This window comes from Bacillus sp. NPDC077027, assembly GCF_050269555.1.
Lineage (GTDB): Bacteria > Bacillota > Bacilli > Bacillales > Bacillaceae > Bacillus.
Genome location: NZ_JBNNIO010000003.1, coordinates 1 through 57554, shown reverse-complemented (window position 1 = coordinate 57554; position 57554 = coordinate 1). Strand labels below are relative to the sequence as shown.

Sequence of the window (57554 nt, the reverse complement as noted above, 5' to 3'; positions counted from 1 at the left end):
ATGAATTGGGTCCAATCTTCTTTTAACAGTAATGGATTCTGTCCGTTTTTTCAATAGACATCCGCTGGTGGCTCTTACTAAATAAACACAATTTAAAAAAGCAGAGATCCCTCTCTGCTCTCGCCTTTACAATTGCGCAATACTTTCTTTTAACGTTCTAATGATAAATGCAACATCTTCGTCTGTGATGCTAAGCGGTGGTGCGAGCTGAGCCACATTGTTATAGCCAGCAACCGTATCACCATTCTTTCCGATCAGCAGTCCACGTTTTTTACATTCCGATATTAATGTTCCTAACACATCAGCATCCGCAGGGATTTTCGATGTCTTATCTTTGACAAACTCTATGCCAATTAGTAATCCCTTTCCTCTCACATCACCGACCAAAGGATGTTGTTTCAATTCCTCAAGCGCTTCAAGCAGAACCTTTCCTATACGCTCTGAGCGTTCGACTAGCTTTTCTTTTTCCATGAGTTCTAAGTTTGCAAGTGCGAGTGCGCATGAGGCTGGATGTCCACCAAATGTATTCACATGTCGGAATCGATCATATGTTTTATCACCTGCATATGCCTCGTAAATTTCACGTTTTACACAAGTTGCTGAAAGTGGCAAATATCCACTTGTTATGCCTTTTGCCATTGTGATGATATCCGGTTTGACATCGAAATTCATAAAGCCAAACCGCTCCCCTGTTCTGCCAAAACCACAAATGACTTCATCTACTATCAGTAATGCACCATGTGCTTCACAGATCTCTTTCACTCGTTTCATATATCCTTGTGGCGGCATTAAAATTCCGCCTCCTGTAATAATTGGTTCCATGATGACACCAGCAATGGTTTCACTCAATTCCCACGTCATCACATGATCAATGGTCTCTGCACTTGCTAAAGTGTCTTCATCTTTCGGAAATCGATAAAGATCAGGCGGTGCCACATGAATAAAGCCTTGACCGAGTGGTTCATATTTGAATTTGCGCTGCGCCTGTCCAGTAGCAGCCAGTGCCGCCGCAGTATTACCATGATAGGAACGATAGCGAGAGATAAACTTCGTACGCGCACTTTCTCCTTTTTGTGCATGATACTGTCTCGCTATTTTAAATGCTGCTTCGTTCGCTTCTGATCCACTATTTGAGAAAAAAATGACATAGTCTTCCCCAAGCCATTCGTTCAATTTTTCTGCTAGTTGAATGGCTGGTACATGGCTTTGTGTCAATGGATAGTAAGGCATCGTTTTCAGTTGTTTGTACGCCGCTTCAGCTAATTCTTTTCGTCCATAGCCGACATTGACGCACCAAAGTCCTGACATCCCGTCTAAAAAACGGTTGCCATGAATATCTGTCACCCATGCCCCATCTGCTTCATGAATGACCATACTTTCATGCGGTTTATTTGTCCCCTTCATTTGATGCCAAATATACTGATCGTCTTTTTGTTGAAGATCCCTTGCCTGTTCATGTATTTTCATTCTCCCACGCCCCCATGTTTCATTTTCATACCAAAAGAAGCATGAACGGTCTCTATTGCCTCTACCACTCCATTATATGGATGAATGGCAAGGCATATGAAAAACAAGCGATATGACCGTCATGATACAAGTTTCCACTATTTCTTTTATTATAAAAAGGGGACAATTGGAATTCATTAGACAGTTCGTCAATTGAATCTTAAGCAAAACAAGACATTTCACCATATGAGGCGTTATTTTCTGACATGATGTCTATTTCCGCGAGTTGCTTGCAAAAATTCATATGCCAGCATTGAGAACTCAAGTGCTTGCCGTTTAGGCGCTTCCATCATATCCTCTCCAAGCAGGGCATGTAATTTTTCTAATCGATGATACAAGGTTTGACGGACAATATACAACTGCTTTGCCGTTTCTTTTTTTGAACCATTTGTCTGCAAGTACGTATTGAGCGTTTGATACAGCTTTGCGCCATTTTGCTGATCGAAATTGATGACTGGCTCTAAATATTCCTTCACCATCGTTTCAAGTAGACCACTCTTTTTTACCGCAGTCATCAGCCTAAGCATATGCAAATCTTGATAAAATGGACTTACTACCCGATGCGGCATTGTCCTCTTTAAGAACAGCACTTCCTTAGCTGCTTCAAAGCTTGTCTTCATTTCTTGCAAATGCTCACAAAAAAGACCTATTCCGAACATGAACGCTTGGCGATCCTTTTGCTGCGGTTCGTATTTTTGTTGAATCTTATAAGCCGCATCCTCCGCGCGTTTCTTCCAATCCTCAATTTTTCTTGTATTAATTAAAATAAAGACTGTATATGCCTGATGTTCATGCGAAATGAGATGAAAGCCTGCACGTTGAAAAACAGAACGACAAAACACGAGAAAGTAGAGATTTCCAGCTCCTTCTTCAAGGTTACTATTTTTTTGAAAGAGCATAATAACACAACCCTTTGGTTTTTGTACCCCTTCTGCATAATCAAGATGTTCCATAATTTCATTTTCTGAATGCTCACCGTCAACCCATTTTTGAAGCCACTCACTCTCTTTTGTTTTCTTCAGCTCCTCAGTGTATAGCTCTCTTAGAATCAGTTGAGCAAGGGCATTTGCTCCTTTGTCCATCACTAACGCTTCAAATTCTGTTAGAACGCTTGACTGATGGATGAGAACAAGATCAGCAAATGTTTGTTGAAGTGCAAGCACAGGCCTTTTGTGTACATGGAACCCCGCTGGAAGTGATTCTTTTTTCAAATAAGACAACACGAGCTCTTCTGTCTTTTCAGACGAGTCACATAAAATGGAGGTCTCTCCTTGTACCGGAATAAATAAAAGCGTGCCACTAAGGTGCTGATACACTTGATCTAAAATGTCTATTTGTGGATGAGCCGTCAATAATAGCTCATTTAGCTTCGAAGACAAACTCTCCAAATCAGCCATCATTTGATATTGCCGTTCAATCATCATTGTGTGGATATGCTGTGTAATGTCCACAAATTTCATTTCTTTTGTGAAAAGAATAAGCGGGAAATTCTTTTGTTCTGCATATTGAATAATCTCCACTGGTACATCAAAACGAAGAGGAATAAATTCAATGCACAAACCAGCAGCACCCGAATCTACAAGCTGTCTCAGAAACTCGATAAACATGCCTTGTTGATCCTGAAAAGCAGCAGCGGTTGTTAAAATTAATTCTCCTCCGTTTAATAAATGCTCCACTGTTGGAATCTCTAATACATGAACCCACTTCACCTGACGAAAAAGACCCTTTTCGCCTGCCAAAATCTTTGCATGAACAAAATATTTCGTTTTTAACACATCGCTGACTTGAAACTGAACATCAACATTCATCCACATGGTCCCCCTTGTTTGTCTATTCCTATCCCACAGGGTGCATAGACAAAATCCATAATAAGACAGGCAATGTCACAATACTTAAAATCGTACTGACAAAAGTTGTACTCGAAACAAATTCAGGTTTTGTTCGAAATTGCACAGCCATGAGTGTTGTGTTCGCAGCAGTCGGCATTGCTGCAACAAGAATCATGATTTGCTTCACTAAATCATCGACCGGCAAAATAAGTGTGAAACCAAACGCGATAACAGGTGATAGAAAGAGCTTGATGATGAGAGCATACGAAATATTGCGATAATCAAATTGTTTAAAAGAAATCACAGCCAATTGCATGCCTAAAATAAGCATGATCGTCGGAATAGCTGCATCCCCCACAAGCTGAATGCCCGTCATCAGTTCTTTAGGAATTGAAATATCAATGAGCTGAAATATTAGGCCGATAAGTGCCCCATAAGCTACTGGCATGCGTAACACTTTTTTTAGAACGACTTTTATATCCCCTGCGTCCTCGCCACCCTTAGCTGCATAATACATCCCAATCGTACTCATCACAAGCTGCTGAAGAACCATTAGAACAATCGCAATATCTAAACCTGCTGCACCAAACACAAGTAGAACAACAGGTGTGCCATAGTTGCCATTGTTCATGAAAGCGGACGACAGAACCATCGCACAATACGTTTCATTAGAATATCCATAAATACGAGAAAGGATATATACGCAGAGGACGAGTGATAGACACAGCCCTACTACGAAGATAGACAGATAGACATAATCCATCGATACTTTATTTTGATAAAATGTTTCAAATGCAAGGAATGGAGACATTAAATATAAAGACATAGATGAGAGCGTATGTATGTTAAAGCCAATCGTTTTCTGCCCGATATAGCCAATAAGGAAAATACCAAAGACAGGCATTAATACAAGTAAAAACTCCATGATGCACCTACTTTTCTTAGATGAATTTCATTTATCCTATAGATATCATACCATTTCAAATCCATTTATTATCGATAAAAAAAACACCCCCTCACAGAAGGCGTGCTTTAACCAATGTCATGATCCTCATCCATATAAAACACTTCCCATAAATGTCCATCAATATCCTGAAAACTCCAACCATACATAAAACCATGATCTTGCCTTTCATTGAAAGTTGAACCACCTGCTGCAAGTGCATGTTCCACCATCTCGTCAACTTCTTCCTTGCTATTCGCCTGCAATGCCACTATAACTTCTGTTGTCTGACTGGCATCTGCCATGTTCTTTTGTGTAATCGATTGAAAATGCTTATAGGACAGGAGCATCGCATACGTTGCATCATTGATGATCAAACAAGCTGCCTGATCATTTGTAAATGACGGGTGAAACTCAAAGCCAATTTGTGAAAAGAAAGCAATAGATGCCTCAACATCCTTCACAGGCAAATTAATATAAACATGCTTCGTTTGAAGTCCCATCATACTCTCCTTTTGATTTAAAATATGTCTTCACTCATTCTATTCGTGTTCTGATCAAGACATCCCTTTCGGCACATGAAAAAAATGATCTTCAATCCCTATTTACCTTAAATTAACATAAAAGTAATATAGTAGATGTAGTATCCATTCTACTAATATACTTAGGAGGTTTTCAAAATGAAAACAATGGTAAAAGGACTTATTCTCACTACTTCTTTAACATTTTTCGCTACACCACTTGCATCAACAGCTGCTGCACAAACAGCACCAGCTCCGATTGAGCAAGTACAAACAACTGGTGATTTTTCAATTCCATCTGTAACAGATACTATTAAGAACAATCTCAATCGTGTACTTGAAAACAAAGATGAATTGTTCAACAAGATTGAAATATTTGCTGGCAAAGAAAAAAGAGACCAAATTGAAGAATTATATAACCAGCACCTACATGCAGATCTGCAAGGATTATTAGAGCAAGAAACCCTTTCTTGGAAAAAGGTAGATACAACAATTTACAATTCATTTAAACAAGCTGGCGTGCCATTCCTTATCGCTAAGAGCTTGTCACACTTTGCTACATTAGCTGTTAAAAAAATGTAATGTAGCCATTACAATAAAAAGCACCTTGACGCCTGGAGACTGACCCACTCCGTTCAAGGTGCTTTTTTCTGTTATTTTTTATACTCAATATGGTATACATCTCTGCGTCGATCCTTTAACTGTCGAACCGTTCCATCTTGGCGCTGTCTTCTTAAAATTTCTAAGTCGACGTCACCAATGACCACCGTTTCAATATTTGGATTACACTCACCAACGATCCCATCTCTTGCAAATTCGAAATCAGATGGTGCAAATATCGCTGATTGCGCATACTGAATATCCATATTTTCTGTTTGTGGTAAATTACCAACTGTTCCTGAGATAACCGTATATATTTGGTTCTCAACCGCTCTTGCCTGTGCACAATAACGCACCCTTAAATAGCCCTGGCGATCCTCTGTACAAAATGGTGTGAAAATAATTTTTGCTCCTTTATCTGCTGCAATGCGTGCGAGCTCAGGGAATTCGATATCATAGCAAATTTGAATGGCGATTTTCCCGCAGTCTGTATCAAACACACGTACTTGATCTCCACTTGAGATTCCCCACCATTTGCGCTCATTTGGTGTAATATGAAGCTTGTATTGCTTTTCAATCGTTCCATCACGTCTAAACAAGTAGGCGATGTTATAGATTTTCCCCTCTTCTTCCACAAAGTGTGAACCACCAATAATATTAATGTTGTATTTAACAGAAAGCTCCGTAAACAAATTAATATAGTCCTCTGTATATTCAGTAATTCTTTGCACAGCAAGACTTGGGGATCTCTCTTCTAAGTAACTCATGAGCTGTGTTGTAAAGATTTCAGGGAAAACCGCAAAATCTGCGGATGCATCTGAAGCAACATCAACATAATACTCTACTTGATTAGAAAATTCCTCAAATGAATGAATTTTCTTCATCGCATATTGAATGACGCAAATCCGTACTGGGAACGCTGATTTAAAAAATCGTTTCGTTTGGGGACGGTAATCAACATTGTTCCATTCCATTAAAGTTGCGTAGGTACTTGATGCCTTATCATCAGGTAAATAGTTCGGATTAATCCGCATAAGACTAAATTCATTCAATAGCTGAAACGATAGCACAGGATCATAAATTTGGTGTAACATCACCTGTTCGACATATTGACGAGGTGTCATCTCCCCTTGATATTTATGGTAATTTGGAATACGACCGCCAATAATAATACTTTTTAAATTGAGCCTTCTTGCCAAGTCTTTTCTTGCTTCATATAGACGATGCCCAATTTTCATACGTCGGTATTCAGGGCTGACCATCACCTCAATACCATACATGTTCATACCATCAGGATTATGGTTTGTAATATACCCATCGTCTGTAATGTCTTGCCATGTGTGACGATCATCGTATTCGTCGAAGTTGATTAATAAACTGGAACAAGACCCAATGATCTCACCCTCAAGCTCAGCACAAAATTGTCCTTCTGGAAAATGCTCTAGATGACTTTCAAGGTGTTCTCTTTTCCATGGATCCATACCTGGGAAACAGATTTCTTGAAGGGCAACAATCCGATCAATATCCTGCTCACGAATATTTCTAATGATCATTTTTTTCTCAAAACGTGTTAAATCAAGCTTTTCTGCCATCTCTTTGCTGCCTCCTTACTGACCCTTTTCTTCAAGTTGGTGAAATAGTTGAAGCAGTTCGATTTCTGCCATTGATTCTAATCGGTAATCATATTCCTCAAATTGAAGTGTACTTGTGACTTTGTTTGGGACGATCACACATTTCATACCCGCTCGCTTCGCAGCCATCAATCCATTGACGGAATCCTCAAAAGCAACACATTCAGAAGGAACTACCCCTAAACAGCGTGCCGTTTGTAAATAAAGCTCTGGATTTGGCTTGACCTCTTCCACATCATCAGATGTACGAATGCACTCAAAATAATCAAACAGACCAATTTGTTTCAAGTGATCTGATACCCATTTATAGTCAGAGCTTGACGCAAGTCCAATTTTAATACCAAGCTCTTTTGCCGCCTCTAAATATGCCTCTACGCCAGGCCTTGCTACTTCATTTTGTATTCTTTCCTGAAAGCGTGATCGTCTGTCTGCTGTTAATGTCTCATGATCCAGCGTCTTTCCAAGCTGTTTTTCCAAATATTCGAATGGCTTAAAGCCAGCCTGTGTACCGATGACTTTCCCCCAGACAGAAAGCGGAAGTTCTGACTCATGCTCTACAAACATTTCTTGCAAGACTTCGTATTCATGTGTTTCTGTATCTAAAATTAAACCGTCAAAATCAAAAATAATTGCCTTTACCAATGAAGGACACTCCTTTTTTTGCAAAAATCAAAAAATCACTTATTTTCATGATACCGCTAATAAAATTCACTTTCAAAGATGAATGTCTGCTAAAATGAGTTATGTAAAAAGGAGCCTGCAAACGATATTGTCAGGCTCCGAACATGTTCGATTCATTCTGCAAAATTCCCAAGCGCTCCGATTCATGGAGAATATAGGCTAGGTGAAAAGCAGCGGGTTTGGTTTTGCAGTCTGTATAAAGGTTTCTCCGTTCCTTAAGAATAGTATGTACGACCTTTCGTCATGTTAACAAGGAAGTTCACACCATCTTTTACGCATTTTGAAGCTGCTGTTTTTCAAAATCGTCAAGACGAAACGGAAAAGAATACCCACATTCGTTGATTTGTTGCCTATTCTGTTCAAACAGCTCTCGATCTCTTTTTGTTATTTGTCGTCTTGGCTTCGAAATAATGGTATGTAAAAGCTGAAGTCCTGATAAAATACGGAAGGCATCATCCATTGTACCATTATATGTGCCATCGACAAATGTAAGTATACGCTTCTGTTTCAATTCGGCAAGCTCATACTCATAAAGATAATGCGATAAAATTTGATAAAAATCAGCGGATATTTCTTCTATCGCTTGTTCCTGAAGCTCCGTCGCAGCTTTCATTAATCTCAAAGTGACATCTACCTCTCTGTCGTTATTCTCCCTCAAGAATAGCATAGAAAAAAAGACGTTTGCTAAGGTAAGTTTTCTATCCATATCCATGTTTTATAGAAAAGAGGAACGAATTTCATGATGACAAAAGAACAAATCCTTCGTTTTCAAGTAAGTGAAGGCCAAACGGAAACTTCATTAAATCAATGGTTAAAAACAGAGGTACATGCCTCAAAACCGATCATACAATATTGGATGGAACAACAAAAAATTAGGTTGAATCACAAGCACGCTCATCACGCAAGCAAGGTGTCTGCAGGTGATATGATCACAATTGATGTATTCGAATCAGAAACAAGTGATGTCACGCCTGAATATGGCGAACTGGACATCTTATTTGAAGATGAACATTTGCTCATCGTTCAAAAGCCATCAGGACGCCCAACACACCCCAATGAAAAGGGGCAAACAGGGACACTTGCCAATCTGGTCGCCTTTCATTATCAGGCAAACGGTGAGGAAAAACGCGTCCGTCATATCCACAGATTAGACCAAGATACAAGTGGCACTGTCGTATTCGCAAAACATCGCCTAGCACATGCAATCCTCGATCGGATGCTCGCAGAAAAAGACATCAAAAGAATTTATGTTGCGCTAGTGGATGGAGTGATCCGTCAAAAAAAAGGGACAATACAGGCAGCAATAGGTCGTGATAAACATCATGCTGTAAGGCATCGTGTTTCTCCTACAGGACAAAAAGCGATCACTCATTTTCGAGTGTTGGCAAAAAGTAAACGTTACGATACGACAATGGTAGAACTACAGCTTGAAACAGGAAGAACCCACCAAATCCGAGTGCACCTTAGCAGTATTGGCCACCCATTAATAGGCGATATCTTATATGGTGGTAGCAGCAAATGGTTAGATAGATGTGCGCTTCATTCAAAACAAGTCGCTTTCAAACATCCATTTACAGGCGAACAACTTGTCATCGAAGCCCCATTGCCTCAAGATTTATCTGAGCTGAACGAGCAATTATTTGAACAGGTATAAACAAACATCTTGGTAATGGTACAAAAATTTACACTTCCCAATACCAACTATACCAATCAAAACAAATAGAGCCTGCAAAGATCATTTCTTTTGCAGGCTCTTTATATTCATTACATCGACTCTATCCGCTTTGCATACATAATATAACGCTCTGGTGCATTTCCCACAAAGCTGAAGGGATAGCAAGTTGTTAAAATCAATTCCTCAGTTTCATGCTGCAAGGAAATGATGGACGTATCGTCTTTATCAACAATTTTTGTGTGCGTAATTTCATAGGCAAATTCTCCGTAGGGCACTTTAATTCGCAGTTCGTCACCAATGTTCAGCTCACCTGTTCGTCTGAATACTGTATCTCTATGACCAGAAAGCACAATCTGTCCATTTTGATCAGGATAATAGCTTCCCTTATAATGACCGACCCCTTTGGAAAGGTCGTCTGCATCAGTCCCTTCAACGATAGGTAAATCCGCCTTTAACTTTGGAATCCTCAAAATGCCTGATGCTTGACCTACATTCGGATGAAAGGTGTCCTTTGAGACTTCATGCCCCACAGCAACCGCTTCCCTTGCTTCGTCAAGTGTTTGCTCTGTTTGAAGGTGAGTTGATACAATTTGCCAAATCCCCCATCCACAAATGACGATGCCGGCTGTCATGACTATCAAAGCGATCCATTTTTTCATACTTATACCCCTTCTTTATCCCAACAAGACTTGTATGTTCACCATACCATACGATTAACTAGCTGTGGCTTGCTTCTTTTGAATTGTTGTCGTAATTCGTCCTTCTTTTTGATAGAGGATGGAAGCACCGTTAAAACTTTTGACAAATTGGACGGTTGCTTCTAAATCCTCTGGACCTGTTTCAGGATTTTGCCCAAGTTTTCCGATTGGCGCATATTTACTTCCCGTTGCTGTTGCCATAAAATTATTGACCGTTAACGAATACGTCTTGTCAGGAACAATCGGTGAACCGTCTGGAAGTGTGATCGCCACTACTTTCAATGTAGCAGGATCATATGAATACTTAAAGCCTGAAATACTATAATCAGGACCAAATTGAGCTGATATTTGGGCCTGAATGATTTCGGTTAAATCCCTGCCTTTAATATCAAGCTTCACCAGAACATTACCAAAAGGCTGAATATTAAAGAGGTCTCCCCAAGTGATAGGTCCTTGCTCTAGGTTTTGTCTAATCCCGCCGCCGTTCATTAAGGCAAAATCACTTTTCATTGAATAGCGCATTCCATCTGCGATGAAATTGCCAAGTGCCGTATCACCGTCATTTGAATAGCCGCCTTCCATTTTCACACCTGCTTTACCAACAACTTCGCTAATGATCGGCTCTACCTCTTTGCCATAATACGCTAAAATTTCGGCCGCTTTTTTGTCTTTTTCAATGGCTGACTGGTCAACATATTGGATGTAAGCATTCTTTTTGACAATATCTTTTGTTTTGCGGTTAATTGTAACGTCAACCACACCAATCGCTTTGCCATATTCATATGCTTGGACAATCAGCTTTCCATTTACTTCACCATTTACAACCTCATGATTATGTCCGGCAAAAATGACATCAATTTCGTCATCACCTTCGTTTGCAAGCCTTGCACTCTCACCAGTGATCGTATCCCCATTTTGTGAAGCAGTCATGTGGGCAAGAACTGCAATCGCCTTTACACCTTTTTGTTTTAATTCGCGTGTCGCACGATTGACCGCCTCTACTTCATCTGTGAATTGAATATTCTTAATTCCTTCTGGCATTACCATTCCTGCTGCTGATCTTGTCACAACCCCTATAAATGCAACAGGTACTCCCTCCACATCAATGATTTCATAAGGAGGAAGAAGTGGTTTTTCAGAATCTTTGTATTGACAATTGGCGCAAACAAGTGGAAAGTTCTGACCATCATATCCCTTTGTCCCCTTCGGATGCTCACCGCCATTTATCATTCTCAGCAGCTCATCTACACCTTCATCGAATTCATGATTACCAACAGTCCCAACATCAAAACCGATGTTTTCCAATAGTTCAATCGTTGGCTCATCCTGAAGAAGAGATGATACTGGCGAACTTCCACCAATCATATCTCCCGCATGGACAGTTAGCGTGTTTTTCTTTTCCGTCTGCTTTTGTTTCATATAAGCAGCAACGTAATCCATTCGGCCATAGATGCCTTTCGTGCCGTCTCCTTTTACATCAAGCTCATACTGCTGATCAATCTTTCCATGTAAATCATTCATACTTAAAATAGTTAATGGGATCTCATCTGATTGCTCAACTTCATGATACCCTGCCTGCTTAGCCTCCTCTTTTGAAGCAAAGAAAATTCGCTTATCAACATCTACAGTCATCCATTCTTCAGGCACTACATACGTTCTCGTCGCTGAATCTCCTACATATCGTGATAACCCTTTTTTCTGTTCTCGTGCTCGAAATTCAAATGGCTGTTCTAAAAGTGGATCTTCATTATTCCAAATACCGAGTCCTTTTTTCTTTGCATCTTTCACAGCCTGTTGAAAGGTTTGATAATCCGCTTGATTTCCAACTGGCCAAATAAAATATGTCGGTGCATAGCCTTTTTTCACAAGCTCTAGATTCGTATTTAGCCCTTTTTTTGTCTTGACCTGTGCAAGCAGGCGGCCATAGTGATCCTTGGCTTCTTCTCCTACTTTTAATGTGACGGTATCTCCACTAGATAAGAGCGTTTTTAAATAATCTGTCGCTTTTTTTCCGAACCGTAGCTGATTTTCGTCCTCTTCATTTTTAGGTTTGTGATAAGTTTCTGGTGTATCTATGTTGACAAAGCGAACTTTTGTCGTGCCAAGTACTGGCTCTTTTAATTGGATTGTATCTCCATCAATCACACGGTCAACGGTCGCTTTGTACTCTCCTTTGATCTTTGGAGGTTTTGGCTGACGCTTTAGTTGCTTGAGATCATCTTGACTTCTCGGAAGCACTTGTAGCGTATCATAACGACTTAAAATTCCCGTAAACTCATACCACTTACCCTTTTCAATATGTCCAATCGCCTTTGTGTCCTCCATGACACGCAGAACTGTACTACGATACTTCTCGTCAATGATGACAACATTGTATCCGCCCCCCGCTGGCGAGTCTGGCTTTGATTCTACATAACCTTTTACCTTAATGAGCCTTCCTTCATAACGATCCGCTTTACCAGAAGCGAACTTTTGTAAGGACACCTTTTTTGGAGATGGAAGCTTTTGATTCTCCGCCTCAATTGTGACTCCACCTTGGTCAGGGACGATTTCAATCAACCCTTTATAAGAAGTGACCATTCCCGTTACAGTCACCTTCATGCCTTCTTTTAGTTCTGGGAAGTTTTTTGACTGGCTTGAATATAAATTGACGCCTGCTGTTTTGTCTTGAATATATGTAGAAAGCTTCCCATTTCCAATTGCCGATTGATCAACTGTGATAATCCCGCTTACTGTCACAGTTTCTCCTATTAATTGACGTGCTTTTTTTATTTTCATTGTTTTTTTATTTTTCACCGCTACCTGTTTTTCAGCTGCATTTATTTGCTGGCCTATGTGAACCCCCGTCCATAAAGATTGAACACTGAATATGACTAAGATCAAACAGCAGACGACTTGAAACATTTTGGAGCGCCTCATTTGTGTTTCTCCCCTTTCTCAATATGTCTTATATAGATTACAGATGAAATGTTGAGAGTGAATGGATTTCATGTAAAACCTCTCTTGCTTTATTTCATTGGAAACGTAATTTGCACAGTGGTCCCTTCAAATGTCGTGCTTTCAAATTGGATTGTTCCACCATGGCTTTCAATGATTTTATTCGTTACCATTAAACCGAGCCCTGTCCCTTTCTCTTTTGTTGTATAAAAAGGCTCTCCTAACTTGCTAAGCGCTTCCTCTGGTATCCCTTTCCCTTGATCCTGAAACGTGAGAACTATTCGCCCATTTTGGTGCATCGATGTCACCTTCATCACTCCTGTAATCCCATCCATCGCTTCAATCCCGTTTTTCAATACATTTAAAAAGACTTGCTTGAGCTCATTCGGAACACCTTGGATATTTGGAAGTGAAGGGGAGAGATGCTTTTGAATAGAGATCCCTTTTAATACAGCCTGTGATTCGACGACCATAATCACCTCGTCTATTAAGTGATTCACATTAACCGGTTCAAATTTCACTGATTTACTGCGAGATAGGACAAGAAATTCATTGATAATGGCTTCTAGTCGGTTAAACTCAGACATCATGACATCCGCATAATCTTTTTGATACTTTTTGCTCTGAATCATTAATTGTAAAAATCCTTTTAACGAAGTAAGTGGATTTCGGATTTCATGTGCGATCCCTGCTGCAAGCTGACCGACAGCAGACAGCATTTCCGACTTCATGAGCATCTTCTCTGATTGCTTTTGGTTCGTAATATCCTCAGAAATACGCATAATGGTCGGCTGTATTTTTTCAGGGTCATCAATACGATGTAAGGACACACGTTCCCATCGTTCACGCCCAATCGTGTCTTGGAAATACATTTCACCCGTCCAACTTCCTTCTTTTAAACAGACTTCCCATTGTAAAGGGAGATCATCACACTGACATAATTTTCGGTAAACAGAAAAGACATCTTTGCCAATGAGATCATACTCCTGTTGATTAACAAAATGACAAAAGCGTTGATTCACACATTGAATGACACCATCAACGGTGGCAACAACGATGTGAATATGACTATTATCAAGTGCTGTGACAGCAAGATGAAGCGCTTGCTTGATTTTCGTAATTTCCGTCATTTGCATAAATGTCATAGCGACTCCATGATGTGCTTGATATAAAAGCGGTATGATCTGGACTGTAAATTGCTCACCCTCATTTGTTTCAATTTCTCTTTCGATCACACGACTCTCTGCCATGACCACATGAATATCCTCAGATAATGTTTCATCATTCAGTTCTGTCGCAATCGACTGAAACGGCTGTTCTTGTGATAGAGACCCTAGTTGAAATAACTTTTTAGCAGATGGCGTGAAATAACGAATCACCATATCTTCATCGACAAACAAAGTAGCAAGCTCTGCCTTCACAGACGGGCGATACAGCTCTTCTCTTGTCACCTTTAAATTGTTAATCACATTAATGAAATGCTCATCATTTCTCTTATATTTCTCAATTTGCGCATTCATTTCTGCTAACTGCTTTCTTGCTTCCTGCTCTTTGTGTTTGACTTCATTTAATTCATGTTCAAGGTCTAATATGCGCTGTTGATATACAGAACTCTGATCTAACATGACTAAGTCCCTGCCGTTCATTTGAATTTTTTCTGCCAAATTGATACGAATGAGAATGACATACACTCCTTTGAAACGGCTGCTGAAACTTTTCACTGTAAAGTCAGCATATTGCTTTTGATTATTTTCTGATATGAGTACACGCTGAAAAACAACTTCTGCTTCATTCGTCCATACTTTCTGAAATGTTCGATTCATAATCTCTTTAATATAGGCCGGTGTCACATAAGAACATGACTTGTCGTTTATTTGTGAGTAATCAAGAAAAGAATAACCACCTTTTGAAACAGCAAGAATTTCGTTTTGGTCATTGATGACCATACATGCATCATGCCCCTTACAGGCTTCTTCTACATATTGCTGTGCCTTTTCTTTTAGCGCTTGATCATATAAGTTTTTTTGCTCTTTTTCATTTAACATAGGAACGTCCGAATGGGTGTAAATGCTCCATTTTTCATTAAATAAATGAAATAAACGAGATAAGTCGTGTACCTTTTCATCTGGGCCTAATATAAGAATTCCTTGATCCTTTAGCGCATATTGGAAACGGAACAATACTCGTTTTTGCACTTCCGTCTGGAAATACATAAGAACATTTCGACAACTGATGAAATCGAGGTGAATAAATGTTGAATCAATCATTAAATTGTGAGGGGCAAATACGATATGCTTTCTTAGCGACTGCTTGACATTAAAAACGTCTGCTTCTTTTTCAAAATAAAGCGCCCGCCATTTTTCTGGCACCTTTGCCATTGCCTTTTTTGAATAAATGCCTTTACTCGCTATCTGAATGGCTTTTCGATTAATATCTGTTGCAAACACTTGCAATTCTAGTGACACGTTTCTTCGTTTGATCTCTTCTAGAAAAAGGATCGTAAAGGAATATGCTTCTTCTCCTGTTGAACACCCCGCAATCCAAAGACGACATCTGGTTTTCCCACTATCTATCAGCGATTGAATGATTGAAGGAATTGCGTATGTTTGACATGCTGTAAACGCTTCTTGATCTCTAAAAAAAGAAGTCGTTCCAGATAATAGCTGTTCATGTAAAAGGTGTAGCTCATCAGGCTCTATGGCAAGCATTTGATCGTATTCTGATAGGAAAAATACAGGCGGGCGTGCACACCGCATTCGTTTCTGAATGATAGAGAGTATGCGTTGTTTTTCGTATTTCGAAAAGGAAATTCCCTTATATGTCTCAAGGCGTTCAACAATTCTTAAGAATGCCTGATCTGTCAAATCGTTGTGAGGTATTTTGATTAAATTTGCCATGTATAACGCAAGGTCAGATGGCTCTTTAAACCTTTTATGGTACATGCTTTGAAAGCGAGATTCAGACTGACTGCAAGAGACCGCTGTTCCACCCTGGTCGACCAATTGAAGAAGACCGCGTCCCATGCAATGACCTTCTTGAAATAATATCGCAAGGGCCTCATCTTTTTGCACTGTTGCAAGTGACTGAAAGAAAGTATCAACAAGGCAACGCTGCTCCGAATTTAATCGAGGAGACAATAGAAGTTGTCTGCTTTTCGTTAACGAAACAAAGGAATCCTTTGGGCAAAAATAGATTGTGTTAGGTGTGATTTTTTCACCATGCCTGATCGTTTTTGTTTGATAGACTAATGGTAAAGTTAAAGTCTCTTGGTTCATCAAATATTCGTTCGAAAAATGACTTTGCACGACAATAAAAGAGGCATTTAGTTCATGGGGAAATGTTTGAAAAAAAGCCTCAAGACCACGCTGTTCAAAAGGCGAAACACCTATTCCGATGATCGGCGTTTGCTCATGTTCATCTTCTAAAAAACGATCAATCATTTTGTCCTGCATCTGGTACCCCCAATGTTCATTTGTCTGAATACTTTTTTTCGACAAAAAGAAAGAAAACCCTCTAATTGTAAATAATGTTTTTTGTATGAAAGAGACAAAACTTCCTCAAATTAAAGAAGACTGTAAAAATAGAAGGAGGAAATACCATGCAAAATGAACAGCAACCCCCATTTCAAGCAAACGCTTCTCAGCCTGAGTTGAATCACGGCGGACACGAATTATTTGATCTACATGAAGTCTTAGCTGGGACGATTAATATTTTAGACCAATATATGATCCTCAGGCAGTATGTCCAAGATCCTACACTAACCGATATCATTGATAGGCAATATCAATTTATCATGTCACAGTACAATGTAACTGTAGATTGCTTCACTACAGGTCAAAAGCCAAGTCAAGAAACAGCGACATATATGATGCAAGAGGACACACTGATCACATATGGCATCAAGCCATCTCAGCCGAAGAAACCGAATCAATCTTTACAAGATGTCAAAGATTCTGGTGTCACAGGTCATATGCTCGGATTGGTCAAATCACACGCTGGACTATTAGCTATGACATCCGCTGAGGTCACCAATCCGGTTGTGAGACGCGTCCTAGCTGCCCAGATTCCAAACTTCGTTGAGCTTGCATATGAAATTTTTCTTTACCAGAACAAACATGGCTATTACCAGGTGCCACAATTATCTTTGCAGGACATGAAGGCGATGACTTCTAGCTTTAGCGCAGCACAAGGTCAAGTTCAAATGCCGCCAAGTAAAGCAGATCAGAATAGACCACTCCATTAAAACGGAAAAAAACGGCAAATCGCTTTTGATTTAGCCGTTTTTTCTCTCATATTTTTGGCGAAATTGTTCTTCAAAATCTGCTAGTTTTTGACCACTTGCATGTTCAAAGCCTTTTTCAAAATCGCCTGTCTTTGCTGTTTCTTCGATCACTTTTGCAATGATATCTCGCCCGTAAGCATGATTCAACTCGCAAAGCATATAATAGCTTTGCAAATAGACATCGGTTTCATAGGCAAATCGAGACTCCTGCCAATCCTTATCTGTCTGAAGAAGTGTAAACGGGATGACATCAAATGTCTCTGACGTTGCATGTAAGACATCATTTGCCGCCCATTCTGCTGTCCCTTCATGAAACCAAAGAGGAAATGCCGCAGGCGAAACATGCAATGTACGCAGTTTCTCATAAAACACAAAGTGAGCAAACTCATGTGTCAGTAAGTTTTTGAAAAAATAGAAAGACAATGTTTCTTTTTTTAACAGCTCGCTCCGTTCATCAGGATAAAGGCCAATCATGCGATCCTTATCAGAATAAAAACCGGTAATATTTTTGATCCCCGCATAATGTTCAATCGTTTCTTTGTCATCAAAGAAAATAAGATCAAGTGTCTTCTTCGTCTCAAACTGAAAAACGGATGAATTTCTCTTCTTTGCTTGTTCTAGTCCTTCTATCGTCAAATCTACTAATGCTTTTTCTTCTTCTGCATAGTAAATCCGAAAATTTTCATAGACTTGCTTATTCAGCCCTTCCGTTAAAACAGTTTTTGGAGAAGATTGTTGTTCAAGGAAATGCCCTGTTACCTGAAAGACAGTATAGAATAAACATGCGATGAACGCATAAAAAAGAATGCCTGCTGCGATCAAGCCACATACAAGCTTTTTTTGAATTGTAAAATGTTTTGCTCCCATTTACTCCCCACCTGAAACTGAAGATAATCCTCTTTCTATCAAAAAAACGGAAATCAACAAGAGATGATATATTTTTTAATTTATGCATCATGGCGTGGGAGGTGTTGCTTAATTAAAAAAAGCCGCATATGTCATACGGCTTTTCACTCATTATTTTGATTCTGGGAACACACGTCTAACGGTTTCAGTAAACTCATCAAAGAAACCTGAGATTGGTTCACCACTTTGAATACGTTTCCCATATCCTTTCATACGGTCAACAAAATCCGGGTTCGCTGATACATACACATTATCAATGTTTTGATCAGTTGATTTCACTTTGTCTGAAATCTTCTTTTTCAGGTCATCCGTCACATCGCCACTTTTATTTCCTTCAAGTACAACTGCAACAAACGCGTTTTTACCTGTTACAAGTACATTTGCTGTTTTCACTTCAGACATATTGGCTACTTTATCTGCAGCCTTGTCAGCTACTCTTACCTTTTGAGGAGTTTGTACCCCTGTTTGATCCTGACGCGGATTGTTCTTGTATGTGACATTCTCATACTGACGATCCATTGTTCCTCTTCGTTCCCCACCTTGATTGTTCATTCCGCAACCAGAAGTGATGAGAACTGGAACAAGTAAGAAAGACATCATCCATTTCTTATTCATCATTTATTCCCTCCTTTTGCTTATAGGGTTTTCTTGATGAACAGGATTTATGCACAGATTCTCTATTTCAACAAAAGGTCAGCAGGATAAAAGTGCTACATTTGGTCAAGCTAAAAAGGATGAAGAAGCATATTAAGATCAATTGGAGGGATTTCGTTTGTTTAAAAGAAAAAGAAGCATGAGCCCTGCAGCCATCATCGCTGGATCAACGGCCATTATCGCCCTATTCTCACCTGTTTTGCGGAGAAGGCTCATAGACATGACAGGTAGCAATAACCAATCTTTACTGAAAACAAAAAAGCATGATGCATCACATCATAGCCAATCTCACAATCAGCCCGTCAAAACTGAAAAAGGTACCGCCCAAGTCTCTCAAATGATCAAACAAGCATTTGCTCATGAACAGTCGAACCAAGGAACCCATCAGGAAAATAAGCCAAGTAATCAGCAACACCATAAAAGTTCATATGCCCAACCAATTCATATTGATGAAAATGTCATGAATGTCTTGGATGATGACTCAATTCAACAAGTCATTGGAGAGATTGAAGGCAAGTAAAAAAACAGGGGCCTGCTTGTTTATGAGGGGCTCCTGTCTTATGTATATTTTACAAAGATACAAAATGAAGGTGAAAAGGTCATGTCGGCTTTTCATGATCCTGATCTAAAATAAGAAGTAGCTCTTTTTTTCTATGATTGATTTCTCCTTATTTCAATTTTTTTACCCGTTTTAAATGAATACACTCCATGATCTTAGGCCTTTTATTCATGGATAACTAAAGTCATGTTGATGATAAAGAACTCAGTGTTTTATTCTCAAATCGAAATGTGATATCAATAGTCTTTTTATCATCTAAATGTTCTAGTTCACTTTCTAAAAATGACAAAAATCCAATTATTTATGTGATAAACCCTTCACTTTTATAAAAAAATCATTCCAATTAATTTTATTTTTCTTTTTTATCTTTCTTTTTGCAACAAATTTTAGTAACTTAAAAAATGGTGATTTATTTTGTTAAAAGACCTTTTTATTAACTTAACGATTCTTGTTACTTTTCATTATTTGTTTATGCTTGTATTTAAAGAGAATTTTCTTAGAAAAGAAGATACTTTTTTGCCTCAATTATGTAAAGGTACAGTTTCAGGTTTACTAGGTGTTATTTTAATGTTTTTTTCCATCAAAACAGAGCAAGGAATGATTGATCTAAGACATATTCCAATCATTCTAACAGCATTTTATGGCGGCATTCTTCAAACAGCTGTTGCCGGGATGATTGTAGTGATCGGTCGCCTGATGATTGAATTCAATCTCGCATCATTCTTTAACATTTTCTCCATGATTCTTTTGTCATCTCTCTCTTATTTCATTTCAGAGCGAAATCTTCACAACTTGTTAAAGATCATTTTATCAATTACGATTTGTAACGTTATTGCAACAATCCTTTTCATTTCCATTCTTGATGAAGCATCGCCACATCTTCATATTTTATACTGGATTTTTTCCTATATTGCTGGATTGTTTAATTTCTATGTCATTGAGCATCAAGCGAAAGCATACCAGCTACTCAATTTGTACAAATTCCAAGCTCATTATGACTTTTTAACAGGAGTATTAAATAAACGGAAGTTCGATGAAGTGTTAAATGACTTTTTCACTTCGAAGGTGAAGCATCCTATCCACCAAATGTCACTTATTTACATTGACATCGATTTTTTCAAAGCAATTAATGATCAATACGGGCATCATGAAGGTGATGCTGTATTAAAAGAAATGGGACTTCGTTTGATCAAAAACACAAGAAGCTCTGATTATATTGGGCGAATTGGCGGAGAGGAATTCGCTGTATTCCTGCCTAACTGTTCTATCGAAAAAACATGGCAGATCGCAGAACGACTAAGAAGAAAAATAGCCGATCAACCGATTTACTTACAAAGCGGAAAACCAATAAAAATAACCGTATCGATTGGGTGTGCTCACTATCCAAATAACCTCCATGATATGAAACAGTTGATGATTATAGCCGATCAGGAGCTTTATAAAGCAAAAGAAACAGGTCGTAATAAGGTGAGTTTTTCAGCTCGTCAAATAGGTTAAATAAGCAGTCTTTTTTCCTCCATTAGTTAGCCATATTTATTTTTATAAAAAGTTTTCATATAACAGTTGTTTTTTGGCGTAAACACTGGTAAAGTAAAGGTAATTATTTTTGTTCGTATCATCTTTAAGAAGAAAGTTTTGTAAGAGTTTTCGTCTTTGAAGTTTGTGTAAGAGCAAGAATAGTGAATTTAAGCGTTTTGATCGCTTTAGGAGGAAATTTCATGTTAGAAGGTAAAGTAAAATGGTTCAACTCTGAAAAAGGTTTCGGATTCATCGAAGTTGAGGGTCAAGATGATGTATTCGTTCATTTCTCTGCTATCCAAGGCGATGGCTTCAAAACTTTAGAAGAAGGTCAAGCAGTTTCTTTCGAAATCGTTGAAGGTAACCGTGGACCACAAGCTGCTAACGTTAACAAAGCGTAATTTAAGGGCAACAGCTCTTTTAGCACTTTATAGAGTGAAGAAAAACCGTTCGGCACATGCCGGCGGTTTTTTTGTACAAAAAAAGCAGAAAGCCAATGTAGGCTCTCTGCTTTTTACTTATCCTTATGTTTTAGCTTTACCAAAGCGGAACGATACATATCATCGTTCATTTTCAGATCTGGTTCTTCCTCTTGAACAGGCGAGTCAGGCTGTTTAAACTTTTGAAGCGCCTGCCTGTAAAAATCATCACCAGATGCTTTCTCATTCAATATAGAAGCCTCTGACACGTTTTTTCCTCGTTCAGGTTCAATAGGTCTCTCAACCTCTGTCGACTCGTCACGAGGCACGTCAGGCTCTGAGACAGCATCGCCCTTGATCACTTTTTTCTCAACAGACGCATGTCTGACATTAAACGCCACCAATCCAATAATGACAATAACAGCAGCTATTAACGCTACAATAATGGTCGCCATGTGGAACCCTCTCCTTATCACTTAAATGAGGCTGTCACCGATGCTACACGTCTTCCTAATGCCTGACCAAGCGCTAGCCCTTCTTCAGAAATAAGATCATCAGAACCAATCGGGCAAGTAACCCCTGCTCCGTAATAAGATCCATACAGTGCATTCTCTGGTACATTTCCTGGAAGTCCAACAACAACCATTCCTTGATGGAACATTGGAGTAATCAAATTGTGCATAGTCATTTCTAAACCGCCATGAGTGGTCGCAGTTGTACAAAAGACTGCACCGACTTTGTCGATCAGCTTGCCCTCTGCCCATAAGTAGCCCAGACGATCAATCCACGCCTTTAATCCAGAACTAATGGTTCCAAAATGACCTGGGCAGCCCCAAATGATGGCATCCATCTGATCAAGCTTGTGCACATCTGCATCTTGGACATGATCAATGAACACCTCAGCAAGCTCTTGCTCACGCGCACCATCTGCAATTGCTTCGGCAAGTGCTTTTGTATGATCACCTTCACTATCGTACACGACATAAATTTTCATTTACTGTCCCTCCACCCTTAGCTTGCATCATGGTTTGCTTCCTTTGGTGCCGGAAGCAGTGTAAGCTCTTGTTTTTTATGCTGTTCATCTTTACGTTTTTTATCCTTGCGTACATCTCGTAAGAAAAGACTTAAAATCACGCCAGCGACGCAGAATAGTGTGACCCACATATATGCATCATTAATTCCCATCACATTCGATTCCACTTGTGCTTTCGTAAAGAGTTGTGTATACACATATTGCTGGGCAGCAGATGCTGTCATACCCATATGATGCATCACGTTTGAAATCGCAGATTGGAATGAATTCATAAAGAATGGATCACTTGTATTTGTTTGATCTGCCATATTGGCATAATGGAACGTTGTACGATTCGTATAAATCGTCGTAATCAAACTGGTCCCGATAGAACCACTAATCTGGCGAAGTGTATTGGTCATCGCTGTACCATGACTGTTTAAATGTTGCGGAAGCTGGTTCATCCCAGCCGTCATCACAGGCATCATCAGAAGTGACATACCAAACGCCCTTACTGCATACATCAACACAATATGGCTGTAAGATGTATCAATCGTCAGTTTTGTAAATTCATACGTTGTGATGACTGTAATAATCATCCCAATAATGGCAAGCGGACGAGGTCCGAATTTATCAAATAATATCCCTGAAATTGGCGACATAATGAGCATCGCTAACGCACCAGGAAGCATCAAAAGACCAGATTGTAATGCTGTAAATCCTACAAGATTTTGCAAATATATCGGCAATAAAAACATTCCCGTATAAAGCGCAATCGTAATAATGACATTAATGACACTTGATAAAGAAAAAATACTGTATTTAAATACCCTAAAATCAAGCATCGGACTTTCTGCTTTCAACTGTTGGAAGATAAAGAGGATGATCGCAATCGCCCCGATGATCACAGTGGAAAGAACGATTGGGTCCGTCCAGCCATCACTTCCCGCTTCGCTGACCCCATAAAGAAGTGAAGCAAAACCTAAAATGGATAAGATGGCACCAAGACTATCAAGTTTAATCTTTTTCGGTTCTACAATGTTTTTGAACATAAAGAAAGCCGCTATAATAACAATGATTCCAAACGGCACAAGTCCATAAAACATAATACGCCAAGAATAATGCTCAATAATATAACCGGATAATGTTGGCCCAACAGCAGGTGCGAACATCATCGCAAGTCCAAAAATCCCCATTCCTTTCCCTCTGCTTTCTGGAGGGAAAATAAAAAGGATTGTTGTCATGACAAGCGGCTGTAAGATACCACCGCCGATTGCCTGAATCAAACGACCAATTAGCATCGTTGAAAAGTTAGGTGCAATCCCACAAATCAATGTTCCAATTGTAAATGAAATCATGGCAACGAGAAATAAACTTCGCTGTCCAAAACGAGTGATCAAAAAGGCTGATAACGGGATCAGCACACCATTGACTAGCATATAGCCAGTTGTAAGCCACTGAATCGTTGTAGCACTTACATTAAATTCCGTCATCAAATGAGGCATTGCCACATTGAGCAATGTTTGGTTTAAAATTGCTACGAACAAACCGGCCATTAAGATGATAAGTAAAGACAAGGAGCCGCTGCCCTGTTTTGTCGCTGCAGGTTGATTTGCCATCTCAGACAACCTCCTTTCAATTTTTTAACATTCGTTTAAATTATGAAGAAATTTTGACAGATGCATTCATACCAGGAAGCACTTTGTCAGACGGGTTTTTAATTGAAATTTTCACTGCAACTTTTTGTGTCACTTTTGTATAGTTGCCACTTGAATTTGTTGCTGGCAGCATATTAAACGTTGAGTTTGTCGCATATCCAATTTGTTCAACTGTTCCTTCAAATGTAGCATCAGGATCACCATCGACGACGATGTCTACTTTATCGCCTTTTTCAACATTTTTAATATCTGTTTCTTTAATGTTTGCCGTAATATACAGTTTGTTCATATCGATGGTTTCCCCAAGCACTGTTCCTGCTTGAACTAGCTGATTATTCTGCACTTCTTTTTTCACCAGTGTTCCATCAGAGATTGCTTTAATGTTTGATTTTGTTTCTCCTTCTACTTTTGCGACCGTGTCATCTTTCTTCACTTCGTCGCCCTCATTCATATTCCATTCCTTGATTTGCCCAGCAGCTGGTGCTGTAATTTGATACATATCACCTGTTACCTTTGCTTCATCAGTCTTCACAAAATTAGTGCTCTCATAATAGTAATAAGCACCTCCGGCAATAATGGCAAGAATCACAATTAAACCAATAATGTTAGTGAGTAATAAACGCCCTCTGTTCATGTTTGTTTCTCCTTTCATGTCTGAAAATATAGTGGATGAGCACGTATTGAAAAGGTGTGCTCGGTTTAGCATACTTAGAATGCCCATCATCTGACAGATTATGAAACAGCTTCACAGGTCATCAGACTTTTCTTTATTTTCCGCTCGGTTATCAATGGTGTGCATCCCATTTATTCTATTGTTCACTTATGAGCAATAAGCAGAAAAAGAAGAAAAGACGATGGACATCTTTTTGAAAAATATATATTTAACAAGATTAAATATTAATAAAAGCAAATTGAAATGTCAAAGAGAAAGTTTTGTTTTTTTTCTGTATGTTATTACCTTTTCACAAAAAATAACCTTTCAGCCCTTATGCTGAAAGGTTTTCTATGAATGTGCCGTTATAAAGGAACTTCTTCCTGCTGAAAAAAATTTTTTAACGCTAGAAATACATCTGACTTTTGCTTTAAAATATAATGCTTAAATTTATCATCTTGAATATGTTTGTACGCAGACATTAGCGTTGAATGACGATTATATTGATTCACTTCACCATAGCAGAAAAGATTCGCCTTTTTCATAATTTCTTTTACAAGTTTTACGCAACGAGCGTTATCTGACGTTAAGTTGTCACCATCTGAGAAATGAAAAGGATAAATATTATAGCGTGACGGATGATACCGCTCTTCCATAAGTTCTAGTGCCTTCCGATAAACAGAGGAACAAATCGTCCCACCACTCTCTCCGCGAGAGAAGAAATCTTCTTCTTCCACAACCCTTGCTTCTGTATGATGTGCAATGAACTCAATATCCACTGTTTCATACTTTGTCCGTAAGAAACGTGTCATCCAAAAGAAGAAACTTCTTGCCATATACTTTTCCCATAGTCCCATACTGCCACTTGTATCCATCATTGCCAAGACAACAGCCTTCGATTCTGGTTTTGTCACTTCATTCCATGTTTTATATTTGATATCCTCTGGATAAATTGGATAAAAAGACGGTGTTCCTGTCATAGCATTTCGCTTAAATGCAGACAACATCGTTCTTTTTTTGTGAATATTCCCTGTTAAGCCCGTTTTGCGAATATCATTAAATTCGATATTTTCGACAACAATCTCTTCCATTTCCTTTTGCTTCAGATTGGGCAACTCCAGCTCCCGAAAAAGAGCTTCTTCTAGATCCATTAACGACACTTCCGCTTCATAATAATCCTCGCCTGCTTGATCTCCTGCCCCCTGTCCTTTTCCCTGACCCTGTTTCCCACCTGTTCCGTCACGTGCGACAATATCGCCTACTTGACTATCTCCATCTCCTTGCCCAACATGCTTATTCTTATCATAGTTGTAGCGAATTTTATACTCATCTAATGACCTGATCGGAATTTTGACTACATCTTTCCCATTGGACATAATAATACTTTCTTCTGTCACAAGATCCGGCAAATTATTTTTAATGGCATCCTGTACTTTCTTTTGATGACGCTGCTGGTCGTCGTAGCCTTTACGATGGAGGGACCAGTCTTCTTGAGAAATGATAAAACTGCTTCTATCTTGCCGTGACATCCATCCCCCTCCTCACTTGTTTCCGAATTTCTTAACATCCGGATGATTCATTTATCATATGCATTCCTAGTTAACAATTGACAAAATATTTTGATAAAAGACAGAGCCCTTTTTAACAACGAGCGCTTCCTTTAGAAAAAAGCACTATCAGAGCCCACTTTCTCCGATAATGCCTGCCTCTGGTCTTTTAACGATTAAGAAGACTGCCAACATATTTTAAAAGCTCATTTGCACTTGTGGAGTTATAACCATGTTCATCAATAAGACGAGCAACGACTTCATTTACCTTTTTCAACTGCTGTTCGTCCGGTGTTTTGGTCGAAGTTGTAATTTTGACAACATCTTTTAAATCAGCAAACAGCTTCTTCTGAATGGCTTCCCTAAGCCTTTCATGTGAATTATAGTCAAAGCGCTTGCCTTTTCTAGCATATGCAGAAATACGTATCAAAATTTCTTCACGAAATGCTTTCTTCGCATTCTCTGAAATACCGATTTGTTCCTCAATAGATCTCATAAGCTTCTCGTCTGGATTCATTTCCTCACCTGTTAATGGATCACGCAATTTATTTTTATTGCAGTAAGCCTCAACATTATCTAAGTAGTTATCCATCAGCGTTTTTGCAGATTCTTCGTATGAATAGACAAACGCTTTTTGCACTTCCTTCTTCGCAATGTCATCGTACTCTTTACGAGCAACCGAGATAAAATTCAAATAACGTTCACGATCTTCATTTGAAATAGACGGATGCTGGTCAAGTCCTTCCTTTAAGGACCTTAGAACGTCAAGTGCATTAATGGACTCCATGTTTTTACGAATGATTGTAGATGAGATTCGGTTAATAACATAACGAGGATCAATTCCACTCATCCCCTCATCATGAAACTCCTTTTTCATTTCATCAATATCAACGGAGTGAAAGCCTTCGACGCTCTCTCCGTCATACAGCCGCATCTTTTTCACAAGATCAATATCTGACCGCTTCGGCTCTTTCAGGCGCGTTAGAATGGAAAACATCGCTGCGACCTTGAGTGTATGCGGTGCAATGTGCACATCCGATACATCACTTTCCGAAATCATCTTTTTGTAAATACGCTCTTCCTCTGTTACTTTTAAATTATAAGGAATCGGCATTACAATAATACGTGAATGAAGGGCTTCATTCTTTTTATTTGCAATGAACGAGCGGTATTCCGTTTCATTTGTATGGGCGACAATCAACTCATCTGCACTGATCAATGCAAAACGACCCGCTTTAAAATTCCCTTCCTGTGTTAAAGAAAGCAGGTGCCATAAAAATTTTTCATCGCACTTTAGCATCTCTTGGAATTCCATCATCCCGCGGTTCGCTTTATTTAATTCACCATCAAAACGGTAAGCACGAGGATCAGATTCAGATCCAAACTCAGCAATCGTCGAAAAATCGATACTTCCTGTGAGATCGGCAATATCCTGTGATTTCGGATCAGACGGACTAAATGTACCTATCCCAGTTCGTTTATCCTCTGAAAAGAATATGCGTTCAATCTGTACATCTTCAATTCTGCCGCCATACTCCTCTTCAAGTCTCATCATATTAAGTGGAGACAAGTTACCTTGAATACGAATTCCATATTCCCTGTAAAAGTCCTCACGTAAATTTTGCGGAATCAGATGAAGGGGATCTTCATGCATTGGGCATCCCTTAATGGCGTAAACCGCACCATTTTCTGTATAAGAGTATTCTTCAAGACCCCTCTTCAATCGGGTCACAAGTGTTGATTTCCCTCCACTGACAGGTCCCATGAGCAGTAAAATCCGTTTGCGCACATCAAGACGTTTTGCCGCAGGATGGAAGTACTCTTCAACCAGGCGTTCAAGCGATTCCTCTAAGCCAAAAAGCTCTTGATCAAAAAATTTATATGTTCTGACTCCATTCTCTTCTTCAATCCCATTGTCTTTTATCATATTATAAACGCGAGAATGAGCAGATTGAGCGACGATGGGGTTTTCCTTAATAATGTCTAAATAGTCGCTGAATGTTCCTTCCCATTTGAGACGCTGCTGCTCTTCTCTGTGCTGTTCGATTTTCTTTAAAATATCCATGTGAACCTCCTCTTCCAAGATTGAAGCTAGTAATCAGATACTGTTTTACAATCTATGCGAAGGCGTCCAAATACATGCTTTCCTTCTCAAAAATGAAGAAATGGCAAACTCAATTGACAACCCTCATCAAAACCCTTCATAATAAAGGAAAAATAGGTGAAAGTTTGGTTTCTTTCTCCTGTTCACCAAGACGAACCTCACACGATCTAAAATGGACAGTGTTACTGACAAAGGGATAAGGGGGAGCTTATATGAGAACGGTCATTATGATGGGCGTCATCATTACATTTTTAGTATCCATTTTTACAGCTGGCTACGAAGGCAAACCTGGTAAAAAATAAAAAAGGACGTTCCTATATGGAACATCCTTTTTTAGCTTTCATTCTGAAATCACTTTCATGCAAAAAACACCCCATCAGACCTGATGGGGCATTAAGACATTTACAATCTATTATGTCAAATCACGATAATTCTGCTGACGAAGTGCCTCATAAACAAGAATGGCAGCTGTATTGGACAGGTTAAGCGAACGAACGTGCTCTGTCATCGGTAGACGCAGACAACGATCCATATTGCGTTCAATTAAATCCTTAGGCAAACCACTTGTCTCTCTTCCAAAGACAAAGAAGTAGTCCTGATATTGATCTGCGTAATCAAAAGCTGTATGAGGCTTCTGGCCAAACTTTGTCATATAGAAAAACTGTCCTTGTGGATGAGCATCAAATAGTTCATCTAATGAGTCATGATACACAACATTCGCATACTTCCAGTAATCTAGACCAGCACGTTTCAGCATTTTATCATCTGTTGAAAAGCCCAGCGGACGGATCAAGTGAAGTGTTGTATTTGTTGCTGCACATGTGCGAGCAATATTCCCAGTATTAGCAGGAATCTCTGGTTGATATAAAACGACATGAAGTCCCAAAAAATTTCACCTCTAATTTTCTTTTCCGTTCATCATTATACCATTAACCATCCTTTGCGGCATCGTCTAAAATGTGAAAAAACACATAACGAATGGAAGGCGTGTACGCAGTAGAATCCTCATAAGACCAATAGCGCATACGGCTATCATATGTCTGTGCGTTGACAAGCGGCATTCCACTTTTATCATGGGCAACAACAATTGTCGTATGATTAAAACGCCCATCTCCCTCAAAGTCATAACAAATCACATCACCCACGCTTAGCTCACTTGCCTCTTTCATTTGCTTTGCCCTTAGACCTGCTTTCGAGGAAGTTAAATACGTTTTCATTGAATGAGCAACTGTCCAGCTATAGCTCCATGTATGCGGACGCACCCACCAGCCAGAGCCACGGTTTGGGTATCCCCTTGTTGGCGCGTTCCCTGCTTTCAAACATTGTGAGATAAAATTGGTACAATTGTCTTCAAAATTTTTATAGGCAGGGTTTCGCTTATTCCAATAGGTTTCTGCATACTGAACCGCCGCAAGCCGATCATAATGAAACGCTCTCCCAAAATGTTCTGTGTCTTGAAAACGATCCAATACACTTTCCTCTTCCAGAGCGTCTTTCTGTACAATATGATCTCTCACAAGCATTTCGTCATATATAAATGCTTCACGTTCCTCCACTTGTTCTTCTAAATAAAAGGCATCATCCTGATCCTTACACACATACTCCAGATGCACTAGGTATTTTACATGCTGAGTTCCATCATCTTCGATCGCAGAATGCAGCAGTTTCGTCCTAGCTTTTGCCTTTACAATCGTTACATTCCTTTTAGCAAAAAGCTCTTTTTTCCGCTCAATTGCCTCCGCATCTGAGACAAGTTTATACTGCCTCATTGTCGTACTGCCATTTAATAAATAATTCAGCCTGTCTTCTAACGTTTGCTGTAATATCTGTTTCACATCGACACCACCAAACATTTTTTTAAAATTGTATGTTTGGTTCATTCTATGTCATTAAGGCAACTATTTAGTATTTAAAGGTGCCTTTAAGAAAGCAATCCCTTTTTCAACTTCCTGCATTGCCTCTTCATCTTGCTCTCTCTCTAAAGCTTTCTCTAATTCAGATAATTGTTCTATATCACCGATTTTCCCTATCGCCCAGGCAGCTGTTCCCCTAATGACGGGTCTCGGATCCTTGTGCATCAATTCAATTAAATCTGGTAATGCAGACCTGTCTTTAAAGTGGGCAAGGGCTAATATGGCATTACGCTGAATTGGCTTCTTCCCACGCCATGATCCAGACACATGACCGTATTTCTCTTTAAACTCACGGTTACTGATGGTCAGAAGCGGTTTGAGCAATGGTTTAGCAATTTCTGGGTCTGGCTCCATTTCTGGATGAAGGTGAAAGTCCTTGCCTTTGTTGATTGGACAAACAATTTGGCACGTATCACACCCATATAAGCGATTTCCTATTTTCGAACGAAACTCATCAGGTAAAAAGCCTTTCGTTTGCGTTAAAAACGAAATACAACGCTGAGAATTTAGTTGTCCTGGGTTCACCAGTGCACCAGTCGGACAGGAATCTACACACTTATTACATGTACCACATTGATCCTCTATTTTCTCATCTGGTTCAAATGGAATATTCGTAATCATTTCTGCTAAATACACATAAGAGCCAAATTCAGGTGTAATGATCATACAATTTTTCGCACTAAATCCAATACCTGCTCGTTCTGCAACAGCACGGTCTGAAAGCTCTCCCGTATCAACCATTGATTTAGTTCTAATGTCCTCATGCTTGCTTCGCAAAAACGTCTCAAGCAATGTCAGCTTTTCGCGAAGAACCACGTGATAATCAGTCCCCCATGAAGCTCTGCAAAAAATGCCTCTTCTCGCGTCTTTTGTACTGCGAGGCGCATCTTTCATTTTCGAAGGATATGCGAGAGCAATAGCAACAATTGATTTTGCTTTCGGCAAAAGCAACGATGGAGTTGTTCTTTTTTCAATATCAGGCTCTTCAAAACCAGATAAGTAGCCTAGTGATTCGTGTAAAATCAAACGATCCTTTAACGAATCAAATGTATCGGCATGAGCAAACCGAATTTTATCGACTCCAATTTCATTCGCATAACGAATCAGTTCTTGTTTTAAATCTCCTACATGAATCATGGCTGATAACCTCCTTCCTTTGTTTCTTCTTGTCTTTTCAGTATAATACGAGTGTATCATGACCGATTGGAGTGAGTCACTGTGGAGATAAAGGTGGAAACAGCCCCCCACTATAGCACCTCTGCCATTCATGTAGGGCAGGTGCATTATACAAATATTGAAATCGGACGATCGCCTCAAATGCTAAAAGGTCGCTTACGCCTATTTCAAGAATCATTGTTTTTTGAATATGAAGGACAATCCCTGATGGATATCCCTCAAATAAAGGAATGGGATGAGCTCATCGCAGAACTTCCTTTAACTAGGTTTCTTTCAAATATTCAGAGAGAGTCATTTATTGAAACAACTGACTCAGCTCAGGATTTATCGACATTTTTCTCTTTAAAATATTTTTTACCTATCCTAACTTTGGATGCAGACAAGCTAACGGAACCTATAACATTAAGCAGAACAGAAGCTCGGCACATCCTCTGGACTGATACAAACAATGTCAAAGGTACATTGGCTGATCCAGCATCCGCACATGTCTCAAAGCAAACAAAAAATGCTTTGCAGCTTGTCTTCTTTCCACCGTCTATTTCTCGGGAAAAGACCGATACACTTCTTCAATCCTTGACGAAGATGTTCACACAAATACATGGCGGTGAAAGCAAATATCATATTTTTGAAAAAGCACTGTAAATCATCCACAGTGCTTTTTTTACATTATGTTAACATAATAAAAAACGCAACACTTCGTTTATCTATGAAACGAAATACTGCGTTATAAACAAATTATGTATGGAGCGGGTGATGAGAATCGAACTCACGACATCAGCTTGGAAGGCTGAGGTTTTACCACTAAACTACACCCGCATATGTCTTCCTCTAGCTAAATCATCGCTTTGACTTATATAATGTTACAACTTTCTTAACCATTCGTCAAGAGAATATGAATATTTTTCGTCAAAAAATTCATATTCTCCATTTATATTACGATAGCTTATTAATCTACTTGAACATAGAATAAAAAAGCACGGCTAGTATTCTTCAATGCTTTCTTAGGATTTGTTTGAATATCCTGCACATTCACATGTGTACCATCCTCTTCCATAGCTGAAACATAGGCAATGAGTGCTTTCTTTCCAGACGTTAAGTGAACAGGCAATTCAACAGAGCTAGAAACACTATCCACTTTAAAAGGGACACTTGATTTTCCTTTTGCTACTGAAGAGATACCGTCGTCCAACAATATACTTCTATGAATTTTAAGATCATCATCCTCATGTTCTAATAAAATGAGGATGTTTGCCTTTTCATTGGTTTCATCTTGATTTAGACTAGCAGAAAATTCCGATGTCTCACTAGAAAGAAGTTTGCCGTTTTTATATTGCTCAACAATAATGAAAATTTCTTTGTTCTCTTTCGTTAGCCCTTTTACATCAAACCCGTATACTTCTCCAGCTACTGCATTTAAAAGATTTTTTTCTCTTGTTGTTAGCTTCATTGTCGTTACTTCCATTTTTTTCTTCGGAGCCGTATTCACTTTTGTTGTTTCCGACTCATTTTTAGTTTTTGTTGGTGTTGTCTCGGTCTTTTGCGCACATGCTGATAGCAAAAAGACAGAAAGTAACAAAATACCACATTTTTTTATCATCTGTTTTGATCCCCTTTTCTCTCTTACAATATGTCTACCATTATACTAATTTTTGGTTGAGTATACAAAAAAAGATTAGGAAATTTATCCTAATCTTTTTTTTTCTGACGGATTGTCGAAATTAGTGTCACTGCAAAGAAAACAACAAGAAAGATAACAATCATTAAAATGAAGAAATTCGGTTTGATTTGAAACGTAAATGCAGATTTCCCCTCCATTTCAAACGCGAGGCTATTAAGTAAAAGTTCACTATTCGTTTTCGCTTGAAAAAGATGATAAAATAGCACACCGATTGTGAGCATCGGGAAACCTAAAAACCCTAAAAATCCACCTAAAATTGCCCCTTGTTTCATTGCTTGTAGATTCATGATCTTTGTCCTCCCATTCCACCAAGCAAAAGTTGCTTCATAATTGATTTACCATCTCCCATAAACGGAAGAAGGTACAATAATTGAATAAAATACGTAATTGAAAAAATAAAAAATCCTGTTGAAATTGGATTCTCTTTTAAAAACAAAAAGGTGACCATGATACCAATAGCTCCTAAAATGCCAGGCACAAGCGGTCCAAGTATCGTAATCCAAACTAACTTTTTATGAAATGGATCTAAAACAGGTCTTACAAACTTAACTGACATCATGTCAGAAGCAAAGAAACCTTGTGGTCCATCAGGCCCAGCAAATTTCCGATGACTGTAACCATGTGCGGCTTCATGTAACGCTGTCCCCGTAATGAGACCAAAATAAATAATCGAAAAATAGATAGCTATGGCAACAATAGATGCATCAGGCACGAACATATAAGCAATTCCCACCATTATCATAAACATAAACCAGAAAAAAATAATCTTTCTCGTGACCATGGCTAAGCACGTTGTAAAAATCGACCAAAATGATTGACTGCCACATTCATACCGTTCATTACGTTTTAATTGGTATTGTTTAAAAAATTGACAAAGAGTTGTAACAAGAGCGTACGGCGATTGATAATGAATCGATACTAAATAGTGCTGATTCATTCCAAGAAGCAACTTGTAAAAGTCACGAGCAATGATCGATTCATCGACCTGAAACAGTTCTGTAAGCTCTTTTGTAATGCTTGCTTCCGTTTTTTTACCATCAATTTGTTTTAACATATGATATGCACTCTCATTAATTGGGAGATCGCTGCCATACTGCTCATCTGTTATCTGTTTTTTTTGCAAAGTGACGTGTGGTGAAAGCGCTGGAACCCGCTCAATCTTGAGCTTACTTTTAAGAAGTTGAATCATGTCCATACCTCCAAGAAAAACCTTTGTATATCGTAAAGATGAGCAGCCCTTCAAAACCACAGACAAGCAACCATTGAAGTGTCTGATTCGTTGCACCAATGACATAGTTACCAATAAACACAATAGGAATCATCACCAAAATGAGAGCCCCAAATGAAAAGATGCCTGTATAAGGATTATTACGATCAAGCGGTAGCAAAATACCCACAACATAAAAGAGAGCCGTTGCATTTAAAAGTACTGCCAATCCGATTGGAATAACCCACACACTCTCAGGTATTGTCAGTGTTGCTAACATAAAAATCAGCACTTGAAGCAATCCGACAGCCACAAGACCTGCATACTTGTAAAGCGCAACTTCCCATGCTCTTAATCCAAATGTCTTATACATGCCAAGCATCCGTTTATCATTCCCAAAAGAGTTAAAAGCTGTTAACCCAGAGACAGCGCATAAGACAAAAAACGCCTCTCCCTGAAAACGAAAGGAAAATTGATAACGTACAAAGAGGATGACAATGAATAGAATGAGAAAGTTTAAGATATTCTCTTCATTTCGTACTTGTGATTTGATTTCTTTTGCCATCATGGACCACTTTTTTGATGAGGAAAATGGCAATCTTTTCAAAAACGTTAATGCCTTCTTCTCTGCCATAATCGGCATAAGAGCAAGTGATACAAACGCACCAATTGCGGAAAGTATGATAATGATCATCAGCATCGTGTAATGAACGCCCTCTGGTGACATCTCCTGTGTAGCCAAAAAGAAAGGTGCAGTAAAGTACATTAAATGATAATCAAAAAATAAATAAGATTGCTGAATTTGTTCCAAATTGAAATGAGTCATCGCATACGCAACAATTAACGTGAGCACAACGAATATCGCAGCGAATTTTTGCAAAGGCAACTTTAACTTGAGCACAAACAGATACGTGATATTGTATATGAGCTGCAAGAGCGATAAGACAAACAGTGCTTGTAAAAGTACCATCAAAAAGAAAGCACTAATAAAACCGACACCAACTTCACGAGCGATGAAATTAGGCAAAAGCAAAATACCGATAAAAAATAGGACAAGACCTGTGACAACCGTCACCATCGGAATAAAATAACCTAGACTTTTTTGAAAGGTTGTCAGCGGAAACCAGCTTAGCTGCATAGAAAAACGATCCTGTTCAGGCGTTCTCACCTTGATCAGCACAAAGAGAAGACTTGTAAAAATGGATGTATTCATCGCCATTGAAACCGCTAATAGTCCAAGTGAACGCTCATCTCCATTTAAAAATGCTTTCATAAAAACGCCTGTAAAGCTGTAGCCAATGAGTGCTCCCATGACAACTGCAAATAAAACAAACAAGATGGCAATGATTCGTTTTGTTTGGGTGTCAAAGAGCTTATACATCTCCTGCTGCCACATTTTAAGCATCATTTTAGAAATGATTAATGATTTCATCAAAATGCGCACCCCTATCACTTAACATTGAAGCTTTCAGAAACACCTGTTCTAGCGTACTCGATTGATACTTCTCTTTCAGGGCTGAAACTGTTCCTTCATCCATTTTATTTCCTTTAGAAATAATCGCGATTTTATGACACAACTCTTCAGCTGAAAGCATGTCATGAGTAGAAAGCAGAATCGCACCATGTTGCTTAACGTAGCGCTTCATTAACTTTTTTGTGTTTATAACCGCTTCAATATCAAGTCCTCTAAAAGGCTCATCCATGATAATCATCTTACTTTCGAGCATGAAAGCGGCAATCAGCTGTGTTTTTTTCTTCATCCCATGTGAATAAGTTTCAATTGGACGAGATAATGCCTTTTCCATATCGAATAATTCAATAAGTTGATTTCTTTTATGAATTGCTTTACATTCATACATAGAAGAAACAAAATCCAAATATTCAATACCTGTCAATGCTTCTGGAAGCAAAAGGTCATCGGGTACATAGCCTAATTGTCTTTTAAAGGATGGTTCCTCATGAGTCACATTTTCTATCATGATGGTTCCTTTTGTTAGCTTGATAATGCCCAGTATACAATTAATTATCGTTGTTTTACCTGAGCCATTTGGACCTGCAACAGCAACGACTTCGTTTGGTTTAATATCTAAATGAAAGTCATTGACAGCAGTCACATTATTTTTATACTTTTTTGTCAAATTCTCGATCTTAAACATATGACCTCCGAGTGTCTGTATATTCTTTAAAAACAAGATCAGGCTAAACCGCCCGCCACAGACGGTTTAGCCCTGATGTCATGTCTAAGAAGTAAAAAGATGAATCCTAAGTATAGCTACTTACATTCAATATTGACTTTTAAGCCACTTTCCCATTGAACGGCTCCTGTAAAGCTACCATTACCGTTTGCTAAACACCAAATTGCTGCTCCTAAAACAACAGTTGCACCCAATCCCAAAAGGACTGCAACAAATACTAGGAACCATGCTTGGTCCATGATAGCAGGCTCCATAGTGGAATAGTCAACTTGCGGCGCTGCATAAGTCATACTTTTCACCTCCCAGCTTATGATGATCGTATCATAGGGGGAAGTCTTCTAGCATCGACAGAACATCCCATTTTCGACAGAACATGCTTTCGGTCAAAAAGTGACTTATTATTCAATTCCCCTTCACAATTTCCCCTGTTTATATCTATTCAACTAGATTTTAACATATCATAAGAACCAACACATACAAAATATGTAAATCGGTTCAGTTTTTTTCTTCTTGCTTTGAGATAGCCCTTTTTTATCATCTCTTGTTTTCACCTTTTCTTTCCATAGATTTAGAAGTAAATCCCCCCAAATATCAAGTAAAAAAGTCCTACTTTCACGCAATAAAAATGTCGAATACGAAAAATTTACTGATCATTCTGATAAAAGAGTGAGAATATTTTACTTCTTCTCATGTCACCGGAAATATGTATATACAAAAATATGAGACTGGGGAAAAAATCACTCTTCCGATCTAAATACTTGATCAACATCACTTATTTCTTCTTCTGTTCGCCTCTTATCCTTAACGAGCCTTCTTGTTGTCTGATCAACTACTCTTGATATTTAACATGCTACATTCATATTAAAATGCTGTTTTCGATTAGTAAAAAATCTTTATTTTTCTCATATATGTTTTTCATCCATCTTGTCATAAATGGCTTCCATGAGTTCACGATTACGATAAATCTTATATTTTTTCCATTTTTTCTTCTTCTTCAACACCCTTCCTTTTAATAAAAAAGACTCTCCACCCCAATTGGGTAAGTGAGTCTTCGATCGTCCGATCAATTGTTTGATCTTCCATTTATAGTATCTCCATATCAATGCATATTATTGCTACCTGTAAACTTAATTTAAATATTTTTTCTGATTTATCTAAAAAAACAATTGACCGAGAACAAAACAAGTCTTATAGTCTTATTAAATATTCTTATAAAAATAGTAGGCTTTCAATCTAAAGGGGGATACATCAATGTCAGAAGAAATTCAATTCCGTCTCGAAACAAAAGCGATTCATGCAGGACAAACACTCGATCCAACAACTTACGCTAGAGCTGTACCAATTTATCAAACGACTTCATATGGATTTAGAGATAGTGAGCACGCAGCTAACTTGTTTGGATTACAAGAACCAGGCAATATATACTCCAGAATTATGAACCCGACTAGTGATGTATTTGAGAAGCGAATTGCTGATCTAGAAGGTGGAATTGGAGCATTGGCTGTGTCATCTGGACAGGCTGCAACGACCTATTCTCTTTTAAATATTGCAGAAGCTGGGGATGAAATTGTCTCTTCTAGTAGCTTGTATGGTGGTACTTATAACTTATTTGCACATACCTTGCCAAAGCTCGGCATCAACGTAAAATTTGTAGATCCTTCTAATTTAAAAGAGCTTGAAGAAGCCATTACGCCAAAAACGAAAGCAGTTTATGCTGAAAGTATTGGGAATCCGAAAGGCGATGTTTTGGACATTGAGGCCATCGCAGAGATTACTCATCAACATCACATCCCATTAATCATCGATAATACACTTGCCAGTCCATATTTACTAAGACCAATTGAGTTTGGAGCAGATATCGTTGTTCATTCTGCTACGAAATTCATTGGCGGTCATGGCACTTCTATCGGTGGTGTCATCGTTGATAGCGGGAAATTCGACTGGACAAAAAGCGGGAAATTCAAAGGTCTCACAGAGCCAGATCCAAGTTATCATGGCCTCGTCTATACCGAAGCCATTGGTGAAGCTGCTTATATTACCAAAGCGAGAGTACAGCTCTTACGTGATCTAGGCGCAGCCATTTCTCCGTTCAACTCATTCTTGCTCCTTCAAGGCTTAGAAACATTACATTTACGACTTGAACGACATAGTGAGAACGCATTAAAGACTGCACAATTTTTGGAAGAGCATCCACTCGTTGAATGGGTCAGTTATCCAGGGTTAAAAGGACACCCATCCTACGAGCATGCACAAAAATATTTACCAAAAGGACAAGGTGCCATTTTAACATTCGGCATAAAGGGTGGACTGGAAGCAGGGAAAAAACTGATTGATTCTGTTCAGTTATTTTCACATCTAGCCAATGTTGGCGATTCTAAATCACTGATCATTCACCCTGCGAGCACAACCCACCAACAATTAAGTGAAGAAGAGCAAAGAAAAACAGGCGTATCACCTGAATTAATTCGTTTATCAGTCGGAACAGAAGCCATTGAAGATATCTTGGCAGATCTCAGCCAAGCCATAGAAAAAAGTCAGTCTGCCTCATAAAGAAAAGCACACAATTGTGTGCTTTTTTATTTGTTCCTCTCACGCTGATTTTCTCTAAAGTCGATTTTACTCTGTTCACTTTGTGAGTTGATCACAAGACGGTAAAAGTGAACATATAGACAAATCCAAACATGCATTTATATGGATACTTATTTAATCATTCAATAATCGAATATCCTGAAATGGATAAAAGACAAAAGAAGTCGTTCCTTGAATATCACTTTTCTTGAAAAGACCAAGACCATTTCGGCTGTCCATAGAATTTTGACGATTGTCTCCCATCACAAAGTATCTATCCTTCGGTACAGTTACAGGACCAAAATCAGGTGTCAACAAATTCCCATCTGCTTCTGCCTTCTTCTTTCGAGATGCAAGATAAGGCTCAGCGACCTTTTTACCGTTCACATATAACTGATCATTTTTCATTTCAATTTTGTCGTTAGGCAAACCGATCAATCGTTTGACGTAATGTGTACTACGGTCTTCTCCATCAAGCACGATGATTTGTCCGCGATGATAATCACCAAAATAATCAACCGTTTTGTTTACAAACACTCTTTCAGTATCATGTAAAGTTGGATTCATTGACGATCCTTTTACAATGTAAGGTGCAAATAAAAAATTCCGAATGATAAATACAGCAATAAATGCGACAAGGATGGCTTTAATCCATCCCCATAGTTCCGATTTCTTTTTTTGCGGTTTTGTGTTTGTTGTCATAAGCTCCTCCTGAAATCCCTTAGACGAAATTGAGTTCTCCATAAGTGACTGCTTTAGGCTTGTATCTACCTAAATATAAACATTTTTTGCCAACAAATCAAGCTGAATATCCAAAAAGGCAAGCACCACTCGTGCTTGCCCTATAATTCTGTTAGTTAGCTGAAGAACTCGCTTTTTTTTCATTGTCAGTATTGCCATAGAAATAATCTGATGGCTTCACTGCTTTAAAATCAGATAGTTTATGGAATCGAAGCAAATCCCTGTAAAGGACTTTGTCAGATAAACTTAACTGATTATCAACACGGGCTTTAATGGCTTCAGTTTCTTTATTTTGTTTCACAGTTTTACCAGTTTTCGTATCGTAGACTGTCGTATCCACAAGTGTATATTTCGGTGTCACATAGTTCCCGTTACGGAAAGCAACCGTTTCATCATGCTTTTTAGAGAATAAGTCTGTCCCGAAATTCACATATTCATTTGAATCAATTCCTTGCAAATGAAGCAATGTCGGCATGACATCCACTTCTCCACCAAATGTATGATTTACGCCGCCCTTTTTACCTGGAATACGAATCATAAGCGGTACACGCTGATTCTGTGCATTTTGATATGGTGTAATATCAGTACCTTGAATTTCACTCATTGCACGGTTATGGTTCTCAGAAATTCCGTTATGATCTCCGTAAAGTAAAATCACAGAGTCATCATAAAGACCGGATTTTTTCAGATCTTTAAAGAACTGTTCTAATGACTCATCCAAGTATCGTGCAGTTTGGAAATAGTTATCAACGGTTTTATCGCCAGTTGTTGCTTTCGCAATTGTTGCATCTTTTTCATCCAAATTGAATGGATAATGGTTTGTTAATGTCATTAAGTGTGCGTAGAATGGTTTCTTCATCGACTCTAACAACGGGATGGACTCTTTAAAGAACGGTTTATCCTTTAAACCCATATTTACTAGATTTTCTTCATCCATGTTGTAGTAAGAAGCATCGAAGAATTGATCGATTCCCATATGTTTATATATCATATCACGATTCCAGAAGGATTTATAATCTCCATGGAGCACTGAACTTGTATAGCCTTCTTTTTGATGTAAAATCGCTGGAAGTGATTGATACGTATTTTCACCCTTTGTGACAAATGCTGCCCCTTCAGGCAAACCGAACATACTATTATCCATCATTAATTCAGCATCAGATGTTTTCCCTTGACCTGTTTGATGGAAGAAGTTATCGAAATAAGTAAAATCACCCTTACCATGCGCTAGCTTGTTTAAAAATGGTGTCACTTCCTCACCATTAAGCTTATAGTCAATCAAAAACGACTGGAAGCTTTCTAAATGAATTTTAATGATGTTCTTACCTTTCGCTTTACCGAAGTATTCGGCATTAGGTTTAGCGTAATGAGATGCCGTATAGTTTATAACATCCGTTAGATCATCACTGCTTGCATTTGCTACCTGTGTTGCATTTTGTGCGGTTTGTACACCGTCATAGATGGCATAGTTGTAAATACCAAGATATTTTACAACGTACTTATGGTCAAACGTTCTTGTTAATAATTCAGGACGATCTTTTTCAGCCAAATGTAGGTTAACAAAGAAAAGACCTACACCCGCTGCGACAATAAGAAAAGCAAACGTCTTTTTCATTTGAAATTTCTTCATCTCTGGTCTAAGGACAACGATCGCAATCAAAATCAAGATATCAAGGAAGTAAAAAATATCATGTGGCTTGATACTAGCAAGAACTCCACCAGTCATTCCTCCACCAAGATTTCCTGCCTGCTTCATCGTTGGAAATGTAAGAAAATCATCAAAGAAACGATAATAGGCTACATTGGCATATAAAAGTGCGGACATAATAAAGTCAATTATAATCATGACAATGGCTGATTTACGGCCCTTAATGAAGAGAGCCAGTCCCAAAAACACAATGGCTGAACTAAATGGATTTAAAAAGAGCAGACCTTCTTGAAATGAGCCTTTTACCCCTAAGTTGAAATCCATTTTGTAGGCAGTATAAGATTTAGCCCAAAATAAAATCACTGCCAAAACAAAGAAGCTATATTTGTTTGCAAATATTTTTTTCATAAAACCTCTTCTTTCTTGTTTATCAATCTGTTTTAAATGAAATCATAAAAATTTACATTCATCTTGCAATTGTAAATCTTCTATGGAAAAGCTTACCGGAATTACTCAAACAGCCGGTCAAGTGCGCTCCTTTTATATAACGGATATACACCAGAAATAGTTTCAAAAAAATTTAGAGTAAATAAAAGGAAAAATGCCCATTTACAAACTGTTCACACTAACTTTAAAATTCATTCATTTTTTGAGATTTTGTAAAAACGTTCAATATTACTTTACTTTTTTCATCTAAGCATGTCAAAGTAATTATAAAGATAAGGAAGAATAACCTAGGTTTTTCGACTTATTTATTCAAATTGATACAAAATTCGATTCAAATGATATTTAAGCTTTTCCCTTCTTGATTTATTGTGATTCAATATCCGCTCAGTCATGTATCTCCACTCTCTTTCAAATAAATCTCAAAAATAGTTTTAAACAAGTATATACATTTGTTTTTATATTAGCCTCAAACATCGGTGATGCTGTTCTATCACAACAAATATGTCATTAAGGGGGCATTCACATGAAAAAAGAACAACAAATCAACAAATTTGAAGAGAGATTTTCAGAAGAACCCATTGAAATCGTTGCCGTCACAGGTCTCTCCGGAGTAGGCGCAGGCAAAGCGGGAAGCGAACCGCTTTGGACCGCTTCCATTCCAATCATTGAATGGAAAGAAAAAGACACAGACCAAGTCATGACTGACAAGATCAGGCTTTGCTGGTTAACAGATGATTACGGTTTAAGAGAAAAACAAGCGCAATTACATCAAGAATCCATCGTTAAACTACTTGTACGAAAAGGTGAACACGAGATGATACTGATGTCTATCATTGATAACGACACACAAGATGATGAGCTACAGACCCTTTTAGAAGAAGCACAAAAACCAATCTATTATCATGATGACAAGCTTGGGGCATTCAAATTAGTCAAAGGAATTGATTTATTTGAAACAAACGTCAAATGGGGAAACCAAGAAAGCCTTCTTTACTTCAACCTTGGAGAAGATGAAGAAATAAACGATTGTCTCCAAACTGCTAGACAGCTCGTGCAAGATCAAGACAAATGGGACGCTACCATGAAATCATTCGCAGCAAAAGATCTCTTAGCACAAGCAAATGAATGGAATGAACACAACGATACAGAGCTAAATGACGAAGATATCACATATGACCTATTTATGAGTCGTATCACGCTTGAAAGCCTCCAGACCTATCCAAATGGAGAATTTGAAGCACTCTATCATGACGGTGATTTATTTTGGGGACATATCATCATAGTCAGGGGACATATAAACGGTTCGTTTGAATCTGCAAACATCGCAGGCTAAATTCGTAAGCTGGGGGGGTTACATTGGGAGGAAGCCTTGCAGATCTATCAGAAGTAAATGAAAACGAAGAAGCGACAAATTACTTCTTTCAACATTATTCAAATGATTCATTCACAAAAATCGGCGGATATGGTGCCTATATTCAATCTCCTCCCCATCATGAGCTAGTCGTATTTAACCTGCAAATCGTCTTAGAGGAAAAACCCCATTTTATGATAGGATTTCCAAATAAATGAAACCTTTTATCATATCAAGCGTTACTAATAATAGAAAATATATGAAAGGAGTAGATAAAATGGGATTCATTTTAGATATGCTAAGTCTTGTTATGTACATGCCTTTTTTACAAGTAGATGAAGAAGATATATCAAGAAATGCAAAACATCTCAAAAAATATGTTTGGTTTCAAAACTTGTTAAATAATAAACATAATCGGGAGCTTATTATTCATCATAAAGATGTTCGTCAAGTGATTGGAAAATTCAACATCGAAAAACTTCATAAAAAACATTACAACACAAAATGTGAAAGAAAGTTAAATAAAGTACTGCGTGCCATTTAATATCCCAAAAAGAGCTTGCCTATGATGCGGCTCTTTTTGGTTATACGAATCTTCTATCAAATGACTGATGAGACTTAAATAAAAATCACACATATTACTACTCTTTTATAAACGTTTTTATTTTTCAAACTGTTGCCCTAGATAGGCAGTGGCATCCATCTCGTTATAGCAAGTAAGCTTTACTTGATGGTGATAAGATCGTATAAGCAAAGGCAACTAGCTAACAAATGCTGTGGACATGAAAATAAGATAAACATGTTTCAAGAAAAAAATTGACGCCTGGACAACTTTACTCGTATATTATGTATAAATCCATCTTTTGCTTATAAAAGGAGGCCTCCCATGTGTTTGTCTAAGAGCTGGAGAAAGAAACAGAACAAACAACCAAACCCTATAGAACAACAAGAATCTAGCATCCCTATTCACTTTTCCACACTTCCATTTGGCACAGACACCATAGATGATTTTTTATTCAATTTAGACCTTACTTCCAAACTCACAGATCCCTACAAAGAAATAGATACGAACAAATCCACCTAGAATCTTATCAATCCTCATCCAATACTGGATGATTTTTTTATACTCTACTTAATTAAAGAAAGGCGTATCAAATGAAAACATATTATTTCAAGTCCCTATAAACGGGCAATACAATCCATTGAGCTACTTGCCCATGCAAAACGACTCAAGGTTGACATCGACGCCCGTCTCTCTGAACGTGTGTTAAGCAGCAAACTACTTGATGATTGGTATGAAAAACTAAAACTTAGTTTTTCTGATATGAATATCGTCTTTGAAGGCGGTGAATCAAGCCAAGAGGCCATGTATCGCATTGTACAAGCACTTAATGAACGAATGAACTCAGATGAAGATCACATCCTCTTTGTCACACATGGCAATATCATGAGCTTGCTTCTTAAACATTTTGATTCAGCAATAGGCTTCACAGAATGGCAAAATTTTAGCAATCCAGATGTGTATGTTTTGAAATACCACAGCGCTGACCATGTGGAAATAGAGCGTATTTGGGAATGCTAGATAAATAACGACAGAGTCGGTTCTGTCGTTTTCTCATCATATTTATAATGATTTTCAAATTCCTTCAGTAAATGTTTCCTCTGAAGAGGGAGAGTAGCATTCTAATTTGCATATATTGTTCCATTATCTGAAACAAAAATTAATATACTGAATTCCTAATTTGTTATCTCAATATAATATTTTTCTTTTTTCTGATAATAAGTCTGCTTTCTTTTACATCATCAACTTTGCTTCCTGTCAATTGTGAAGTAAGTTGACCTCTTCTTGCCATGTTATTATCTGATTATAGCTAATTTCGGTCGTGTTAAAGACAACAAAAAAAGACCTCCAACATGAACTGTTGAAAGTCTTGATTTAGAAGGGTTCTCACCTTATATTTGATACCGGTGGCCGGGGTCGAACCGGCACTCCGTGAGGAACACGATTTTGAGTCGAGTTTCAAATTCATTTTTTCAGTATATAACGGTGAGATACCGAGTTATTAACGTTTATTCAACAGTAAATTGTGGTGGTTACTGAACACTTCATACGATTACTGAATATGGTTATTATACTTGTTTGCGTTACTTTCTGCAAGATAATAATAAACACGTGTTGCTGGTGATGATTGTGTTGCATTTACTTTTGTCCTGACGTACCTACATACCTTTCACTTCTCATATGGTGCTTATACACACTTACCTTTCCAATACAAGAATAATGAAGGGTTTGAAGATTAATTATCAGCAATAAGTTCACTTTTATATATTGTAAGAAATGAATTTAAATCAATATTCAATCCAATTTTATTGAACCCTTCTTCACGTTGCCTGAAAAGGTCAGTAAGTATATGAACCTTTTCTTCAAAGATTGAATGATGTATTTTTTTATGGCAAACCACACATAAGCACGATATGTTTTCCAACACATCAAGATTGCACTTGAACTGTTTCTGTAAACTTAATGGAACAAGATGATGTGCTTCTACGTAATTTTTACCAGTTGTTGCGGAAGTGAAAAACATATGATTGCTGTCAACTTCACACAAATAATTTGCCGTTATTAATCCCTTTTCAGCCACGGTAATGTTCCTTTGATACTTTGATACAAGACTTGACTTCTTTTCAGGTTCACTGTTTTTAATACTCTGTTTAGTAACCTGTTCAGAAGTGCTGGATTTACTTCTAATTTCTTGTACGAAGTTTTCATAGTTCTGATTATAATATTCGTTTGAAAGTTGATACATGTAAGTCACTAAATCATCACCCGATAAGCTTGGGTTTTCTTTAATATGCATTGTTTCATGAAAAAAATTAATAACAGCCTGAACTTTTTCTTCACTTAATCTATTGGAATTACCTTTTTTAATAGTTTTGACAATGTGGCGGATTGCATTATAATTTTCATTATCAATTCTATACCTGAAATTGAATATAGTAAAATTCGTTTGAAGTCGTTCTTCGCTTTCGGACAAGAATTTGTTACGTTCATCACTATTAATCTTTTTACTAAAGCCTGTATAAAATTTACTCACAAACCACAACCCCCATCTACTTTTTTTTAACTCTTTTTTAACTTATTCCTGACAAACAAAAAAAAAACCTTCACCATTCCTGTTACGGAACAATGAAGGATTACAATAAGGGTTTGAAAAATAATATTCAATTTACAACGTACATATCGAATAAACCGATTGCAAATACAAAGAACACACCAAGCAAGAAAGCCATATTACTTGTTACCTTTTACAAAGCGTTCAAGCTGTTCCGGCTTCCTTCCGTATGCTAAAAAGTTCTTTACGTTCAGGCAACAGGCTGATATGACCACCATTACCAACTGAAACAAGGTTCAATGCTTCATAAGCATCTGATACGTAACTTGTTTGTTTCATACCAAGCTTTATCTTCAGTGCATCCAGTTTTCTTTGTGGTGATGTAATTGCATCATATTTTGCCTTTGCTTCAACCATCTTTGAAAGATAAGCCAGCTTTGCTTCAAGAAGTTCCTTTTCAATTGCACGAATTTCTTCCTGTTTTTCTTTGCCGTATTCCCCACGTTCAGATTCTAGTTCTGCAAGAATGGAATGGACATCTTCAGTTTTATATTCCTGAATTAGCTGTACTTCTTTGTGTGCTTCTGCAACCTTTTGCTTCAACTGTTCAAACTTCTGCTTTTCAGCTTCAAATGTTTTCTCTGAAACTTGTCCAAGCATAGCCAGCTTGTGTAAATCACGGTACGTTGCTTCTTTATCCTTCAGTTCCACTTGCAGTTGAAGAAGCTGTTCTTCCTTCTGTTCAAGTGCCTTCTGATAAGATTCTTCAGTTTTATCAACCTTTGCAAATAGTCCTTCAAGTTTGTTCAATAGTTTCATAATATTATTCCATCCCTTTTCCATTAAGTTTTTCTGTTAATTCAAGCATTGCCAGTGATAGAAGCTTTACTTGTTCTTCTAAAGGCATTTCAGAAACTTCAGGTGTGTTTGTATGTCCTTCAGCTTCTTGTTCCTTCTGCATATCTTCTTTTTCTTGCTGGTTCGTTATATCAGCTTGCTTAATTGCTTGTTGTTTCTGCCGTTCAGCTTCATAACCGGCTGAAATTAATTGATAACTATTCATGTGCCATATCCCCCATTACCCTTTTAAACGTGCAAGCAGTGATGCCTTACGTTCTTCAACTGTTTTAAACTGTCCCTTTTCGTGTTCAGGAACAATACCAAGTTCCTTCATTCTTGATTGCTTATCTGCTTCAACAACGTGTGAAAAGTTTTCAAGGAACAACTGAATCTCTTTTACACCAGCACTTTGCTTTGTTGCCATCTGCATTATCTTTTGCTTTACAATCTGATAAGCTTCTTGTTCATCAGCACTTACCACTGTTCCACCAAGTGCAGTTAAATAGCTTTCAAACACCTGATTTTTCATATAGCTTTCACCGTACCATGTGGCGGTGGATATACCGTGTTTACTGCAAAAATCACCCACACTTATACCTGATTGATGCCGTTCCATGACATATAGTTTTGCAAGTCTTGCTTGTTCTTCAGTGATGCCTGAAGGTACTGGTATTTGTTTCTGTTCACTCATGTTAAAACATCCCCTTTTATCTTGAATAAATCATTTCTGTAATGCTTCCATAACGTACAGGTGAACTTGGAATGAACATATCAAGTGATTCTTGTACACGTTCTTTGTACAAGTCAGAATCAAGCATATGCTTCACCAACTGCAAAGAACGGTTTGTATTTTTCTTGTGAAGTTCGCAGTTTAATTCTTGTAAGTCTGAAAGCAATCTGTACTTTTCTTGTGTTGCTAGGTTGATGAATGTCTGTAAGTGTTCTCGGTGAACTGATACCGGCACTTTGTACTCAACATCAAATGCTTTTACAGAAGCATAAACTTCAGACAACAGTACAGTAAGGATGGGTAATTTTTCTTTGTATGAATCATCCAGCAAGCTTTTTTCTATATACTGTAAGTCCTGCATCACGTTTTCATGTGATTTAATTTCTTCAGCTTTCATCTTCATTAAAATCTTCCATCCTTTTTGATTTGTTTCATCTTGCGACTTTCAAATATTGAATGTAATAAAACAATATCTTGTCCACTGATTCCTTCATCACCAAACACACGCAGCAGTGCTTTTTCTGTTTTTGATTGAAGTGGTATTGAACCACTTTCAACTCTGCTGATAATTGTTTGATGCACACCAACACGTTCAGCAAGTTCTGCTTGTGATAGATTGGTAATACTTCGTAAATGTTTAATCAAGTCTTTGTTCATTTTCTTTCACCCCGTATATTCGTGAATAATTTATTCATTTTAAAGTAAAGAAAAAGGATGCCGGTTAAACCAGCACCCAATGATTTCTTCATATATTAGGTACTTGAAATGTACCTAAAGTAAGACATAATTAAGGTAAGGAATTTTTTGTAAGGGGGGATTTTTTTGGAAGGTTCTGTATTAAGACCAACCAAAGCTGAAACACAATTTTTAAACATGTCGTATAACAAGTTTTATGATGTATACGAAGAAGCAGTTACTGATGACTTTTGGCAAAAAGATGCTTTGTATCGTTTCTCAAAGATAAACACAGCGTTTTCAATCTATGCTGAACTACTCAATTACGAACCGTTGAAATGGGTAATTGAAGCAATTAAAAAACAAAGACCACCAATGGAAGCGGAAATTGGAAGTGATTTGTTCAAGTTCATCAGAAATGTTCTTGCACACTTTCCTTACTTTGAAAGCTGGAATAATGTTTGGGTTAGTAAATCCATTGTAAACTGGAACAAACCCGGATTAACGATTGATAAGTTCCTTACAAAGTATGCTGGAAGAACAGAAGTAAAATATAGGTTTTGGGAACCTGATAAAAAACAAATGACATACTTAAGTATTAACTTCCCTGAAACATATTCAGGTGATGCCAAAATCTACTTACATACAATTCTTTCAGAAAAAGATGGTTTCAAGTTTTCATTGATGCTGATGAAACAGATATTAGATACACAGGTGGAGGAAATTAATGAGTAAAGAAAAAGAAATGAAAGATGTATATGAAAAGTTAAATTCAATGTATGAGAAGATGAAGGAATTTCGACAGACAATGAATAAAGAATTTGCTGAAGTGAATGAACGATTGGATAGAATCGAAAAGAAGATACCTGAAAAGATACAGCACTAAAAATATGGTATGTATTGTTGAAACGGTAACTAAATGAACCGCCTACCCCCATCCCCCCGTGTGGTGGGGTATCCTTATGTATTCAGAAGCCACTGAATGCTTCACAATCAAACAGTTCTATTCCTGAATGGTTATATTAAACGGTACAACAAACGCAATACAAACTGAATAGTAAGCTTTGTATGCTTGCCTTTCAATGGTTCAGCATTCTTCAGGTAACATGCAACGTGTAACATTATCGTTCGTTTAAGTTACATCAAAGCTTCATACTTCAGTTCCTTGATATTACGCTATTTAACGTGTAACAAAAGTATGTAACAAAATCAATATGTAACACTTTACACTAATAACCCTTTTTGTTACACTTATAACAGATACTTAATTAAAGGGAATGGTACATAATGATATTTGCTTATATGCGAGTGAGTACGGAAGAACAACGACTTGATAGACAAGAACAGGCACTTCTTGAAGCTGGTGCTGAAAAGGTATTCTTTGAGAAGATAACCGGTACTAAAAAGGACAGACCACAATTAAATAAGATGCTGGAACAGTTACGAACCGGTGACACGGTAATTATTACTGACCTTACACGGTTATCAAGAAGTACAAAAGATTTGATTGAACTGGTGACACTGTTTGAAGAAAAAGGTGTAAATCTAAAATCACTTAAAGAAAGCTGGTTGGATACCACCACACCGCATGGAAAGCTTATGTTTACAATGTTTTCAGGTTTGGCACAGTTTGAACGTGACCTTATTTCAGAACGAACAAAGGAAGGTTTGGAGATTGCCAAAAAGAAGGGTAAACAGATTGGAAGAACTGCAACCAGTGAAAGTAAAATCAAGTATGCTTTAAACTTAATAGATACTGGTGAAATGAACATTAAACAAGCATCTGAAGAAGTTGGTGTTTCACGTATGACTTTACACCGATACCTGAAGAAGCGTGATGACAAATGAAGCAAAAGTTGAACATTAATATTCAAGAAGGTTACAAAGTAAAGGTATATGCCGGAACTCACTATTCAGGTGAAATTACTGAAATTGAAGAACATGGATTTTGGATTACTGAAAACTATCAAACAGAAGAATACATTCCATTTATTGAAGTGGAATCACTTGAACTAGTGTTGTAAAAAAAACACTGGTTCTTTTTCTTTTGCATATACAAAAAACAGGCACGTAATGCACCAGTTTCAACGCTTAATCTTATATTCTTCAAGGTATTCTGAAGCTGTATATATCTTCAATATATCCGTATATGGCACTGTAACATCAAATTTCAATGGACAATACAATTCTTTTGTTATATCAGAAAAAATCGAATTGCTGATTATTGATAATGATTGATATACCAGCCACTTTCTTTTAAGCAGTTCCAGTTCTTCACCTTCAAGGTATTCAAATTCATTCTTACTTATTGAACCGGCATCACCTGTAAAGAACGTATCATTTGCACAATTCGATAATGCAGTTTTGAACTTAACAACGTAACACTTTTTGTTTTCTTGCTTTCTCCAATTGAAACCAATATCATTTGAACCTAAAAAATCTGATAAATTGTGAAGAAATTCAGGCATATTTTGAACACCGTATTCAAGCACATTACCGTATGAAAGAAATGAGTTCACTTGGTAATCGTCATATAGTTTGTACGGTACAAAATCCTTATCAGAATCCTTTATACCAGTGTGTTCTTTATTGATACTGTAAAGTTTATCTTTGTACTGTATTTGCTTATTTTCAATATCAAAAAGCACACCTTCATTCTTCAAGTAGTTCCCCAGCGGTGTATCATTCATTATCGTTTGCTGTAAGTTCAGTAACCCATGCTTTTTAATTGCTTCACATTCATCAGTATTGGTTGTTACGTGTAAAGACACCAAACTAATATCACTTTCCAGCAATACATCATCAATTAAATAATAGTCCTGTAAATCCGCAACATAGTATGAATCTTTGTTTTGTGCAAGATATGTACCAATTTGCCTTTCAGTTAAATTCAGGTATTCTCCAAGTGAATCTATCGCACTATGCAATGATGTAAGGTCATATAATATATCCTTTTTCATTCTTCTTCCCCATTTCTCCCATCTGTATATTTCCATTATTTATCAACAGTGCTTTCATATCAACAGTGCAAAGAAATTAAAAGATAAAAACATTCTTGAAAGGTGGAAAAGCACCACCTTCCAAGCCTTAAAAAATAAACCAATCAATATCTTTGTTAATCCTGAAGGAAGAAGAACCGGCAATACTTCTTTATTGTTCAGAATAATAAACAAAGTATTAATGGTTTTATCTAATATGGGGAAGGTGGTTTTCCTTCCCTTGCGTAACGAAGTGAAGCAATTTCTTTTATCTTTCATCTATTACTTCTTGTTCAGAGATTCTTTAAGACACAATAAGAATAGAAGGACAGAATCAACAAAAAGTGCCTTTACCCTTACAGCCACAAGGGTTTCATCGTTTTTTAAAAGGGTAAAACCTACCGCAAATTTGGCTGTTTAAGGGTAAAATCTACCACAAACATGACATTTTTCAAGTTGGTTTGCTTATTTTCAGGGTAGATTTCGGTGCATTTTCTGCAAGAAGAACCATGACATATAACATGACATTTTACTTTTTCGAGAAACAACGTCTTACTTTATCCCCTTTTTAAGCACCTATAAGTACAGAAAAGTGATAGCTGCGAAAAACTGCAACCATTCCTTTCTGATACTTAACTTGAAAAGGATGATACATATGACAATTGAAATGATTACAAGCGGTGTAATAAATTATGAAACTGGTGAGAAATTAGAAGGCTTATTCATTACTAATCCTGAACAATACACCATTATCAGCAAGGAAAAAGAAGTGAATAAGAAAGCGTACTTACGTGGCAAAGAAAACAAAGAATTGTTTGAAGAACTGGCTGGAAGATTTACCTTCACATTATCCAGCACAATAAAAGAACTGAACCTAGACCAGCGTTTCACACCAGCTGAAAAAACAAGAATTATGTTTCTCGGAACTTACGTGACTTATCAGGAACAAGGAAGCTATTTACGACATGATAACGGTAACTTCATCTTAAAGAACAGGCTTCAAGAATTGCTTGAAATTAAGAACAAGAAAGAGTTTTTCACCTTCTATAACAAACTTGTTGAAACCGGCATCCTTTCAGAAGAAATTGAAGGTAAAAGCACGATTTACTTGAAGTGGAATAGCAAATATCACTTTAAAGGAAAACCTTCATCTTCAGCACAAAAAGAAAAGAATCTTGTCAAAACGTTTGATAAGCAAGTAAGGGAACTGTACAAAGAAAAGAATGATAAAGGCAAAGCAGTACATACACCGAACAACCTTTACACGCTTTTCATGGTGATGCCGTATATCCACCCTGAAGCAAATATTCTTTGTAAGCATCCTGAAAATGATTTAAATACTTGTGAACCACTTACAGTAAATGAACTTGCTGAAATGTTTGGTTTCAGCCGTTCTAATGATTTAAAGAAGAAGCTGTTCAAAGTGATGCTGAAAGATTTACCAGTGTTCACCATACAACAAAATGCCTTTGTATCACATATCCTTGTAAATCCGTTTGTTGTGTACAGAAGCAGTAAAGCACCCAATCCGGCATTAATAGTTCATTTCAGAGATACCGCTGTTCGCTTAATGACTAATAAGGGTATAACCGGCACACCTGAAGAACTGCTACACATCAAATAATACAATTGATTACAGAAAGGAACTTTTATTATGTACAACGTGAAACTAACCGATAAAGAAGTTTATCACATTCTATACCTGAACAAAGTGGAAGGGATGCTTCCATACCAGTTGGAAGAAAGGTTTCCAGTATCAAAGGCAACCATCAAAAGCATTGTGAACGGTCGAAGCAGAAAAGATTGTTATGAAGCATTTATGTATTACAAAGAAAAGCATCCAAGAAAGGTATTGAACTTGTTTTAATGTGTGGTGCTGGTTCTGAAACCATTCTCCCCTGTATCTCTATTATTGGATTATTGATATTCCAGTGATAAAGGTATAGGGGATTTTTATGTACTCATTGCAATTGAAAATTAATATTCAACTGTAAAATAATCAACACTTATTTTCTTTTCCACGTGCCAGGCTTGTTACATGGGTAATTCTGCACCTTTACAGTTCCCTTCAGTTATAACTTAATCCATTCACGTGCTTCTTTTAACCCCTTGTACATCCTTGCCATTGCACTGTTTGCTTCAAGGTATTCAATACCCTTCATAGTAATCTTTGCTGAAGATAATGATACAAAATAAACTGAATCATCAGCATATAAAATAGAAACACCCTTTGCGTATCCTTCATCACGTATAAGTTCTGCTATTTCTCCCCATTGTTCGTAGGTAATTTCATAATCCGTTTGTTTCGGTTCGTTACCTTCCTGAAGTTCCTTTAAGATGCTGTATACAAGTTTTCTTCTGTCCAACTTATCATCATCCCCTTTCAGCCATCATTTCGACAGGTTACTGCCTAATCCCTGTATTTTTCCTGAAATATGGTGTTGACTTTGCTTTTCTCTTTTGCCTGAATGGGTAGGTTATTCAAGGAAAACGGCTGGCAACGAAAACTTCTACCTTTCAGCGATAAACAAATTAATGTTTAAAGCTGAAAAGCAGACGTTTGTTTATACTGAATGGTACAGGAATACAAGGTGTCCGTATGTATAACCCTTATTTAAACGCTGGTGTTAACCACAATGAACTTTTTTCACGCAAAGCTTGTCCTACGTGATGAAGATGTTTATTCTTCTTTGTCCATTGCTACCGTACCGTAATACCCAAGCAACCACCCGAACCGATTATGTGCGTTCGCCACTTGACTTCCCACAACAGAAATAAGGAACTGTTTTAACGTGGGAACGCTGAATTTTGTGCATTGGCTTCGCTAACCGGTCAAGTTTATTTGATACATTGCTGTTAATAGGCATTCCAGCAAGTGAACACCACCAGCAATCTTACTTAAAAAAGGCATTACTAAAGACACCTTGCATCATCATATTTTTTTCGATAAAATGAAGGTTAATTACAGCTGGTGCTGTTCAGTATTCAGTTGTGCTTTTGTGTGTGTGTTTTACTTGGTCACGTGCTGGAACACGTGGCTTTTTCTTTTGTTTAAATATCACGCTTTTCTAGTACCTTAACCGGTGAAAACTTCTTGTGGCTTTCACGTACATCAGTACCAAAAAGGTTTACGTATGTCTTAACAATTTCCATGCTGGTATGTCCAAGAATGGCTTGTAATTCAAAGATATTTGCACCTTGCTGAACACTTAACTTTGCGAATGTGTGCCTGAACGTATGACAGCTGCAACGCACACCCTTTATACCAGCAAGTACCCCATACTTTTCAATTCTGTTCTGAATCCCCCGCCTTGTTAAGTACGTGCCATCAATACTTACAAACAGTGCGTCACTTTCAACATAACCACGTATTGCAACATACTTTTTAAGCTGAATCTTCATTTCCTTTTGAATTGGCACTAAACGTTCCCTGTAACTCTTTGCATTCCTGATACAGACAAGGTTATCTTCCCAACGAATATCAGCCAGCGTTAAACCAGTCAGTTCATTCACACGTATTCCTGTTTCCAAAAACATCATCATAATGGTATAGTCACGAACACCAATAAATGTTTTCAGGTCAGGTTGTCGAAACATCTTGTTAAGCTGTTCCTTTGTGAATGTGGGAATAACACGCTTTCTATCCTTCAGCATCTTAATATTTGCCATTGGATTTTTCGGTATGTGTTTTTCCCTGTGAAGGAAGTTAAAGAAAGCACGTAAGGCACGTAAGCGTGTGTTTATACTGACAATCCTTGCACCTTTATAGTTCCTCATATACAGAATCACATTTTCTTTAATATGTTCATCTGTAACATTTGTTGGTTTTAAAATACTTGTATCAATACCTTGTTCAGATAGGTGGGTAAGAAATGCTGAAATTTCATTCCGGTAATATTTAATGGTAAAAGGTCGTAAATTACGTAAATCACAATCCTTTTCAAACAGTTCAAAAGCATCTTTAAAGCCTTCTACATACGATTTCTTACCTTTTCTTATAATTGTAAGTTCAGCTTCAGTTAAAGCGTTATTTCGCCTTGTCATACCAGTATTCACCCCAATCATTACAAACGATTTATTCATACGATTTGAAGTGTTCAGTTTAGATAAAATCATTGTAAATAAACACAAAAAAACCGTTCCCCACACTGTGAGAAACGGTTGATATTACGGTATTATTCACTGTTAAATTGCTGAAAAAATGGTACCGGTGGCCGGGGTCGAACCGGCACTCCGTGAGGAACACGATTTTGAGTCGTGCGCGTCTGCCAATTCCGCCACACCGGCATGATCATGAAAGAGCGCTACTTCCATATAAAATAAATTAAATGGTGCCGAGGGCCGGACTTGAACCGGCACGATAGTCACCTACCGCAGGATTTTAAGTCCTGTGTGTCTGCCAATTCCACCACCCCGGCAGTCTATTCAAAAGGCGACACCCGGATTTGAACCGGGGATAAAGGTTTTGCAGACCTCTGCCTTACCACTTGGCTATGCCGCCATATTGGAGCGGAAGACGGGATTCGAACCCGCGACCCCCACCTTGGCAAGGTGGTGTTCTACCACTGAACTACTTCCGCATATAAAAACTGGGCTAGCTGGATTCGAACCAACGCATGACGGAGTCAAAGTCCGTTGCCTTACCGCTTGGCTATAGCCCAATAATAAAATGGGGCGATTGATGGGAATCGAACCCACGAGTGCCAGAGCCACAATCTGGTGCGTTAACCACTTCGCCACAACCGCCACGATGAAAAATATACAATTGGCAGGGGCAGTAGGAATTGAACCCACACCGGAGGTTTTGGAGACCTCTGTTCTACCTTTAAACTATGCCCCTATGAAAATAAAATGGTGGAGGGGGGCGGATTCGAACCGCCGAACCCGGAGGGAGCGGATTTACAGTCCGCCGCGTTTAGCCACTTCGCTACCCCTCCACATAAAGAAAAACAGTGCCGGCAAGAGGACTTGAACCCCCAACCTACTGATTACAAGTCAGTTGCTCTACCAATTGAGCTACACCGGCATATGGTGGTGGCTCGGGACGGAATCGAACCGCCGACACACGGATTTTCAGTCCGTTGCTCTACCAACTGAGCTACCGAGCCATATCTTTATTTAAAAATGGCGGTCCGGACGGGACTCGAACCCGCGACCTCCTGCGTGACAGGCAGGCATTCTAACCAACTGAACTACCGGACCATTTTGGTTGCGGGGGCAGGATTTGAACCTGCGACCTTCGGGTTATGAGCCCGACGAGCTACCGAACTGCTCCACCCCGCGATAATAATATGTGAAAAATATGGTGGAGGATGACGGGCTCGAACCGCCGACCCTCTGCTTGTAAGGCAGATGCTCTCCCAGCTGAGCTAATCCTCCATGTTAAATGCTGGTCTTTGCTATATAGATATACGTTGGTGACCCGTACGGGATTCGAACCCGTGTTACCGCCGTGAAAGGGCGGTGTCTTAACCGCTTGACCAACGGGCCCTATATATTATGTAACTTGTGGCGGAGAGCAAGGGATTCGAACCCTTGAGACGGGGTTACCGCCTACACGATTTCCAATCGTGCTCCTTCGGCCACTCGGACAGCTCTCCAAATTGGCTCCGCAGGTAGGATTCGAACCTACGACCGATCGGTTAACAGCCGATAGCTCTACCACTGAGCTACTGCGGAATGAAGAAGCCTGGCGATGTCCTACTCTCACAGGGGGAGACCCCCAACTACCATCGGCGCTGAAGAGCTTAACTTCCGTGTTCGGTATGGGAACGGGTGTGACCTCTTCGCCATCATCACCAGACAATTTAGTGACAAAAGATATTATACTATGTATTCAAAATAAATCAAGAGATATTCAGAAAATATTCTCTCAAAACTAGATAACAATGTTCAATATTCACAAAAGAAAAGGTTAAGTCCTCGATCTATTAGTATCTGTCAGCTCCACGTGTCACCACGC

Annotated in this window: 56 protein-coding genes, 17 tRNA genes and 1 rRNA gene; 18 read left to right on the top strand and 56 right to left on the bottom strand. The window is 38.2% G+C overall.

All coding sequences use genetic code 11. The annotated features are described in order from the left end of the window. Positions 1-126: 126 nt before the first annotated feature. The 4 genes from ACQKEZ_RS10725 to ACQKEZ_RS10710 form a co-directional block, all read right to left on the bottom strand. Positions 127-1467 (bottom strand): aspartate aminotransferase family protein, encoded by a 1341-nt coding sequence (locus ACQKEZ_RS10725; RefSeq protein WP_427300664.1) that lies wholly within the window; start codon positions 1465-1467, stop codon positions 127-129. A 233-nt stretch (positions 1468-1700) separates the two neighbouring features. After that, positions 1701-3314: a PucR family transcriptional regulator gene (locus ACQKEZ_RS10720; RefSeq protein ID WP_427300663.1), complete on the bottom strand. Its 1614-nt coding sequence runs from the start codon at positions 3312-3314 to the stop codon at positions 1701-1703. Positions 3315-3342: 28 nt separating this feature from the next. After that, positions 3343-4260, bottom strand: a complete 918-nt coding sequence (locus ACQKEZ_RS10715; protein ID WP_427300661.1) for an AEC family transporter — start codon at positions 4258-4260, stop codon at positions 3343-3345. Between the two features lie 107 nt (positions 4261-4367). After that, entirely contained in the window at positions 4368-4781 is a 414-nt protein-coding gene (locus ACQKEZ_RS10710) for a VOC family protein (RefSeq protein WP_427301893.1), read from the bottom strand. 177 nt (positions 4782-4958) lie between these two features. On the opposite strand from ACQKEZ_RS10710, the gene ACQKEZ_RS10705 reads away from it, so the two are divergent. After that, complete coding sequence (locus ACQKEZ_RS10705; protein ID WP_427300659.1) at positions 4959-5381, top strand: hypothetical protein; 423 nt, start codon at positions 4959-4961, stop codon at positions 5379-5381. 71 nt (positions 5382-5452) lie between these two features. Here ACQKEZ_RS10705 and ACQKEZ_RS10700 read toward each other — a convergent pair whose 3' ends face one another. From ACQKEZ_RS10700 to ACQKEZ_RS10690, 3 genes are all read right to left on the bottom strand, one after another. Then, the gene (locus tag ACQKEZ_RS10700) at positions 5453-6991 is read right to left on the bottom strand and encodes a GNAT family N-acetyltransferase (RefSeq protein ID WP_427300657.1); all 1539 of its coding nucleotides are present in this window, start codon (positions 6989-6991) and stop codon (positions 5453-5455) included. Between the two features lie 15 nt (positions 6992-7006). Beyond that, positions 7007-7672 carry an HAD family hydrolase gene (locus tag ACQKEZ_RS10695; protein ID WP_427300655.1) on the bottom strand — a complete coding sequence of 222 codons (666 nt, stop codon included), beginning with the start codon at positions 7670-7672 and terminating at the stop codon, positions 7007-7009. 310 nt (positions 7673-7982) lie between these two features. Further along, positions 7983-8324 (bottom strand): DUF5365 family protein, encoded by a 342-nt coding sequence (locus ACQKEZ_RS10690; protein WP_427301891.1) that lies wholly within the window; start codon positions 8322-8324, stop codon positions 7983-7985. 126 nt (positions 8325-8450) lie between these two features. Between ACQKEZ_RS10690 and ACQKEZ_RS10685 the strand changes: the two genes are divergently transcribed. Further along, positions 8451-9365 (top strand): RluA family pseudouridine synthase, encoded by a 915-nt coding sequence (locus ACQKEZ_RS10685; protein WP_427300653.1) that lies wholly within the window; start codon positions 8451-8453, stop codon positions 9363-9365. Between the two features lie 110 nt (positions 9366-9475). Here the strand turns inward: ACQKEZ_RS10685 and ACQKEZ_RS10680 are convergent, their stop codons facing one another. The 3 genes from ACQKEZ_RS10680 to ACQKEZ_RS10670 all read right to left on the bottom strand — a co-directional run bounded on the left by ACQKEZ_RS10680 (position 9476) and on the right by ACQKEZ_RS10670 (position 16473). Then, positions 9476-10045, bottom strand: coding sequence for a class D sortase (locus ACQKEZ_RS10680; protein WP_427300651.1), 570 nt, complete (start codon positions 10043-10045; stop codon positions 9476-9478). Positions 10046-10099: 54 nt separating this feature from the next. Beyond that, positions 10100-12988, bottom strand: a complete 2889-nt coding sequence (locus ACQKEZ_RS10675; protein ID WP_427300650.1) for a 5'-nucleotidase C-terminal domain-containing protein — start codon at positions 12986-12988, stop codon at positions 10100-10102. 104 nt (positions 12989-13092) lie between these two features. Then, positions 13093-16473 (bottom strand): CheR family methyltransferase, encoded by a 3381-nt coding sequence (locus ACQKEZ_RS10670; RefSeq protein WP_427300648.1) that lies wholly within the window; start codon positions 16471-16473, stop codon positions 13093-13095. A gap of 146 nt (positions 16474-16619) precedes the next feature. On the opposite strand from ACQKEZ_RS10670, the gene ACQKEZ_RS10665 reads away from it, so the two are divergent. Next, positions 16620-17264 (top strand): spore coat protein, encoded by a 645-nt coding sequence (locus ACQKEZ_RS10665; protein ID WP_427300646.1) that lies wholly within the window; start codon positions 16620-16622, stop codon positions 17262-17264. 30 nt (positions 17265-17294) lie between these two features. Here the strand turns inward: ACQKEZ_RS10665 and ACQKEZ_RS10660 are convergent, their stop codons facing one another. Continuing rightward, positions 17295-18170, bottom strand: coding sequence for a hypothetical protein (locus tag ACQKEZ_RS10660; protein WP_427300644.1), 876 nt, complete (start codon positions 18168-18170; stop codon positions 17295-17297). Positions 18171-18320: 150 nt separating this feature from the next. After that, a complete protein-coding gene (locus ACQKEZ_RS10655; RefSeq protein ID WP_427300642.1) occupies positions 18321-18827 on the bottom strand; it encodes a YhcN/YlaJ family sporulation lipoprotein in 507 nt (168 codons plus the stop codon). Between the two features lie 154 nt (positions 18828-18981). On the opposite strand from ACQKEZ_RS10655, the gene ACQKEZ_RS10650 reads away from it, so the two are divergent. The 3 genes from ACQKEZ_RS10650 to cspB all read left to right on the top strand — a co-directional run bounded on the left by ACQKEZ_RS10650 (position 18982) and on the right by cspB (position 21341). Then, positions 18982-19383 carry a spore coat protein gene (locus tag ACQKEZ_RS10650; protein ID WP_427300640.1) on the top strand — a complete coding sequence of 134 codons (402 nt, stop codon included), beginning with the start codon at positions 18982-18984 and terminating at the stop codon, positions 19381-19383. A 453-nt stretch (positions 19384-19836) separates the two neighbouring features. Then, a complete protein-coding gene (locus ACQKEZ_RS10645; protein WP_427300638.1) occupies positions 19837-20919 on the top strand; it encodes a GGDEF domain-containing protein in 1083 nt (360 codons plus the stop codon). Between the two features lie 221 nt (positions 20920-21140). Continuing rightward, positions 21141-21341: a cold shock-like protein CspB gene (gene cspB / locus ACQKEZ_RS10640; RefSeq protein WP_427300637.1), complete on the top strand. Its 201-nt coding sequence runs from the start codon at positions 21141-21143 to the stop codon at positions 21339-21341. Between the two features lie 113 nt (positions 21342-21454). Here cspB and ACQKEZ_RS10635 read toward each other — a convergent pair whose 3' ends face one another. The 9 genes from ACQKEZ_RS10635 to queG all read right to left on the bottom strand — a co-directional run bounded on the left by ACQKEZ_RS10635 (position 21455) and on the right by queG (position 31379). Then, on the bottom strand, positions 21455-21814 hold the full coding sequence (locus tag ACQKEZ_RS10635; RefSeq protein WP_427300635.1) for a hypothetical protein: 360 nt from the start codon (positions 21812-21814) through the stop codon (positions 21455-21457). Between the two features lie 17 nt (positions 21815-21831). Beyond that, positions 21832-22353 carry an NAD(P)H-dependent oxidoreductase gene (locus ACQKEZ_RS10630; protein ID WP_427300633.1) on the bottom strand — a complete coding sequence of 174 codons (522 nt, stop codon included), beginning with the start codon at positions 22351-22353 and terminating at the stop codon, positions 21832-21834. A 17-nt stretch (positions 22354-22370) separates the two neighbouring features. Next, positions 22371-23990 carry a DHA2 family efflux MFS transporter permease subunit gene (locus ACQKEZ_RS10625; protein WP_427300631.1) on the bottom strand — a complete coding sequence of 540 codons (1620 nt, stop codon included), beginning with the start codon at positions 23988-23990 and terminating at the stop codon, positions 22371-22373. A 40-nt stretch (positions 23991-24030) separates the two neighbouring features. Next, complete coding sequence (locus ACQKEZ_RS10620) at positions 24031-24663, bottom strand: HlyD family efflux transporter periplasmic adaptor subunit (RefSeq protein WP_427300630.1); 633 nt, start codon at positions 24661-24663, stop codon at positions 24031-24033. A gap of 383 nt (positions 24664-25046) precedes the next feature. Further along, positions 25047-26210 carry a sporulation protein YhbH gene (yhbH, locus tag ACQKEZ_RS10615; protein WP_427300629.1) on the bottom strand — a complete coding sequence of 388 codons (1164 nt, stop codon included), beginning with the start codon at positions 26208-26210 and terminating at the stop codon, positions 25047-25049. Between the two features lie 187 nt (positions 26211-26397). Continuing rightward, entirely contained in the window at positions 26398-28293 is a 1896-nt protein-coding gene (locus ACQKEZ_RS10610; protein WP_427300627.1) for a PrkA family serine protein kinase, read from the bottom strand. A gap of 451 nt (positions 28294-28744) precedes the next feature. Beyond that, positions 28745-29218 (bottom strand): tRNA (uridine(34)/cytosine(34)/5-carboxymethylaminomethyluridine(34)-2'-O)-methyltransferase TrmL, encoded by a 474-nt coding sequence (gene trmL / locus ACQKEZ_RS10605; RefSeq protein WP_427300626.1) that lies wholly within the window; start codon positions 29216-29218, stop codon positions 28745-28747. 43 nt (positions 29219-29261) lie between these two features. Further along, positions 29262-30167 carry an amidase domain-containing protein gene (locus ACQKEZ_RS10600; RefSeq protein WP_427300624.1) on the bottom strand — a complete coding sequence of 302 codons (906 nt, stop codon included), beginning with the start codon at positions 30165-30167 and terminating at the stop codon, positions 29262-29264. 63 nt (positions 30168-30230) lie between these two features. After that, entirely contained in the window at positions 30231-31379 is a 1149-nt protein-coding gene (gene queG, locus ACQKEZ_RS10595; protein ID WP_427301889.1) for a tRNA epoxyqueuosine(34) reductase QueG, read from the bottom strand. 84 nt (positions 31380-31463) lie between these two features. Between queG and ACQKEZ_RS10590 the strand changes: the two genes are divergently transcribed. Beyond that, a complete protein-coding gene (locus ACQKEZ_RS10590; protein WP_427300622.1) occupies positions 31464-32063 on the top strand; it encodes a hypothetical protein in 600 nt (199 codons plus the stop codon). 100 nt (positions 32064-32163) lie between these two features. On the opposite strand, the gene ACQKEZ_RS10585 is transcribed toward ACQKEZ_RS10590, so the two are convergent. The 7 genes from ACQKEZ_RS10585 to ACQKEZ_RS10555 form a co-directional block, all read right to left on the bottom strand. Then, positions 32164-32237: transfer RNA gene (locus tag ACQKEZ_RS10585), tRNA-Gly, on the bottom strand. A 130-nt stretch (positions 32238-32367) separates the two neighbouring features. Continuing rightward, positions 32368-33018 (bottom strand): hypothetical protein, encoded by a 651-nt coding sequence (locus ACQKEZ_RS10580; protein ID WP_427300621.1) that lies wholly within the window; start codon positions 33016-33018, stop codon positions 32368-32370. A gap of 89 nt (positions 33019-33107) precedes the next feature. Continuing rightward, positions 33108-33386 carry a hypothetical protein gene (locus ACQKEZ_RS10575; RefSeq protein ID WP_427300619.1) on the bottom strand — a complete coding sequence of 93 codons (279 nt, stop codon included), beginning with the start codon at positions 33384-33386 and terminating at the stop codon, positions 33108-33110. After that, positions 33383-34288, bottom strand: coding sequence for a PqqD family protein (locus ACQKEZ_RS10570; protein ID WP_427300617.1), 906 nt, complete (start codon positions 34286-34288; stop codon positions 33383-33385). The genes ACQKEZ_RS10575 and ACQKEZ_RS10570 overlap by 4 nt, the downstream gene beginning before the upstream one ends. After that, positions 34272-35738, bottom strand: coding sequence for a hypothetical protein (locus ACQKEZ_RS10565; protein WP_427301887.1), 1467 nt, complete (start codon positions 35736-35738; stop codon positions 34272-34274). Before ACQKEZ_RS10565 ends, ACQKEZ_RS10570 begins: the two co-directional genes overlap by 17 nt. Further along, a complete protein-coding gene (locus ACQKEZ_RS10560; protein WP_427300616.1) occupies positions 35716-36462 on the bottom strand; it encodes an ABC transporter ATP-binding protein in 747 nt (248 codons plus the stop codon). The genes ACQKEZ_RS10565 and ACQKEZ_RS10560 overlap by 23 nt, the downstream gene beginning before the upstream one ends. 116 nt (positions 36463-36578) lie before the next feature. Continuing rightward, entirely contained in the window at positions 36579-36791 is a 213-nt protein-coding gene (locus ACQKEZ_RS10555; protein ID WP_427300614.1) for a hypothetical protein, read from the bottom strand. A gap of 961 nt (positions 36792-37752) precedes the next feature. On the opposite strand from ACQKEZ_RS10555, the gene ACQKEZ_RS10550 reads away from it, so the two are divergent. Next, on the top strand, positions 37753-39051 hold the full coding sequence (locus ACQKEZ_RS10550; protein ID WP_427300612.1) for a homocysteine synthase: 1299 nt from the start codon (positions 37753-37755) through the stop codon (positions 39049-39051). Between the two features lie 153 nt (positions 39052-39204). Here ACQKEZ_RS10550 and lepB read toward each other — a convergent pair whose 3' ends face one another. Beyond that, entirely contained in the window at positions 39205-39771 is a 567-nt protein-coding gene (lepB, locus tag ACQKEZ_RS10545; RefSeq protein WP_427300611.1) for a signal peptidase I, read from the bottom strand. Between the two features lie 151 nt (positions 39772-39922). Then, positions 39923-41866, bottom strand: a complete 1944-nt coding sequence (locus ACQKEZ_RS10540; RefSeq protein ID WP_427300609.1) for an LTA synthase family protein — start codon at positions 41864-41866, stop codon at positions 39923-39925. A 562-nt stretch (positions 41867-42428) separates the two neighbouring features. On the opposite strand from ACQKEZ_RS10540, the gene ACQKEZ_RS10535 reads away from it, so the two are divergent. The 4 genes from ACQKEZ_RS10535 to ACQKEZ_RS10520 all read left to right on the top strand — a co-directional run bounded on the left by ACQKEZ_RS10535 (position 42429) and on the right by ACQKEZ_RS10520 (position 44838). Further along, a complete protein-coding gene (locus tag ACQKEZ_RS10535) occupies positions 42429-43238 on the top strand; it encodes a DUF2262 domain-containing protein (RefSeq protein WP_427300607.1) in 810 nt (269 codons plus the stop codon). A 23-nt stretch (positions 43239-43261) separates the two neighbouring features. Then, positions 43262-43474, top strand: a complete 213-nt coding sequence (locus tag ACQKEZ_RS10530; RefSeq protein ID WP_427300605.1) for a hypothetical protein — start codon at positions 43262-43264, stop codon at positions 43472-43474. After that, positions 43471-43800 (top strand): hypothetical protein, encoded by a 330-nt coding sequence (locus ACQKEZ_RS10525; protein ID WP_427300603.1) that lies wholly within the window; start codon positions 43471-43473, stop codon positions 43798-43800. The genes ACQKEZ_RS10530 and ACQKEZ_RS10525 overlap by 4 nt, the downstream gene beginning before the upstream one ends. A gap of 621 nt (positions 43801-44421) precedes the next feature. Next, entirely contained in the window at positions 44422-44838 is a 417-nt protein-coding gene (locus ACQKEZ_RS10520; RefSeq protein ID WP_427301885.1) for a histidine phosphatase family protein, read from the top strand. Between the two features lie 715 nt (positions 44839-45553). Here the strand turns inward: ACQKEZ_RS10520 and ACQKEZ_RS10515 are convergent. The 6 genes from ACQKEZ_RS10515 to ACQKEZ_RS10490 all read right to left on the bottom strand — a co-directional run bounded on the left by ACQKEZ_RS10515 (position 45554) and on the right by ACQKEZ_RS10490 (position 48596). Beyond that, entirely contained in the window at positions 45554-46351 is a 798-nt protein-coding gene (locus ACQKEZ_RS10515; protein ID WP_427300601.1) for an HNH endonuclease, read from the bottom strand. A gap of 222 nt (positions 46352-46573) precedes the next feature. Next, entirely contained in the window at positions 46574-47188 is a 615-nt protein-coding gene (locus ACQKEZ_RS10510; RefSeq protein WP_427300599.1) for a hypothetical protein, read from the bottom strand. A 4-nt stretch (positions 47189-47192) separates the two neighbouring features. Continuing rightward, positions 47193-47432, bottom strand: coding sequence for a hypothetical protein (locus ACQKEZ_RS10505; protein WP_427300598.1), 240 nt, complete (start codon positions 47430-47432; stop codon positions 47193-47195). A 15-nt stretch (positions 47433-47447) separates the two neighbouring features. Next, positions 47448-47900, bottom strand: a complete 453-nt coding sequence (locus tag ACQKEZ_RS10500; RefSeq protein ID WP_427300596.1) for a phBC6A51 family helix-turn-helix protein — start codon at positions 47898-47900, stop codon at positions 47448-47450. Positions 47901-47916: 16 nt separating this feature from the next. Next, on the bottom strand, positions 47917-48342 hold the full coding sequence (locus ACQKEZ_RS10495; protein WP_427300595.1) for a hypothetical protein: 426 nt from the start codon (positions 48340-48342) through the stop codon (positions 47917-47919). Further along, the gene (locus ACQKEZ_RS10490) at positions 48342-48596 is read right to left on the bottom strand and encodes a helix-turn-helix domain-containing protein (RefSeq protein ID WP_427300594.1); all 255 of its coding nucleotides are present in this window, start codon (positions 48594-48596) and stop codon (positions 48342-48344) included. Before ACQKEZ_RS10490 ends, ACQKEZ_RS10495 begins: the two co-directional genes overlap by 1 nt. A gap of 165 nt (positions 48597-48761) precedes the next feature. Here ACQKEZ_RS10490 and ACQKEZ_RS10485 point away from each other — a divergent pair, with 165 nt between their 5' ends. The 4 genes from ACQKEZ_RS10485 (at position 48762) to ACQKEZ_RS10470 (ending at position 50638) form a co-directional block, all read left to right on the top strand. Then, complete coding sequence (locus ACQKEZ_RS10485; protein ID WP_427300592.1) at positions 48762-49349, top strand: hypothetical protein; 588 nt, start codon at positions 48762-48764, stop codon at positions 49347-49349. Beyond that, positions 49342-49500 (top strand): hypothetical protein, encoded by a 159-nt coding sequence (locus ACQKEZ_RS10480; protein ID WP_427300590.1) that lies wholly within the window; start codon positions 49342-49344, stop codon positions 49498-49500. Before ACQKEZ_RS10485 ends, ACQKEZ_RS10480 begins: the two co-directional genes overlap by 8 nt. 401 nt (positions 49501-49901) lie before the next feature. Continuing rightward, on the top strand, positions 49902-50462 hold the full coding sequence (locus tag ACQKEZ_RS10475; RefSeq protein ID WP_427300588.1) for a recombinase family protein: 561 nt from the start codon (positions 49902-49904) through the stop codon (positions 50460-50462). After that, the gene (locus ACQKEZ_RS10470; protein ID WP_427300586.1) at positions 50459-50638 is read left to right on the top strand and encodes a hypothetical protein; all 180 of its coding nucleotides are present in this window, start codon (positions 50459-50461) and stop codon (positions 50636-50638) included. The genes ACQKEZ_RS10475 and ACQKEZ_RS10470 overlap by 4 nt, the downstream gene beginning before the upstream one ends. Positions 50639-50698: 60 nt before the next feature. Here the strand turns inward: ACQKEZ_RS10470 and ACQKEZ_RS10465 are convergent, their stop codons facing one another. Next, positions 50699-51574, bottom strand: a complete 876-nt coding sequence (locus ACQKEZ_RS10465) for a hypothetical protein (protein ID WP_427300585.1) — start codon at positions 51572-51574, stop codon at positions 50699-50701. Positions 51575-52247: 673 nt separating this feature from the next. Between ACQKEZ_RS10465 and ACQKEZ_RS10460 the strand changes: the two genes are divergently transcribed. Both ACQKEZ_RS10460 and ACQKEZ_RS10455 read left to right on the top strand, forming a co-directional pair. Further along, positions 52248-53216, top strand: coding sequence for a hypothetical protein (locus tag ACQKEZ_RS10460; protein ID WP_427300583.1), 969 nt, complete (start codon positions 52248-52250; stop codon positions 53214-53216). A 30-nt stretch (positions 53217-53246) separates the two neighbouring features. Continuing rightward, a complete protein-coding gene (locus ACQKEZ_RS10455; protein ID WP_427300581.1) occupies positions 53247-53459 on the top strand; it encodes a hypothetical protein in 213 nt (70 codons plus the stop codon). Between the two features lie 205 nt (positions 53460-53664). Here the strand turns inward: ACQKEZ_RS10455 and ACQKEZ_RS10450 are convergent, their stop codons facing one another. The 19 genes from ACQKEZ_RS10450 to rrf form a co-directional block, all read right to left on the bottom strand. Then, positions 53665-53958, bottom strand: coding sequence for a YjcQ family protein (locus ACQKEZ_RS10450; protein ID WP_427300579.1), 294 nt, complete (start codon positions 53956-53958; stop codon positions 53665-53667). Positions 53959-54643: 685 nt separating this feature from the next. Continuing rightward, entirely contained in the window at positions 54644-55636 is a 993-nt protein-coding gene (locus ACQKEZ_RS10445; protein ID WP_427301883.1) for a tyrosine-type recombinase/integrase, read from the bottom strand. A 158-nt stretch (positions 55637-55794) separates the two neighbouring features. After that, a tRNA-Leu gene (locus ACQKEZ_RS10440) sits at positions 55795-55879 on the bottom strand. 42 nt (positions 55880-55921) lie between these two features. After that, positions 55922-56010 (bottom strand) — tRNA-Leu (locus ACQKEZ_RS10435). Between the two features lie 12 nt (positions 56011-56022). Next, positions 56023-56093 (bottom strand) — tRNA-Cys (locus ACQKEZ_RS10430). A 4-nt stretch (positions 56094-56097) separates the two neighbouring features. Beyond that, positions 56098-56172 (bottom strand) — tRNA-Gly (locus ACQKEZ_RS10425). A 9-nt stretch (positions 56173-56181) separates the two neighbouring features. Continuing rightward, positions 56182-56253: transfer RNA gene (locus ACQKEZ_RS10420), tRNA-Gln, on the bottom strand. A gap of 9 nt (positions 56254-56262) precedes the next feature. After that, positions 56263-56338: transfer RNA gene (locus tag ACQKEZ_RS10415), tRNA-His, on the bottom strand. Positions 56339-56358: 20 nt separating this feature from the next. After that, a tRNA-Trp gene (locus ACQKEZ_RS10410) sits at positions 56359-56432 on the bottom strand. A 12-nt stretch (positions 56433-56444) separates the two neighbouring features. Continuing rightward, a tRNA-Tyr gene (locus ACQKEZ_RS10405) sits at positions 56445-56529 on the bottom strand. Positions 56530-56545: 16 nt separating this feature from the next. Then, positions 56546-56618 (bottom strand) — tRNA-Thr (locus ACQKEZ_RS10400). A 6-nt stretch (positions 56619-56624) separates the two neighbouring features. Beyond that, positions 56625-56700, bottom strand: a tRNA-Phe gene (locus tag ACQKEZ_RS10395). 17 nt (positions 56701-56717) lie between these two features. Next, positions 56718-56794, bottom strand: a tRNA-Asp gene (locus ACQKEZ_RS10390). Positions 56795-56798: 4 nt separating this feature from the next. Then, positions 56799-56875, bottom strand: a tRNA-Met gene (locus tag ACQKEZ_RS10385). A 20-nt stretch (positions 56876-56895) separates the two neighbouring features. Further along, positions 56896-56971 (bottom strand) — tRNA-Val (locus ACQKEZ_RS10380). Between the two features lie 36 nt (positions 56972-57007). Beyond that, positions 57008-57082: transfer RNA gene (locus tag ACQKEZ_RS10375), tRNA-Glu, on the bottom strand. 19 nt (positions 57083-57101) lie between these two features. Continuing rightward, positions 57102-57192 (bottom strand) — tRNA-Ser (locus ACQKEZ_RS10370). 4 nt (positions 57193-57196) lie between these two features. Further along, positions 57197-57271, bottom strand: a tRNA-Asn gene (locus ACQKEZ_RS10365). Between the two features lie 8 nt (positions 57272-57279). Then, positions 57280-57395 (bottom strand): 5S ribosomal RNA (gene rrf, locus ACQKEZ_RS10360). Between the last annotated feature and the right edge of the window lie 159 nt (positions 57396-57554).

Coding starts and splice junctions, on each gene's coding strand:
- ACQKEZ_RS10610 (WP_427300627.1), bottom strand. CDS start 28,293: ATGGATATTTTAAAGAAAATCGAACAGCACAGAGAAGAGCAGCAGCGT.
- cspB (WP_427300637.1), top strand. CDS start 21,141: ATGTTAGAAGGTAAAGTAAAATGGTTCAACTCTGAAAAAGGTTTCGGA.
- ACQKEZ_RS10550 (WP_427300612.1), top strand. CDS start 37,753: ATGTCAGAAGAAATTCAATTCCGTCTCGAAACAAAAGCGATTCATGCA.
- ACQKEZ_RS10580 (WP_427300621.1), bottom strand. CDS start 33,018: ATGATAAAAAAATGTGGTATTTTGTTACTTTCTGTCTTTTTGCTATCA.
- yhbH (WP_427300629.1), bottom strand. CDS start 26,210: ATGTCACGGCAAGATAGAAGCAGTTTTATCATTTCTCAAGAAGACTGG.
- ACQKEZ_RS10715 (WP_427300661.1), bottom strand. CDS start 4,260: ATGGAGTTTTTACTTGTATTAATGCCTGTCTTTGGTATTTTCCTTATT.
- ACQKEZ_RS10460 (WP_427300583.1), top strand. CDS start 52,248: ATGACAATTGAAATGATTACAAGCGGTGTAATAAATTATGAAACTGGT.
- ACQKEZ_RS10465 (WP_427300585.1), bottom strand. CDS start 51,574: ATGAAAAAGGATATATTATATGACCTTACATCATTGCATAGTGCGATA.
- lepB (WP_427300611.1), bottom strand. CDS start 39,771: ATGACAACAAACACAAAACCGCAAAAAAAGAAATCGGAACTATGGGGA.
- ACQKEZ_RS10705 (WP_427300659.1), top strand. CDS start 4,959: ATGAAAACAATGGTAAAAGGACTTATTCTCACTACTTCTTTAACATTT.
- ACQKEZ_RS10630 (WP_427300633.1), bottom strand. CDS start 22,353: ATGAAAATTTATGTCGTGTACGATAGTGAAGGTGATCATACAAAAGCA.
- ACQKEZ_RS10445 (WP_427301883.1), bottom strand. CDS start 55,636: ATGACAAGGCGAAATAACGCTTTAACTGAAGCTGAACTTACAATTATA.
- ACQKEZ_RS10670 (WP_427300648.1), bottom strand. CDS start 16,473: ATGCAGGACAAAATGATTGATCGTTTTTTAGAAGATGAACATGAGCAA.
- ACQKEZ_RS10490 (WP_427300594.1), bottom strand. CDS start 48,596: ATGAACAAAGACTTGATTAAACATTTACGAAGTATTACCAATCTATCA.
- ACQKEZ_RS10575 (WP_427300619.1), bottom strand. CDS start 33,386: ATGAATCTACAAGCAATGAAACAAGGGGCAATTTTAGGTGGATTTTTA.
- ACQKEZ_RS10560 (WP_427300616.1), bottom strand. CDS start 36,462: ATGTTTAAGATCGAGAATTTGACAAAAAAGTATAAAAATAATGTGACT.
- ACQKEZ_RS10675 (WP_427300650.1), bottom strand. CDS start 12,988: ATGTTTCAAGTCGTCTGCTGTTTGATCTTAGTCATATTCAGTGTTCAA.
- ACQKEZ_RS10480 (WP_427300590.1), top strand. CDS start 49,342: ATGAGTAAAGAAAAAGAAATGAAAGATGTATATGAAAAGTTAAATTCA.
- ACQKEZ_RS10540 (WP_427300609.1), bottom strand. CDS start 41,866: ATGAAAAAAATATTTGCAAACAAATATAGCTTCTTTGTTTTGGCAGTG.
- ACQKEZ_RS10725 (WP_427300664.1), bottom strand. CDS start 1,467: ATGAAAATACATGAACAGGCAAGGGATCTTCAACAAAAAGACGATCAG.
- ACQKEZ_RS10655 (WP_427300642.1), bottom strand. CDS start 18,827: ATGATGAATAAGAAATGGATGATGTCTTTCTTACTTGTTCCAGTTCTC.
- ACQKEZ_RS10570 (WP_427300617.1), bottom strand. CDS start 34,288: ATGATTCAACTTCTTAAAAGTAAGCTCAAGATTGAGCGGGTTCCAGCG.
- ACQKEZ_RS10510 (WP_427300599.1), bottom strand. CDS start 47,188: ATGAAACTATTGAACAAACTTGAAGGACTATTTGCAAAGGTTGATAAA.
- ACQKEZ_RS10685 (WP_427300653.1), top strand. CDS start 8,451: ATGATGACAAAAGAACAAATCCTTCGTTTTCAAGTAAGTGAAGGCCAA.
- ACQKEZ_RS10555 (WP_427300614.1), bottom strand. CDS start 36,791: ATGACTTATGCAGCGCCGCAAGTTGACTATTCCACTATGGAGCCTGCT.
- ACQKEZ_RS10660 (WP_427300644.1), bottom strand. CDS start 18,170: ATGGGAGCAAAACATTTTACAATTCAAAAAAAGCTTGTATGTGGCTTG.
- ACQKEZ_RS10565 (WP_427301887.1), bottom strand. CDS start 35,738: ATGAAATCATTAATCATTTCTAAAATGATGCTTAAAATGTGGCAGCAG.
- ACQKEZ_RS10625 (WP_427300631.1), bottom strand. CDS start 23,990: ATGGCAAATCAACCTGCAGCGACAAAACAGGGCAGCGGCTCCTTGTCT.
- ACQKEZ_RS10505 (WP_427300598.1), bottom strand. CDS start 47,432: ATGAATAGTTATCAATTAATTTCAGCCGGTTATGAAGCTGAACGGCAG.
- ACQKEZ_RS10710 (WP_427301893.1), bottom strand. CDS start 4,781: ATGGGACTTCAAACGAAGCATGTTTATATTAATTTGCCTGTGAAGGAT.
- ACQKEZ_RS10495 (WP_427300595.1), bottom strand. CDS start 48,342: ATGAAGATGAAAGCTGAAGAAATTAAATCACATGAAAACGTGATGCAG.
- ACQKEZ_RS10535 (WP_427300607.1), top strand. CDS start 42,429: ATGAAAAAAGAACAACAAATCAACAAATTTGAAGAGAGATTTTCAGAA.
- ACQKEZ_RS10620 (WP_427300630.1), bottom strand. CDS start 24,663: ATGAACAGAGGGCGTTTATTACTCACTAACATTATTGGTTTAATTGTG.
- ACQKEZ_RS10470 (WP_427300586.1), top strand. CDS start 50,459: ATGAAGCAAAAGTTGAACATTAATATTCAAGAAGGTTACAAAGTAAAG.
- ACQKEZ_RS10665 (WP_427300646.1), top strand. CDS start 16,620: ATGCAAAATGAACAGCAACCCCCATTTCAAGCAAACGCTTCTCAGCCT.
- ACQKEZ_RS10635 (WP_427300635.1), bottom strand. CDS start 21,814: ATGGCGACCATTATTGTAGCGTTAATAGCTGCTGTTATTGTCATTATT.
- ACQKEZ_RS10455 (WP_427300581.1), top strand. CDS start 53,247: ATGTACAACGTGAAACTAACCGATAAAGAAGTTTATCACATTCTATAC.
- ACQKEZ_RS10680 (WP_427300651.1), bottom strand. CDS start 10,045: ATGAAAAAATGGATCGCTTTGATAGTCATGACAGCCGGCATCGTCATT.
- ACQKEZ_RS10475 (WP_427300588.1), top strand. CDS start 49,902: ATGATATTTGCTTATATGCGAGTGAGTACGGAAGAACAACGACTTGAT.
- ACQKEZ_RS10720 (WP_427300663.1), bottom strand. CDS start 3,314: ATGAATGTTGATGTTCAGTTTCAAGTCAGCGATGTGTTAAAAACGAAA.
- ACQKEZ_RS10700 (WP_427300657.1), bottom strand. CDS start 6,991: ATGGCAGAAAAGCTTGATTTAACACGTTTTGAGAAAAAAATGATCATT.
- ACQKEZ_RS10500 (WP_427300596.1), bottom strand. CDS start 47,900: ATGAGTGAACAGAAACAAATACCAGTACCTTCAGGCATCACTGAAGAA.
- ACQKEZ_RS10525 (WP_427300603.1), top strand. CDS start 43,471: ATGAAACCTTTTATCATATCAAGCGTTACTAATAATAGAAAATATATG.
- ACQKEZ_RS10690 (WP_427301891.1), bottom strand. CDS start 8,324: ATGAAAGCTGCGACGGAGCTTCAGGAACAAGCGATAGAAGAAATATCC.